We start from the raw sequence: 57,671 nt of genomic DNA, 5'->3' as shown, positions 1-57,671 counted from the left end.
AAGGTCGTGGCTGTTTCATCGACCACGATGTCGCCGGCGGCCTTGTCGGTGATCTGGACATCGATCTTCTTATTGTTGAGCTCTCCCAGGCAGGTGGTCAGGCTGTGATAGAAGCAGTCGTGAGTGGTGTTCACAAACGGGGCAATCGACACATACGTCTTATCTGCCGGCAAGTCGAGTGTCACTTCCTGCGCCTCTCCAGCCAATACGAGTTCATCAGGATAGACCGAGGCCATCAGATCGCCTGGCCGATCGGCTACGTCCAGCTGATCGAGATGATCGATTGCTTCAACAGCATCCATCCCTGACAGCCCATGGTCAGAGAGGAATTCCTCCGACGAGACCTGCTCGACATCGGGTCCCGAATCTGAGCCTCCAGTTGTGCAGCCAGCCAACAGCAGCGTGAGGGCCGCGATGGCAATTCCACGTCGTTTCAATCCATCTCCTCGCATCGCATTCGTGTTGCCCACCACAAACAGCGGACAGGCTTGATCGCCGTTGACAACTATACCCCTGATGGGTATATGCTCGGCGCCAGATACCTACCCCCGGTATTCAATTGTGGAGGAGCAACATGAGTGAGAACTGCGAGCCAAACGACGCCACCGCCGCTCAGACAAATGAAGCTGGCGCGGATTCCTATTGCCATGCTGCTGGTCACGAGCACGGATACATCCGTGACAAAGGCCGATATCAACGACGGCTGGCACGCATCGAGGGGCAGGTTCGGGGAATCGAGCGGATGGTCGATGAAGAGCAGTATTGCATCGACATCCTCACCCAGGTCTCAGCAATCCAATCAGCGCTGCGCAACGTAGCTCGAGGACTTCTCGACGACCACATGCGCAGCTGCGTCGTCGACGCAGTCAAGGACGGCGGAGCCGAAACCGATTCCAAGCTCGACGAAGTCTCTGAAGCCATCAGCCGACTGATGCGCAGCTAACCCACAGACAAGAAGCAGGAGGACATCATGAGCAGCCCACATCCCCATGTGTCGGACGAGCACCACGACCACAACTCGCTCAGCACCCAGGACCACGACTCACACAGCCAGCACAGCGGCCATGGCGACCACAGCGGCTACAGTGATCATGCCGGCCACGGCGGTCACGGTGATCACGCGGCCATGTTCAAGAACAAGTTCTGGCTGAGCCTGGCACTGTCGATCCCGGTCGTATTCTTCAGCCCCATGTTTGCCAGCCTGCTCGGGTACACGACACCGGAGTTCCCGGGAGCCGACTGGATTGCCCCAATATTGGGCACCGTCATCTATTTCTATGGCGGCATGCCATTCCTCACCGGCGGATGGTCGGAACTGAAGTCGCGCCAACCGGGCATGATGCTGCTCATCGCCATGGCCATCACCGTCGCGTTCGTGGCTTCATGGATCACCAGCCTAGGTATCGGCGGGTTCATGCTCGACTTCTGGTGGGAACTGGGCCTGCTCGTTGTCATCATGCTGTTGGGCCACTGGATGGAGATGCGTGCCTTGGGCGCGGCATCTGGTGCACTCGATGCTCTTGCCGATCTGATCCCAGACGAGGCAGACAAGGTCACCGACGACGGAACCGTGACCGTGCCGATCAGTGAGCTCACGGCCGGAGACATCGTTCTCGTGCGGTCCGGGGCACGAGTACCGGCCGATGGCAGCATCGTCGACGGTACGGCAGAGTTCGACGAATCCATGATCACCGGCGAATCGAAGACCGTCACCCGCGCAAGCGGGGATCATGTGGTCGCTGGCACCGTCGCAACAGACAACTCCGTGCAAGTCTCGGTCGAAGCCATCGGCGAGGACACCGCACTGGCCGGCATCCAACGCCTGGTCGCCGAAGCCCAGCAATCCTCATCCCGGGCACAAGCACTGGCTGACCGGGCCGCGGCCTGGCTGTTCTGGTTCGCGCTGGGCGCAGGCATCATCACCTTCCTTGCCTGGTTCCTCATCGGCCAACCCGATGATGCAGTGATCCGTACTGTGACTGTCCTCGTCATCGCCTGCCCACATGCATTGGGCCTGGCAATTCCTCTCGTCATCGCGATCTCCACTGAGCGAGCCGCAAAGGCCGGAGTACTGATCAAGAACCGCATTGCTCTGGAGCGGATGCGCACGGTCAATGTCGTCCTCTTCGACAAGACAGGCACCCTCACCGAGGGCGCTCACGCAGTCACCGACATCGCAACCGCAGCGGACATCACAGACGGGAAGCTGCTGGCCATCGCCGCCGCGGCCGAAGCTGATAGTGAACACCCCGTGGCACGGGCAATCGTGACGGCTGCCAGTGAGCACAAGGAAGCTTCGGCGATGGCCTTGGTCGGCTCTGAGTTCAGGTCTGCCACCGGACGAGGGGTGCGCGCAGTCGTCGACGGCGCAGAGATCACTGTCGGAGGACCCAATATGCTGCGTGAGCTCAACCTCGACCCACCAGCTGATATTGCCGCCAGGACTCACGAATGGGTCGATCGCGGAGCCAGCATCCTGCATGTGGTCTCCGACGGACAGATCATCGGGGCTCTGGCTCTGGAAGATCGGGTTCGGCCGGAATCACAGGCAGCAGTGGAGGCCCTGCACAGTCGAGGTGTAGCTGTTGCCATGATCACCGGCGACGCTCGTCAAGTCGCTGACGCAGTGGCCGCGGATCTGGGGATCGACGAGGTCTTTGCCGACGTCCTCCCGCAGGACAAGGACACCAAGGTCGCTGAGCTTCAGAGTCGTGGACATGCTGTGGCTATGGTCGGAGATGGCGTCAATGATGCCCCGGCCCTGGCACGAGCTGAGGTCGGCATCGCCATCGGTGCCGGCACGGATGTGGCGATGGAATCAGCGGGAGTTGTCCTCGCTGGAAATGACCCCCGTGCCGTGCTGTCGATGATCGACCTCTCGCGGGCCAGCTATCGCAAGATGCTGCAGAACCTGGCCTGGGCTACCGGCTACAACGTTCTCGCCGTTCCTCTCGCAGCTGGTGTCCTCGCACCGATCGGGTTCGTCTTGTCCCCTGCAGTCGGGGCAATCCTGATGTCGCTGTCGACGATCGTCGTCGCACTCAACGCCCAGCTGCTGCGCCGAGTCGATCTCGACCCAGCCACGCTCGCAGCCCTGCCCGAGGAAGATGCAACTGTCTGAAAGGTCGGCGGGATCGTCGCCCCATAAATCACCGATCCGAACGTCGGTGCACCGTAGGGCCTGTGGGTCCGGAAAAGAAGGAGAAACATGAAGAAGACCACACCGTTGACGACAATCGCTGCGATCGCAGCCGCGACAGCCCTGGCATTGTCCGGGTGTGCCAGTTCCGGAGAAGACGAAGCGGGTCAACACTCTCAGGACCAGTCCGAGTCGTCATCCGGTGAGGGGCATGGCGACAGCCATGAGCACGCCGCTGATGGCGGCGATCCGCCAGCGGGCATCAAGAAGGCGTCCGATCCGAAGTACGCCGTCGGTGATGAGGTCAAACTCACGGCCGACCATATGCCAGAGATGAAGAGTGCAGAGGCGACGATTTCAGGCGCCTTCGACACCACGACCTATTCGGTCAGCTACACCCCAACCGATGGCGGCGACCCGGTGAAGGATCACAAGTGGGTTGTTCATGAGGAACTCGACAACCCCGGGAAAGCACCCCTGAAGGACGGCTCTGAGGTGAAGCTCGAAGCCGACCATATGCCAGGAATGAAGGGCGCAGAGGCAACGATCGCAAGCTCGACCGATGAAACTGTCTACATGGTCGATGTCGACACGGACGAGATGACGATGACAAACCATAAGTGGGTTGTCGAAGACGAAATCAAGCCAGCCGAGTAGACCCGTTGCCGACGGGCAGCGGCCCCGGACTCGAGTCACCTCGGATGCGTTTGAGCACCAGTTCGGCGCTGATCAGACACATCGGCACACCGACACCGGGAGCGGTCGTCGCACCTGCATAGTAGAGCCCCTCCACGTTTTTGGAGACATTCTGCTGGCGGAACATCGCACTCTGTCGCAGCGTATGGGCTGGCCCGAGCATCCCCCCGAGCCACGAATTGAAGTTGCTGGAGAAGTCCGTCGGTCCCTGAGTCTGTCGAAATCTGATCCGTTCTCTCAAATCAGGGATATCGGCCCAACGGGCAATCTGCTCAATGGCTCGATCCGCTGCACGTTCGATGCGTGGATCTCCCTGCCCGTCGCGGCCCCCGGCGCCCATTCCGGCATCAGCCGGCACAGGGATGAGGATGAAGAGATTCTCGTGATCAGGTGGTGCCACACTGGGATCGGTGTGGCTGGGTTTGCACACATAGGCCGATGCCGGGGAGGAGATCTTCGGTCGAGGGCCGAAGATGTCGTCGAAGTTAGTCGACCAGTCGTCGGTGAAGAAGAGTGAGTGATGCGGAAGCTGCGGGACCTCACCCTCGATTCCGAGAAAGACCAGAATAGCGCCCGGCCCACTCGTCACCCTCTCCCACCAGCTTTCAGGGAAGCTCCGATCGACAGAGTCCAGGAGCTGAGTCTCCGTATGGTGGAGATCAGCGGCTGAGACGACGGTGTCACAACGGTGTTCGTGATTCCGGCCCTCGTGATCCGTCCAGACGAGGCCGGTGGCTTTTCGGCGTCCGCTGCCTTGTGGTGCGGCAGAGATGTGTGTGACGGCCGCATCGGTGTGTACGCAGACTCCGGATCTTTCGACGATGCGGGTCAATGCATCGGCGATGGTCCTGAATCCTCCCATCGGGTACTGGACCCCGTCGCACAGGTCCAAGGCACTCATCAGGTGGTAGATCGCCGGCGCTCTCCGTGGGTCCGTGCCGAGGAAGATCGCCGGGTATTGGAGGATCTGCCTCAGCACAGGATGCTTCACCGAGGTGGAGGAGAAGCGCTCAAGAGATGTGCCGAGCAGACGAACCAGAGTCGGAAGCGCGGTCATGACCTCTGGCCGAAGCATCGACATCGGTGAGGTGAAGAGATTATAGAGAAAGTAGTCGATCGCCATCTTCCTGGTGCGGTTGGCCGATGCCAGATATCGGCTCAGAGAACGACCGCTGCCCCGCTCGGTGCGCTCGAAGACCTCGAGGACCTGGGCTTTGCCCTGCGGAATCGTGATCGTCTGCGCTTGTGAGGATGTCGTGGCGGGGCTGAATACGGTGTAGGCCGGGTCGAGGGGCCGCAGATCCAGTTCGGCGCTCGCAGAGGTCCCGACAAGATTGAAGAAATGTTCGTAGACCTCCGGCATCAGGTACCAGGACGGTCCGGTGTCGAACCGATAACCGTCCCGCTCGATCGAACCGATACGGCCGCCGAGAGTCGAATTCTGCTCGAAGAGGTCGACCGTGTGCCCCTCGCGGGCCAACAGTGCCGCAGTGGCCAGTCCCGCTGCCCCTCCGCCGATGACGCCGATGCGCTGTGTCATGGTCGCCTCTCCCTCGCCGTGACGACGATGGCCTTCGAAGCCAGCCTTGCTTTCACCACGTTGGGGATGCGCACTCGTTCTTGATAAAGACGTTCGACGGGAGTGACAGCAATCCTCTCGTTCAGAGCGGAGAAGAGGGCTGCGGCGCTTCTCACCGCTGTTCTGGCATCTTTCGGCAGAAGCGAGAAAGTGGCCTGAGCATGTGCGAGCTGTCGTCGAATCCTGATCACCCACACGGTTTTGTCGGCGTCCGTGAGTCGACTGTCGGCGGTGAGATAGCTGCGGCGCAGTCTCAGACTGTCGTCGGCGAGGTCGCGGAGGAAATTCACGTTCTGAAACGCCGCTCCGAGTTGTCGCGCACCGAATTCCAGCTGCTCGGTTTCAGCGGGCGTGCGATTCTGAGCACAGAGGAAGACTTTGAGGCACATGAGGCCCACCACCTCTGCGGAGCCGTAGACGTAGTCCCGATGTTCGTCCGGGCCGAAGCTGCGCACGGATGAGGGGGGTTCGCTGAGCGTACTCACATCTGCTCGCATCGAAGCGAAGAACGGTTCGATGAGATCACCAGCGATTCCGGTCGTCCTGGCGGTCTGAGCGAATGCGTGGATGATCAGGTTGTCGCTGATGCCGAATCTCAGGGCGCTGCGGGTTGCGTTCGCGAAGCCATCGAGCAGTTCGTACTGCTCTTTCGTTTCGAGTCCGGCGTCGGAGGCAAGCCCATCGACGATCTCATCGGCGATTCTGACGAGAGCGTAGATGTTGCGAATGTGGTGACGGTGGTTGGAACCGAGAAGTCTGGTGGCCAGTGCGAAAGACGTCGAATAGTTCGAGATGACGGCGTTGGCTGCCTGCTGAGCCGTCCGACTGAACACCTCGTGCGTCTGTGAGAACATATTCGTTAGCTTAGCTAACGATTATGTGGTTGGCCTCGCTTTCACCGAGATTTTTCCGCCGCTCCGGCGATATTCTTCGCCATGGCAGGAAAGATGAGCCGATGGAAAGGCGAGACGAACCCCCAATAGAGTCGCCCTCGGATGCCTTTCGGAATGAAGACCGCTCGCTGCCTGAAATCGCAGCCACGACCAGCCTCGGTGGTGGTGAATTCGAGCCATGCACTGCCTGACACCCGCATTTCGGCACGAAGGAGCAGACGATGCTCGGGGTCCAGCTCCTCGACCCGCCACCAATCGACAGGGTCACCGACACGCAGACGGTCCGGCAGGCGTCGCCCACGATTGAGTCCAACGCCACCGACGAGCTTGTCCCACACACCTCGCACCTTCCATGCGAGTGGCCATGAATACCAGCCATTTCGTCCGCCGATGCCTTCGATGACTGGCCACAGCTGCTCAGGCGTCAGCCCTGGAAAGCGCAGTGTCCGGTCATCGGTGAATACTCGCTCTCCTGCCCATTCGGGATCGTTGGGCAGAGGTTTCGCTGCCTGGGCAAGCTCCCCCGCATCGGCATCCCAATTAGTATCGACGGCCCCTTCAGCCTCGCGCTGCAGCGCTAAGCGCACGGACTGCTCATAGTTGAGCAGACCGTCCGGTGGTGGCGATATGACAGAGTCGACATCGCGGTCTTTGGTGACAGCATCCTCTTGCAGTGACTGGACGAGCGGCAGGGTCAGCGTGAACGGCAGCGGGGTAACGAGGCCAACCCAGATCCCGGACAGTGTGGGTGCGGGCAGAGGTAACGTGAGGACGTGCCGGGGCTTGAGTCCGGCGATCGCGGCGAACGTCTTCATGATCTCGGCATACTTGAGAACATCATGGGACCCGATGTCGAAGGCACGGTTGACGTCACCGTCGATGTCGACGGCCCTGAGGAGGTAGTAGAGCACATCACGGACCGCCAGTGGTTCAACGTGATTGGTGACCCACCTCGGCGCCGGCATCAACCGCAAAGTCAGGGCGAGGTGACGAACCATCTCGAAGGAGGCCGATCCAGATCCGATGATGATGCCTGCCTGGAACGCGACAGTGGGCACAGACGAGTCGATGAGAATCCGGCCGACCTCTGCTCGCGAGCGCATGTGCATGGACAGGTCCGCCTTGTCGGGGTGGAGTCCTCCGAGGTAGACGATGCGTCGGACGCCTGCGGCTTCTGCTGTTTCGGCTACCCGTCTGGCGGTTGCGGCTTCCCTGTCTTCGAAGTCGTGCCCCGATCCCATCGAGTGGACGAGGTGGTGGATGATCTCGGCTCCGGTGGCAGCCTCGACGAGGCCGTCCCCATCGTCGAGGTCGACGCGATGGATGTCGACGTCATCGGCCCAAGGCACCTGTTCGAGTTTGTGCGGTGATCTCACGGCGACGCGAACACGGTGGCCGGCCTGCAATAGGCGAGGGACGAGGCGTCCCCCGATGTAACCGGTGGCTCCGAGCACCAGGACCGTGCGGGGGTGGCGTGATGGCTCGATGGCTTCAGGGTGAGATTGTTCCACGCTGTCACCATAAGTATAATTCGCTAGCTTGGCTAGTGATCGACGAGACTCAGATAAACAGTCCGGATGCCACCCGCCATGCCTCATATATTTTTACCCGCGAAAGGGTGGACCCTCGGACACCATGGGGAGTGACCGGTCGATGGCGACTCGAACAGAGCCCACCACGAAATACGCCAGGCAGTACAAGAAAGCCTCGAAGAAGAACAAGAGCGCTGTTCTCAACGAGGTCATCGCGACAGGTCGCCAAACGCGACCGGAAGCCTCGTGCCAGTTAAATACACCGACGAGCTCAAGACTCGTGCCGTCGAACTCGTGATCCATGCTCAAGCCGACCCCGACACCGCGAACGGGCAACCGCCCGCGTCGCGAACGAGCTCGGACTGAGCAAAGAAACTCTCCGCGTCCGGCTTCTAGCTGTGGCGCATCGGGCAGGGGTTCTGGTTGCATCGGATGCTCCTGTGGCGAGTCCGAGGACGAGGAACAGACTGGCGAGGACCGTGGTGAGAGTACGCATTACTTGTCGCCTTCTTCCTGAGCTGCTTCTTCTTCTGGGTCGAGTGAGTAGATGATGGAGTTCGAGGCGACGATGATCCGGTTCTCCGGGGCCGCCCATGGAAGTGCCGTGTTGGTGACGAGTGGTTTGGTCTCGCCCGCGAGTGTGACGATGTCGCGGCCGCAATCGCCATAGGCAGTCTGGGCGGGAATTGCGAGGGGACTGAAATCGGGGGCTTCCTCGACTGGCTTGTCGTCTGCACCGAATCGGAAGATCAGTCGACCGAACCCGATCGCGTGGGGGTGAGGCGACGATGTCGGCGCCGGCCTTGATCTTGGCACCATCAATAGACTTCATGGCGAGGACAGAACCGTCGTTACCGTCATGGACAGCGACGACGTTCTTGCAGACATCGCGAGGCAGATACCAAACTGAGGCACCCCAGCATTGCTGGCGTAGGCATCGGCTGGGCCAGCGTGACTCTCAGCGCCTGGGTAACCGGCAACCGAGGAAAACGACGAGGGGACTGATGCAGGGTGTTGGGCAGTCAGATTCCAGCTATGAGCCCAGAAGCGCCAGAGGAACTACAGCTACTCCGTCCTGTCTGCGATAGGCGAATTTTCCGGATGTCACAATGATTTTGTCGACGAGCTCATCACCAATCTTCTGGTGCAGCCAGTTGAGGTGGCGAACGTCGGAATCATCGATTTCTGAGGCGAGCTTGATTTCTATTGCAACCACACGACCATCCGGCTTTTCAACAATCAAGTCGATTTCGTGGTCTCCGGAGTGCGTTCTCAGGTGACCTACCTGATGGCCGAATGCTGGGATATAACACCGAATGCATAAGGTGACGAGAGACTCGAAGAGGGATCCGAGGAGTGGGCCATTCTTCAAGCTCCGATAGTTGCGGCTGGTGTCGGCCCGTGTTCGGTTTCCGAGAAGCGACTCCGGCGTCGCGCGGAGGAGCCGAGCAGCAAGAGCTGGATCTGCGAGCTGATGTTTCGGCTTATTTCCCAGCTTGTTCAGTTCCCCTCCCTCAGGTATCCAAGCGGGTATTTCATCAAGCAGCCACAATTGGCTGAGCGCTTCTCTGAAATCTCCTATAGTCGCGCGGCTTGGGCGGCTCTCCTTTGAAACCGCTGCAGCGATGGATTCGAAACTTGCAGTCGTCGAGGTCGCTGCAGCGTATGCACGAAGCCATGCAAGCAGAGCCTGCGGCCGTCTGAATTGTGAACCGAGTGCAGGAACCTCTCTCTGTAACGCATAAGTGAGATAGGCATCCAGCTCGTCCGCAATTGTTGACGAGGAGCCGTTGCGGAGGGCAGGGAAGCCTGAAGACACGATCTCGCGCACGTACGAGTCGAGCGACACGCTAGTTGTTCCCTCGATATCGTCGCCGGTGTCAGCGAGGATGCGGCGGAGGCTGACTGATGGTTCGTCTAGGAGACGTTCCTCTAGAGACATCGGGTACATACGGAGCCGAACGATACGGCCCGCACCGGTATGGATCTGTGTTTCATTGGTATTCGCGCTGCCGGTCAACAGAAAGCGCCCCGGAGCACGGTCATGATCGACTTCTCGACGGACGTGGTCCCAAATCGGCGGGTCGTACTGCCACTCGTCTAAGAGAACTGGACGAGCAGCTGAGCTGGCTCGACCACGGTCAGCGCGAAGGATTGATAGTTCTTCCGGATTATCTAGCCTGAATACAGATCCGGCCAGCCGTGATGCGGTCGCAGATTTCCCCACAGCCTTCGGACCGTCCACAGCTATGGCAGGGAACCTCTTCAGAGCGTCTGAAATGACACCGTCAAGGATTCGTGGTTGATACTCCATGGACCAAGATTACAGTTTCGCCGTCACTTATTGAACAGTTTCGCCGAACTGAAGTGCACAGTTTCGCTGTCACTTATTGAACAGTTTCGCCGAACTGTCAAATCCGTCAAAGGACGGTTGATCAGATTTGCGCAAAGGGAAGCAGCGGACTCAGGGGATGGGAGTCGTCACTCGGGGATGGGCAACCGCATTTTCCGAGGGAGTCCCTCCAACAGCGGCAGCCACAGTTCCAAGGCCGCCGGTAAGCTCGGAACCGCATGCCGCAGAACATGAACAGGTACCTCGACGATCGCCACCGTCGCCGGGTGGATCAGTTCTGCGGCCTCCGGGCCGCCGAAGGCGGCTCCGAGGAGCCGGCCGGTACGAGCGTCGACGACACTCTGTGCGTTTCCCTCGGCATCATCGCGCAGCAATGAAGTGCTGGCGCTGCAGGTGAAGGGCAGTTGAGAGACCGCAACCTCGCAGCCGTCCTTGCGGGCCTCAGCTTCAGTCAGTCCCACCGAGGCGACTGCGGATCGCTGTAGACGACCTGGGGGCCGGCACATACTCCTGGATCTCCTCGGCTTCTTCGCCGAGAGCTCGGGCCCTGATCTGTGCGCCGAGGACGCGGGCACGATATTGGCCCCAGTGGGTCAGCGGCGCCTCTACGCTGGCATCCCCGACGGCACACAGCCAATCAGGTAAGCGTCCCGCTGCGATATCCTCGCTGGTCAGCCCAAGGCTCTCCAGTCCGAGACCGTCGAGGCGTGGTTGTCGCCCTGTCGCCACGAGGATCTCGTCAGCCTCGAACATGGATGCCCCGTCCGGACTGTTGGTCCGGATCGTGATTTCACCGCCATGGATACGACCGAGGCCAGTGTCTGCGGCCCGTTTCCGGCTGCGGTCGGTGACCTCGGCTCTCAGATCGACTCTGACCCCTGCTCTTTCAAGCGCCTCGGTGACATGCTGGCCCGCGAACGGTTCGTGACCGGCCAGAAGGCCACCACCGCGAACGAGCATTCGCACTCGTGCACCCAGTGCGGCCATCCAGGTCGCGGCCTCAACTGCGACGACTGTGTGTGATCAGCTTTAAGTAGGCCGTTCCAGGTCCGGAACTCATCCATTTCAGTGTCTGGATTCCAGCCGAAAGAGCACGAAAAATCTACGTGTTTCCCCTGCAGAACCTGATGAGCCGTCAGCGGTGTGAGTTCTGCGCGTCCCGCCCTGGATTCGCTGACAGTGATTGCGGCTACCGGAGCACAGAACGTGTTCGTGGGTCTTGGCGAGATGCCTTGATTGAGCGAAAACGATGTACTCGGCAACCGGCCCAAGCTGGGAGGCGTCTCTACGTCACCCCATCACCAGGGATTCGCCAGCTGCCACTGCTCGAACCAGTACCTGTCGCCTTGGTAATGGGACTTGGAGGGTTTGCAGCCCTTGAGGTCCGAATGCTCGTCCAGCCAGGTGCGCACCAGGCCGGATACCTCCTCCATTCGGTCGCGCCAATCGTCGAGTGGCAGCACCAGCACCGTGCCGTCGGCTGCCGTGAGGCGGCATGAGTAGTTCGGCAGCCCGTCCGTGTTCTGCGAATGCGTGTAGCTGATCTGCTCGCAGCCAGTGGTGAGATAGAAGCGGATGTACTCCCCCGACACGTCGGAGCACAGCGACTTGAAGTCCTGATACCTGCTGAGCCACTCCGGCCTCTTATATTCGGTCATACGTTCTATTATGCGCCCGCCGTGAGTGATTGTGAACCGGATGGGCTCCTGCGCCCAATTGCCTCAGCCTCACTTCCAAAATAGTTCCCCCTCGAGCAATCCAGTCGCAACAGCCCTCCGAATCAGACGTGATTGCCCGTTGCAGACGACTTCTGCTTCCACCGCCAGGAAAGGAACACGAATGACGACCATGAAGCACACACGCACCCGGACCATCTTCGGTGCCACAATCGCAGCCCTGACCGTGACCGTCGGACTCTTCACCGCTCCGGGTGCAGCCTCGGCGGCTGAGAATCCACAGGCGACCTCGACCGAGACCTCCAGCTCACTGATCGAGGGACCACTCGTCGATCTGGGAGATCTGATGAACCTCATCGGCTCCATCAACATCGGACAGTTCCAGTAACGGCCAACGCAGTGCTGCGCACCCTTGAAGCACTGCCCGCCGCCCTTGTCCCTGCAGCACTCCCCCACCACCCGATGTGAAAGACCTGATGACTGACGACTCTTCTCGAATCGAACTCACCTCCGCCCAACGAGGCATCTGGTACGCCCAAAAGATCGAGCCCGACAATCCGACATTCCAAATCGGGCTGTACGTCGACATTCGCGGATCCCTCGATGTCAACGTGATGCGCCGTGCCGTCGGCACCACCGTCTCAGAGGCCGATTCGCTCAACGTCGTGTTCCGTGAAGACGAACAGGGTGCCTACCAGCAGCACGGTCCCGCACGCAGTCATCTCCATGTCCACGATCTGCGCGGAGAGTCCGAGGGCGATCCAGCCGCGACTGCTCGCGCCATGATGGACGACGATCTCAGCACCGTCCACGATCTCGAAGACGGGGAACTGCTCAGGTCCGAACTGTTCCACCTCGACACCGACCACTGGATCTTCTACCAGCGCGCCCATCACCTCATCGTCGACGGGTACTCCGCGATACTCGTCCTGCGGCGTGAATCCCAGCTCTACAGTCAGCTGATCGGCCCGGCGACCGGGATTTCGGAGTCGCCCTTCGGCAGCCTGGAGGACTTGGTGGCGGAGGAAGCCGAATACCGTTCATCCGATCGTTTCCACACCGACGCCGACTTCTGGACGCAGACGCTCTTGGAATCGGAGCCAGCCACCGGTCTGGCCGGGCACCCACCGGCAGCGGCGAAACAGCTGGTCACGGTCAATGCCGAAATACCCCAAGAACTGGCCCGACAACTGGCACGAACTCGCTCGGCTCCGACGATCATGCTCAGCGCCGCAGCAGCCTACCTGCACCGAATGACCGGCCGGCAGGCCATCTCTGTGGGGCTTCCGGTCACGGCCCGGCGCAGCGCCCTGGCCAAATCGGTCCCGTCGATGATGTCCAAGATTCTGCCTGTGCAGCTGAGCACCACACCCGAGACCACGGTCGACGAACTCATCGAGAATGCGGGCTCCGCGCTCCGCCGGACCCTCATCCACCAACGCTTCCAATATCAGGAACTCGACACCGACACCGACTACATCGGGCCTTCGGTCAACATCTTCCCAATGGTCGACGACATCGACTTCGGTGGAGCATCTGCGTCTCTTCATCTCCTGTCAACGGGACCGGTCGATGACCTGTCGATCATCATCCACGGCTTGGGAGCGGACACGCCCTCCTCCAGCGGGAATGACCAAGCCGCCATCATCCGCTTCGAAGCGAACGCCGCGCTCTACAGTCACCAGAGCCTCACCGAGCACCTGCGGCAGTTCATCTCCGTGCTCTCCCAATTCAATCCTGCGCAAGCACAGCCCTTGGCCGAACTGTCGCTGATCGACGATACGGAATCTGCCGAGCTGATCGCCGGCGGGCAGGGCCGAACTCAGGATGTTCCCGGCCATACCGTGGTCGAGGAGTTCACCACGCATGCCCGAAAGTCTCCTCTCGCCACCGCTGTCGTGGCCGTAGACGGTCAGATGAGCTTCGCCGAACTCGATCGCCGTTCGACTCAGCTGGCCTGCCACCTCCGGGAGCTCGGTGCCCGTCCGGGCGCGCGCATCGCTGCGCGCCTGGGCCGGACGACGGCTCTGCCCGTCGCCGTGCTCGGGATTCTCAAGGCGGGTGCGGCATTCGTGCCGCTCGACCCCGACTACCCTGCGGCCCGGATAGAAGCGATGGTCGCTGACGCCGGTCCGGTTCTCGTGCTGAATTCCTCATCGGTGACCGGCCCCGGCGGAGAGACCACGGTGACCACCGGTGCTCCTGTGATCGATCTGGATTCCGACCAGCTCTGGGAGAGTCTGTCAGCCGATTCATCCCCGACATCGACTGGGAGCGTTCCTGCTGCAGACGACCTCGCCTATGTGATCTTCACCTCCGGGTCGACCGGTCGGCCCAAGGGCATCGGCGTCGAGCACCAGTCCCTCCTCAACCTCTTCCACAGTCACGTGGAGTCCATCTTCACCCCCGCGGTCGAGAGACTCGGGCGCGGATTGCGCGTCGCCCACACCGCGGGGATCTCGTTCGATGCTTCGTGGGATCCCCTGCTGTGGCTGTTCGCCGGTCATGAACTCCACCTCATCGACTCACTCACCCGCCGCGATCCGGAAGCACTGACCGAGTACTTCTCGACTCACCGCATCGACTCCATCGAGACGACGCCCTCGTTCGCCAAGGCCCTCCTGGCACACGGCACCTTCAGCGGCGACGAGCATCCCAGCGTCGTGGCGCTGGGTGGAGAAGCCGTCGAAAGCGGACTGTGGCGTGAACTGGCCGCGTTGGACGATGTGACCTTCTACAATCTCTACGGTCCCGCCGAGACCACCGTCGACAGCCTCACCGCCCCCATCGTCTCCGGCTCTGTCCCGGTGCTGGGCCACTCCGTGGCGAACACCAGACACTACGTCCTCGATTCTCGGCTGAGTCCCGTGCCCGCACAGGCACAGGGAGAGCTCTACATCGCCGGACTCAACCTGGCACGCGGTTACGTCGATCGTCCTGGAACAACGTCCGAACGATTCATCGCCGACCCCTTCGCCGACGACGGATCCAGGATGTATCGCACCGGAGACATCGTCCGCAGACCCCTGACCGGTGGCATCGAGTTCCTGGGGCGAGGCGATGAGCAGATCAAACTTCGTGGGTACCGCGTCGAGACCTCAGAGGTCGAGCTTGCTCTCCAGGCTGATGAGAGGATCCGTTCCGCGGCCGTCGTCCTGGGACAGAATCAGGCTGGCTACGATCAGCTTCTCGGGTACGTCACCGCGAACAGCGACATCGACATCGCCGAGGTGCGCCGGAGCATGAAGACCCGTGTGCCGGACTACATGGTGCCGTCGTTCATCATGCGCATCGAGCGCATTCCTCTCACGGTCAACGGCAAACTGGACCGACGGGCACTTCCAGAGCCCGAATCGTCGCAGGCCGAATCCGAGGCGCCGAGGGACGCAACAGAGCAAGCCGTCGCCGCGGCCTTCAGCCAGGTGTTGGGGGTGGACACCATCGGCATCGATGACGACTTCTTCGAACTCGGCGGACACTCGTTGCTGGCAACTCAGCTCGTCGCCTCCCTGAGGACGAGCTTCGCCGTTGCTCCGGCACTGCATGAGGTGTTCCAGCACCCCACGGTCCGCGAACTCAGCGCCACCCTCGATCCGAACGCTGACTCCGCCGACCCCGGCCGTGAACTCGTCGCTGCGGACCGGCCTTCCTCGGTCCCGCTCTCATACGCCCAGTCCCGCCTCTGGTTTCTCAACCAGTTCGACACCGCTTCCGCTGCGTACAACATTCCGCTCACCCTGCGCATCCGAGGAGACCTGAACTCCACCGCTCTGCATGCCGCCATCAACGACCTCGTCGCACGGCATGAGAGCCTGCGCACCGTCTTCCCCTGGACGGCGGGACAACCCGAACAGGTCATCCTCACCACCGCCGAGGCGCAGATTGCCATGCCCATCATCGAGATCAGCGAAGAGCTCGTCGACCACACCGTGAATGCCGAGGCCACACGGGGATTCGACGTCTCGACCCAGCGTCTGATCAGAGCTCTCCTGATCAGACAGGGCGCCGAGGACCATCTCCTGCTTCTGACACTGCACCACATCGCCGCGGACGGCTGGTCACTGCGCCCCTTGGCCAAGGACCTCTCAACGGCATACCGTGACCGCGACCGCGGGCACGACCCTGTCTTCACGCAGCTGCCGGTCCAGTACGCCGACTATGCTCTCTGGCAGCGCAAAACACTGGGGGCCGAGAACGACCCGGACAGTGCGATCGCCGATCAGTTGGCCTTTTGGAAGAACACGCTCACCGGTGCACCTCTGGAACTCAGACTTCCGGTCGATCGTCCCCGCAGCACACGCACGACCGGTCACGTCTCCCGTGCGATTGAGATCGAGATCAGTCCTGCGAGCCATGCCGGTCTGCGCCGACTCTCGGCGGACCGCAACGCCAGCCTGTTCATGGTGCTGCAGGCAGCATTCGCCGTCCTGTTGGACAAGCTCGGTGCCGGCAGCGACATCCCCATCGGCACACCCGTGGCCGGCCGAACTGAGACGAAACTCGACGAACTCATCGGCTTCTTCGTCAACACGCTGGTGCTGCGCACAGACACTTCGGGCAATCCGAGCCCCGTCGACGTCATCGATCGGGTGCGCGCATTCAACCTCCCTGCCTACGCCAATCAGGATGCGCCCTTCGAACGCGTCGTCGATGAGGTCAGCCCACCTCGGTCGGAGAGCCTCCACCCCCTGTTCCAGGTGATGCTGACCCTGCAGAACACCGCCCCCGTCGATATCGACATGGGTCGCCTCGACGTCGAATCCGCACCCGGCCCGGAGGTGTCTGCGGCGAAGTTCGACCTCCTCCTCGATCTGGCTGAACTCGATCCCCAAGACGGGGCGCGCAGTGACTCTGCGCACCGCGACGGCGAGGCCCCCGGCATCGTCGGCTCCCTGGAATTCGACTCCGCACTCTTCGATGAGTCCACCGCCCAGGACATCGCTGCACGGTTCCTGCGCGTCATCGAGGCGTTCGTCACCGGCCCGCACCGTCTCCTCTCAGACCTCGACGTGCTCAGTCCGAGGGAGCGCGAGTCCCTCCGCAACGAGAGCCGCGGACCCGATCGAGACCCTGTCGAGTCGACGATCATCGACGCGTTCGAATCGACGATCAAGCGCCACCCTGACCGTCAGGCGCTGGTCTCCGACTGCACCGAACTGACCTTCTCAGAACTCGGCTCTCTCGTGAGAGGTCTCGGCCGCGGACTCGCCCGCCATGGGATCGCGCGGGGGGATACTGTCGCGATCGCGCTGCCCCGGTCCGCCGATGCCATCGCAGTGCCCCTGGCGGTGCTGCGCATCGGCGCAATCGCCGTGCCCATCGACCTCAGCTATCCGCAGGAGCGAATCCGACTGATCCTCGACGAGAGCGACGCCGACGCCGTCATCGTCGACCCCTCCGATGTCTCTCTGCGTCCCGAGAACGCCATCAGCATCACCGACCTCTGTGACGGCCACGTTGATGCCCAAGGCGGCGAGACCCTGACGGGCCGACACGATACGGCCCTCGACCACCGTCGTCCGGATCCTGACGACCGGGCCTACGAGATGTACACATCGGGTTCCACCGGCACTCCCAAGGGCGTTGCCGTGGCCCACCGGTCACTGATGAACCTCTTCGCTCACCATCGGGCCACGATTTTCGCCGAGGCCGGACTCGACGATGCACCGGTGAAGGCCGCGCACACCGCCGGGCTGGGCTTCGACGCCGCTTGGGACCCGATTCTCTGGCTCGTGGCCGGGGCGAACCTGCACATCGTCGGCGACGAAGTGCGCAGAGACGCCGAAGCACTGGTCCAGTACTGCCGCGCGCACCGAATCACAGTGCTCGAAACCACCCCGTCCTTTCTGCGACAGCTCATCACCTCGGGGCTCTTCGACGCAGAGGCCGACAGCGACACCACTCCGCTGTCGATCGCTCTCGGCGGAGAGGCGGTCCCCGACGAACTCTGGCGCGAACTGGCTGACACTGCTGCCGTCAATGCCTACAACTTCTACGGGCCCACCGAATTCACCATCGACTCCGTCACGGCACCAATCGAGGGAGCCCACAGCACGATCGGCCACCCGATCAGAAACGTCCAGGCCATGGTGCTCGACCGCCATCTGCGCGAAGTCCCTCACGGGGTCGTCGGCGACCTCTATCTTGCCGGAGACGGAATCACCTTGGGATATGTGAACCGGGCGAAGGAGACCGCGCAGCGGTTCCTCGCCAATCCGAACGCCTGCGGCGAGCGCATGTACCGGACCGGGGACCTGGTTCGTCGGACCGCGGGCGGCGGCCTCGACTTCATCGGCCGCGAGGACGATCAGATCAAGCTGCGCGGGTACAGGATCGAACTCGGCGAGGTGGAGAATGCACTGGCAGGGGCCCCAGGTGTCGAGCAGGCGGCGGCCATCGTCGACAATCCTCACGACCCGCAATCTGCCCGACTCATCGGCTACTACACCGGAGACGCCGGAGAGGGCACCATCCACGACCATCTGGTCGCCCGGCTCCCGACCCCGATGGTTCCACGACTGCTCATCGGCGTCGACACCATCCCCCTGACCGCCCACGGCAAACTCGACCGCGGCCGGCTGCCCGCACCCGCCATGTCGGGGCAGCAGGAGTCTCGCCGCGCTGCCAGGACACCGGAGGAACGCACCATGTGCCGGCTGTTCTCTACAGTGCTCGGAGCAGAGGAGGTCGGACTCGATGACGACTTCTTCGAACTCGGCGGACACTCGCTGCTGGCGGTGTCGCTCATCGGTCGCATCCGTGAGGCCTTCGACACCGATCTGCCGCTGCGAGCCATCTTCGATGCACCCACTCCCGCAGCTCTGCTCCGCCGTCTCGACGCTCCCGAACACGCACCTCAGTTGTCCCTCGCCGAGGCGGCAGCCGCTCCTGCCCGTCCCGACGATGGCGCAGCATCAATGAGCCTCACCGAGTGGAGACGGTCCTCGCTCAGCACTCGACCGCACCTGATCCCACTGTCCTACGGGCAGGCACGCATGCGCTTCCTCAACCAGCTCGACACCGGGGCCTCCGACTACAACATCTCGCTGGCGGTTCGCTTCGCCGGGGATCTGGACCCCGAAGCCCTCGGCCAAGCTCTGACGAACGTGATCGCACGACACGAGATCCTGCGCACCGTCTACCCGACGGTCGATGAGACACCGGTCCAGCACATTCTGCCGCCGACAGCGGGACAGAACATCATGGACCGCTTCGTCACGGACTCGCCTGCCGCAACCGCAGAGACCTTGGCAGAACAGGCGGCACTCGGCTTCGACCTGAGCACGGACCTGCCACTGCGCGCGTCCCTCTTCGACGAAGGCGAGGAATGGGTCCTCCACCTCGTCATGCACCACATCGCCACCGATGGGGCCTCGCTGCGACCGCTGACGCAGGACCTGTCCACCGCCTACGCCGCACTGCGGGGCTCCGCCCATCCCATGCAGCGCACACTCGACGTCCAATACGCCGACTTCGCCCTGTGGCAGCGCCACGTTCTCGAGGAGCAGCAGAACCCAAGTGAGCAGGACGGTCGGCAGGAAGGTGAACAGAACTCACTGCTGGAGCGCAAACTCCAGCTCTGGTGTGACCACCTCGCCGGAATACCGACCGAACTCCCCCTGCCCTCGGATCGGCCACGCCCACACAGTGCTCGCCAGTCCGGGCGCCACCATCGCTTCAGCCTCGGCGACCGCACGACGCAGCGTTTGGCTGCGCTCGCCGCGGACAACGGCGCCAGCCTGTTCATGGCACTGCACTCCATGCTCGCCGGCTTCCTCGGCAGGCTCAGCGGCAGCGAGGATGTCGTCATCGGCACTCCCAGCGCCGGTCGTTCGGATCCCGAACTCGAAGACATCGTCGGGCTCTTCGTCAACACCGTTCCGATTCGCAGCGACATCTCCGCCCAGCCCGATCTGCGCACGCTTCTGGCACGCACCCGGACCGCGGTGATCGAGGCATTGGAACTCGACGACGTGCCGTTCGAGCGCCTCGTCGAATCCCTCAATCCGCCTCGCGAGCTGGGACGTCATCCGCTGTTCCAGACCATGTTGTCCCTGGAGAACTCGGCGACGCCGAACCTTGACCTCCCGGGAGTCGACACGAGCATCGAGCCGGAGGTCGAGACCGGAGATGCCAAGTTCGATCTCTCGTTCACCTTCCACCAGAGCACCCCGGGCGCCGGCCTGGACGCCGTGCTCGACTTCAACTCCTCGATGTTCGACACCGAGACCATCGCCGGGCTGTGCGAGCGGTTCACCCGGTTCGTCGACGAGGCGGTGAGCGCTCCGGATCGCCCGATCCACGACATCTCCCTCCTGGGCACCGCCGAGGTGGATCAGGCCATCGATGAACTCACCGGTCCCGTCCCCACCACCTCGGCGCCCCTGATCCTTGACGTCTTCGCAAGCACAGTGCGCCGGATGCCCGATGCCATTGCAGCCCAGGACGCCCAAGTCTCGCTGTCGTTCCGCGAAATCGACGAGGCCTCCGAGCTGCTGGCACACGAACTCATCGGCTGCGGTGCGGGACCTGGTGCCGTGATCTCGGTTCGCCTGGGCCGCGGGGTGGGTATCATCGTCGCCACCCTGGCCGTGCTCAAATCCGGGGCCGCCTTCAATCCGATCGACATCGACTATCCGGTCGGGCGCACCACTGCAATCCTGTCCGATGCGCAACCGGTCATCGTCGTGGCCGCAACCGGGACCGCTGAGGCTCTTGCCCCTGTTCTCGTCGATGCCGGGATCACTCCGACAGTCATCGAGGTCTCACCGGCCACCGGTGCGGTGAACACCACTGCCCCGGCAACCGCAGCGCAGGTGGAGCACTCGCCTCGGACATCACAGTCCGACCCGACTGCCTATGTCACCTTCACCTCCGGTTCGACCGGTCGGCCGAAGGGCGTCCAAGTCGGCCATCGGGCCCTCGCGAACCTGCTCGCCTCCCATCGCGGAACGTATCTGCCGACTCCGAGGTCCGAAGACGAGCAGATCGCTGTGGCCCACACGACCGGAATCGGGTTCGATGCCGCGTGGGATCCCCTGCTGTGGATGGTCGTGGGACATCATATCCACATCGCTTCCGAGCAGGTCCAACGTGATCCACAGCAGCTCGCGCACGATCTGCTGCACCTGAGCATCCGATTCTGGGAGACGACTCCCAGCTACCTGCGCCAGCTCACGACCGAACCGGACTTCCTTCGCCTGCTCGAGGAGGCTGCAGCCGCCGGCACCACCGTCACTGTCGCCCTCGGGGGTGAGGCTATCGACGGGGGGCTCTGGGAGTGGCTGCGCGATCAGCCCGGCATCACCGCACACAATCTCTACGGCCCCACCGAGACCACGGTCGACGTCTTCGCCGGCCCGGTCTCCTCCTCGCCGACACCGGTGCTCGGCTCACCGCTCCCGAATATGCGCGGGTATGTGCTCGATGAGCGACTGCACCATGTGCCCGCCGGAACGACCGGAGAGCTCTATCTCGCAGGGCCCCAGCTGGCTCACGGATACCGTGGTCGTCCGGGGTTGAGCGCCGAACGTTTCGTCGCCGACCCGTTCGGCTCCGCCGGCGAGCGCATGTACCGCACCGGAGACCTCGTCGTGCGTGAGCGGGGCGGGCAGCTGAGTTTCCTCGGTCGCAGCGACAGCCAGATCCAGCTGCGCGGATTCCGAGTCGAACTCGGGGAGGTCGAGCGCGCACTGCGCTCCACCACGGGCGTCAAAGACGCACTGGTTCGCCCTGTCGGCGATGATCCCGCGAGCATGCAGCTCATCGGCTACATCGTCGCCGATCGGGTCGAGACCGCTGATCTGCTTTCGTCGCCGGCAGAGCCTCAGGAGGTCCTCGCCGACGAGACTCGACGTCACGCGCGTTCGACCCTGCCCACCTATATGGTTCCGACGCGCATCGTCGTCATCGACGAGGTGCCTCTGACGACCCACGGCAAGGTCGACGAGGCGGCACTCCCCGATCCATCAGCGGCGGCGGTCGGCTCCCGGCTGGAACCCCGAACACCTCAGGAGGAGACCGTGGCGATGGTCTTCGCCCGGGTCCTGGCACTGCCACGTGTCGGGGTCGACGAATCGTTCTTCGAACTCGGCGGGCATTCATTCCTCGCCCGGCCCCTCATCGCGGCTGTCAACGATGCTCTCGGTGCCGAGCTGTCGGTTCAGTCCCTCTTCCGCTCCCCGACCGTCGAACAGTTGGTGGTCGAAGCAGCCCAGGGCACCGCGAACTCCATCGACGACAGCCTGCAGCGTCTGCTTCCACTGCGCACCTCGGGTTCGAAGTCGCCTCTGTTCGCTGTGCATCCGGCCACCGGCATCAGCTGGGGCTTCGCCTCGATGCTCCACGGTCTCGATGCGCAGCGCCCGCTGATCGGACTGCAGATGCCGGGGCTGGCCCCGGATGATCCAGACGAGATCACTGCGAGCACACTGACCGAGCTCGCCGATGACTACATCATCCAGATGCAGTCGGTGCAGCCGGCCGGCCCCTACCACCTGATCGGCTGGTCCTTCGGCGGCGTCCTGGCTCACCGTCTGGCCACCCGACTGCAGGAGAAGGGTGAGGACGTGGCATTCCTCGGCGTTCTCGATGCCTTCCCCACGGGGCAGGATACCAACGCCGATGTGGGCGAAGGGGCAGCGCTGTGGGCGAACTATCTCCAGACCCACTACCCGGGCACTCCCGAAGAGACCGAGGGCCTCGATGACGCCCAGGCACTGGAGTTCCTGCGCCGGCACGGTGATCCTCTCGGCAATGTGTCGCCGGGAACCATCTCCTCGATGACCCGAGGCTTCCTCACTGTGGCGCAGCTGATCCGAGAAGCACCGCTTGAACGGTTCGACGGCGACCTCAGCCTCTTCGTCGCCACCGACGAGGTGCCACACGGAACCCCGGCACCGGAATCATGGGGCCCCTTCGTCACCGGCGACATCCACGTCACCGATGTCGCGGCCCGACACTCGGACATGCTGACCACAGCAGCGCTTGCAGAAATTCTTCCCGTGATGGCAATCCACTTGGATGAGGGCGCCGAATCACAGACGAGACCAATCAACTCCAAAAACAGAAGAACCCCGCCCCGGAAACACCAGTAGGAGCTGAAGACACATGAACAACCCCTTCGACGACACCACGGCAACCTTTCGCGTGCTCGTCAACGAGCTCCAGCAGCATTCACTATGGCCCTCGTTCGCCGATGTGCCCGCGGGCTGGGTCGTCGTCTGCGGGCCGGCCGACCGAGAGGAATGCCTCGACTTCGTCGAACAGAACTGGACGGACATCACCCCGCGTCGGCTCGCCGAGATCGCCTCCTAGTGATCAGCATTGACCAGCTGAGCAAGAACTACGGCACATTCAGAGCACTCGACAAAATCAACCTACAGGTCGACCAGGGACAGATCTTCGGCCTCCTCGGCCCCAACGGCGCCGGTAAGACCACGACCGTCAAAATCCTGTCCACGCTGGTGCGCCCCGACTCCGGAGAGGCCGTCATCGCGGGGAACTCGGTGACGGCCGATCCCACCGCCGTTCGCGCCAGCATCGGCCTGTCGGGACAGTACGCGGCGGTTGACGAGAAGCTCACCGGCCACGAGAACCTCGTCATGGTCGGCCGTCTCTACGGGATGAGCCGGCAGGAGTCACGAGCCAGGGCCCGTGAATTGCTGCACGAGTTCGCAATCGTCGACGTCAAAGATAAGCGTGCGGGAGCCTATTCGGGAGGTATGCGACGCCGTCTCGACCTGGCCTCGGCCTTGGTCTTTCGACCACCGGTGGTCATTCTCGACGAACCCACCACGGGACTCGACCCGCGCGGGCGACTCGACACCTGGGACGTCATCTCCACTTTGGTCGGAGAAGGAACGACGGTGCTGCTGACAACCCAATACCTGGAAGAGGCCGACCAGCTGGCAGATAGAATCGCCGTCATCGACTCCGGCAAGGTCATCGCTGAAGGGACCTCTGATGAACTCAAGGTCAGCCTCGGCGCCGAACGCATCACACTCACCCTTGCCCGCAGGGACTCGCTCGACGAGACCCTGCGGATTCTCGAACGGATCATCGGAGTCTCGAACCGCGCGCAGACCGACTCGACGGGAATGCGTCTCACTGTGCCGGCGCCACTCGGCCAGAAGACACTGCTGCAGGTTCTCGATGCTCTGAACAGCGGCGGAATCCTCGTCACCGAGGCGGCCCTGAGCCGACCGACACTCGATGACGTGTTCTTGGACCTGACGGGAAAACCCGCCTCACCGGAGACCTCGCCATCACAGTCTGCGGATGCCGAGGTGGACGTATGAGCACACTGACCTCCGCGGCACGTGACAGTTCCGTCATCGCCTGGCGCAACCTGCTCACTGTGCGTCGCACTCCCGGAGCTCTGGTCACCGGCATCGTGCAGCCGGTGATCTTCGTGTTCCTCCTCGCGTTCGTCTTCGGCGGCAGCCTGGGTGGGGCGCCCTATCGGGAGTTCCTCATCGGCGGGATCCTGGCCCAGACCCTGACATTCAATTCCTCATTCACCGCCGTCTACCTCGCCAAGGACCTCCAGCTCGGACTCATCGACCGGTTCCGATCACTGCCGATGTCACGCGTGGCCGTCATCCTGGGGAGGACGACGTCCGACTTGGCCACCGGCTCGATCTCGATCGTCGTGACCATGGTCTGCGGACTCATCATCGGCTGGCGCATCACCGAAGGTTTCGGTTCAGCACTTCTGGCTATCCTTCTGCTGCTGCTCTTCGGCTTCGCCATGTCGTGGATCGGGGCGTTCATCGCGCTGACCGCCCGAAGCGTCGAGGTGGCCCAGAGTCTCGGTCTGATCTGGCTCTTCCCCGTCACTTTCCTCTCCGGCGCCTTCGTCTCGGTCGACTCACTGCCCGGACCACTGCAGGCGATCGCCTCATGGAATCCGGTCACTGCGGTGGCCACCAGCGTCCGAGAACTCTTCGGCAATGTCTCTCCCGCTGGCTACACCTCGGGCACGGGCTGGGCGGCAGACAACCCGATTCTCTACGCGGTGATCAGCTGCGTGGCAGTCATTGCCCTCTTCTCCACCGTTGCCGTGTCCCAGTACCGGAGAATCAGCAGGAGATGACTCGGCAGCAGAGGATCGAGACCAGTATCGAGTATCTGATATGCGATGTCGGCACACTGAGCCAGGCTCGTGAGGACCATCGTTGGCTGGACTCTCTGTTGTCGCCCGCCGAAGCCGCCCACTCGAATCGGCTTCGACAAGCCGCAGACAGGGCTGCCTATCGGAGCGGACATCTCCTGTTTCGCCTCATGGCCGCTCGGCGTCTGGGCATCGAACCACGAGACGCTGGAGAGCTGACGTTCACTCGCACATGTCGCACCTGCGGCGGTCCCCACGGAAAGCCGCAGATCATGGGTGCAGAACTCAGCCTGTCCCGTTCGGGTGACATGGTGGCGGTCACCTCGGCGCCTTCGTCATCTCCCATCGGCATCGATATCGAACACATTCCGAACGAGGTCTTCTCGGGTTTCGACGAATACGTGCTGACATCGGGCGAATCCCTGTCCCCCGGCGCGAACACCACCCGCAGACGCATCGAGCTCTGGGTGGCCAAGGAAGCTGCGCTGAAGACAACCGGTGACGGGCTGAATGTGGAACCCAACGGTCTCGAGGTCGTTGGAACCGACCGTGAGGCGCCACTCGTTCCCGGGTCCGTGCACTGGGCGGCCTCGATCAGAGCTCCCGAGCATCCGGAGCTCAACCGGCTGAGCCTGGCGACCGTCCCCTGTCCTCCGTCTCATGCAGCCGCATTGAGTTGTGCCGACCGACTGCCTGTCACCTCAACGAGCCTGTCGGACGTTCTCATCGGCTGACGACGGTTTGCGCCATCAGCGGGCCGAGTATCCGGTGGCAACGAGCCAAGCGGGAAGGTCGAGGGTCTTCGGCGCGATGCTGCGCACTTCGTCCAGGTCGGCTTGGTATGCCGGGGTTTCGGCGAACCACCGGAACATCGCCTGCATGTCCGCGTCCCCTTCGAGTGCTTCGATCGGAAATTCCTCGTATCGAGCGGAGAGTCCCGTGTGCTCACCGAAAGCGCGTGCGATCTCAGTACCGGTGCGTTCATCACCGGCGATCTCGATTGCGCCTCCACGAATGTCGGCAGTGCCCAGCAGTGCGGACGCGGCCACAATGCCGATATCGCGAACAGCGATCATCTGCAGTTTGATCCCGTCGGGCAGGGGCAGTCTGAGGACGAGTTCGCCCTTGTCGAGCTGGGGCCCCATCGCGGCGAGGTTGTCCATGAAGAACACCGGTCGGATCAGAGTCACCGCCATATCGAGGTCTTCCAAGTACGCCTCGACGCGACGCTTGGATTCGAAGTGCGGGACGCCCGAATTCCGCTCGGCCCCACCGACGGAGTTGAAGACGATGTGCGGCACACCTGCTGCTGCCGCAGCTTGGGCCAGGGCCAGACCCTGTTGCGTCTCGCCTTCGGTGTCTCCGCTGCCCATACCCCCGGGCGGGAGTGTCATGAAGAAGAATGCTGTGGCTCCCTCCAGAGCGGCAGCCAGGGATGTCGGTTCATCGGCATCGGCATACGCCAGCTCAACCCCGCGATCGGCGAGGGATCGAGCCCGTTCAGATTCGGGGCTGCGCACCAGCGCCCGAACGTGCGCCCCCTGATCCACCAGTGCATCGACGACGGCGCCACCCTGCTTTCCGGTTGCACCGAAAACTGCGATGGGTCCTTGTGTTTCTGCTGCCATGATTCACTCCTCACATTGTGCCTGCGTCTGTGTCATTGTCTGTGACGGCGTTCAATATGGAGTCCCGCTGAGCATACCGGCGACTAGGCCGAGCACCGCGATGACGGCCAGAACAATGACGAGTACACGTTTGCGCATACTCCCGATTCTACGGGGGACGTCTGGGCTGTGTCTTGGCCTCGGATCACCGGTCGGTCGACTCCAACTTGCCGCGACGATTGCGTTTGATGTGCCCCAATCGGATGGCTTCGCGCACCGCCGAGCGGAAACGTCCGGGCCCCCAGTGACGGGCACCGATAGCGCGGTGGAGCTCCGTCTCCGAGACCGGCTGCATGTCGCGAACGTAGTCGATGATGCCCTGCACCTCATTGGCCGAGACTTCGGGAGGGACATCACGGGAGGAGACTGACGGCCACGGGGCATATGCCCCGGCCGAACCCGGCCCCGGACGCAGCCGGTCGCGTTTCCTCATCTCCTGGCGCCCTGCCCCTGTCGTCGGCTCCACGGTGCCGTCAGCATCCGAGCCTTGGCCGGCACCCGCCTCTGCGGCCATCTTCTCCTCGACCTTCCCCTTGGCGCCATCGGCATCTTCGGCGGTGAGCGGGCGGGCGATATCCTCGAGGTTCGCCCCCTCTGCCTTGACTCCGAGGAAGATCTCCGCGATGCCACCCAATGCCATGACTCCGGCGCCGATGCAGAAGGCCATGGCAACCAGGGACCGGTTGCCGGATTCGATCATCCCGCCGAAGAGCAGCGGTCCGGCGATACCGCCGGCGGCTGTGCCGATGGCGTAGAAGAATGCGATCGCCAGTGCCCGGGTCTCCATCGGGAAGATCTCGCTGACCGTGAGATATGCCGCGCTGGCACCGGACGAGGCGAGGAAGAAGCAGACGGCGAGGATGATGAGGAAGAGCCAGGCATTGCCGATGTTCGCGTTGAAGACGAATGCCAGAATCACTGCTACGACTGCTGAGCCCAGATAGCTGAACGAGATCATCTGCTTGCGGCCGATCGTGTCGAAGAGCCTGCCGAGGACGACGGGGCCCGCGAAGTTGCTCAGCGACCACAGGATGATGAAGATCGGAACGGTCCCCGCAGCCACGCCGTAGAACCCGTGGAAAATCGTCCCGAGGTTGAAGGTGATTCCGTTGTAGAGAAACGCCTGCCCGACAAAGAGGACAAGGCAGAGGACAGCACGCTTCGGATAGAGCTTGAAGGCGACCTTCGCGAGCTCGGCGAAGGAGATCGTCTTGCGTTGGCGGATCGTAATAGTACGGTCTGGCTCGGGCAGACTCTGCTGCGTCGCCTCCTCGATGCCGGACTCGATGCCTTCGACGATCTTCTCGGCTTCGTCCTCCTGACCGTGGATGAAGAGCCACCGCGGACTTTCGGGCACATTCTTGCGGACGACAAAGACGAAGATCGACAGCAGCGCGCCGACGGCGAAGGCGAGTCGCCAGCCGATCATCTGCGGCAGGATGTCGGTGTTGAGGAAGAACAGGGTTGTTGCGGCACCGCCGGCAGCGCCGAGCCAGTAGGAGCCGTTGATGATGAGGTCGATGCGCCCGCGCACTCGGGCGGGGATGAGTTCATCGATGGCGGAGTTCACGGCCGCGTATTCGCCGCCGATCCCGGCTCCGGTGAGGAAGCGGACGAGGAAGAAGTACCAGGGTGAGAAGGAGAACGCGGTGGCGACGGTTGCCACCAGGTAGAGGACGAGGGTGATGAGGAAGAGTCTGCGGCGGCCGAACCTGTCGGTGAGCTGGCCGAAGACAATGGCGCCGACGCACGCTCCCAGCACGTAGATCGCACCCGCGGTGCCGATCTGCCCGGCGGTCATCGAGATGCCGCTGTCGTCCTCTGTCATTCGGGCGGCGACATTGCCGACCATGGTGACTTCGAGTCCATCGAGGATCCACACGCTGCCCAGACCGACGACAACCATCCAATGGAACCTGGCCCATGGGAGTCGGTCCATGCGGGCCGGCACATCGGTTGTGATGGTTCCGAGTTCAACATCCTTGCTCATCAGACACCTCGCTGCATCAGTTCGCACCGGCCAACTTTTCGCGCTATCTACCGGGGAGTCTAAGCAGACTCCCCGGCGCCGACAAGGGCTGGTTTTACGATCGCACGAGGAGTACTCTTCGCTGTTGATCGGAAGACGTGCTGAAGTTTATTCGCTTCGCCGAGCCGCACGGATGAGCACCACAGCGAGCACTGCACAGAGCAGGTAGATCACTCCGACGACCGCCCAGCCCAGCGAGAACCCAGCGGGCGAGCTCACCAACAACCCCATGGCCACCGGGCCGAGGGCGAAGCCGGTGAACATGCCGGCCGTGACCATCCCACTGGCCGAAGCCATCGACGTCGCTGGGATCGAGCGCATGAGAGCACTCATGAGAACCACAGAGACTCCGAGCGCCGAGGTGCCGTGCAGTGCCGCCGCAACCCACAGCATCCACGCCCAGCCGGATACCCCTGCACCGTAGAACATCACTGCGCCACCGACGGCGATGAAGGCAAGAAGCAGGAGCAGGCGGGGCCCCGATGCACCACGGGCCATCTGCCTGGCCCAACCCACGCGGGCGGCCACGCCGATCGCCCCGGCCACTGCCGCGGTGATACCGCCGAGGACGAGTGAGAATCCCAGTTCGCGCACTGAGAACAGCGGCATGTAGACATTGGTTGCTTGGACGCCGACCCCGTTGAGCAGGCCGAAGGCAGCCAGGGCCCACACCATGCCGGGATATCGCGAGGAGGTGACGGGAACTGCCTCGACCACCTCGGCGGGGGCAGTCTTGAGTTCTGCAGTCTCGGATTCGGCGGTGGAAGTGGTGGTGTCAGCGGACCGCGAAGGTGCATCCGTGAGCAGCGGTGTCTTGCGCAGCGATCGCCACGACAGCACCATCAGGAGGAGAGGTACGAGTGCGATGAGCAGTGCCGCACCCCGCCATCCTGCAACCGCGGCCAACAGCGGAAATGCCAGACTCGCCGTCAGCTGGCTGACCTGGACTCCGGACTGTTTGATTCCCACCCAGCCGATGCGTTTGGACGTCGGGACACGTTCAAGAAGGATCCGATTGGTGACCCCGTTGGGGAAAGACTGGGCAACGCCCGAGATGCCTGCTGCGATCAACAGCATCCAAAAGCCTGCCGGGACCGCGACCAGCATCAGCGCGGCTGCCGCGAGCACGAAGACCACGGTCATCAGAGAGTTGTCCGAGTACTTGTCCGCAACTCGGCCCAAGGTCGCGTTGCCGATGGCCGCGCACGCGAAGCAGGCTGTGGCCAGCAGACCGAATTGGGCTTCCGAGATCCCGAGGTCGACGATGATCGAGTCGCTGACGGCGCTGAGCCCGTAGAGCATCAACGGCCCGGCACCGACGGCGCCCAAGAGCACCGTCAGCAGGCCCCGACTCGGCACTCGCTGCTCGTGTCTATCCACTCATCACTCCCCTCGTACCCTCATCCAGCATGGTAGGCGCCCGCGTGATTGGGGTGGCTTGAGTCCGAGTGGTGGCCACTTCACCGAGGTCGGTCAGGGCATGACGCAGCCGGCGACCAGCACCGTGGCGTAGGAGTAGAACACTGAGGAGAAGACGGTGACGAAGGCGGCGAGCACACTCACCAGAGCCACCACCGGCAGTACCCCGGATGTCATTTTGGCCGGTGAGACCAACTGCCGAATGCGGTCGGGTCCAGCGATATTGAGAGCATGGAGGCCGCCGAGGTGGTCGCTGAGGTTCGTGGGCTGCCCGATCTTGAGCAGCGCACTGGCCAGAGCCGGTGTGCCGGCGACCTGCTGTGCCCGGTCATCGGCAGCGATCTCGAGGTAGAGCGGGATGGAGGCGGCCACCTCGGCGAACAGGGGAATGAACGACAGCGGTCGCACGAAGGTGTCGACGATTGCCATGATCCGATGATGCCCACCCTCGACGTGGGCCTTTTCGTGCTCGAGCACGGCGGTGAGCTCGTTCTTCTCCAAGCTCGCGCACAGGGCTTCGGAGACGATTACGCCGCCGTATTTCTGCGGCAGGGAGAACGCGAAGGGGGTCCGGACGTCGAGGATGTTGAGTGAATGACCGTTGATATCGGCGACCGCCGAGTCCTGGTGCAGACGCTGGGCGGCAGCCGAGTTCGCCTGCCTGCGACGAGTCCGCCGATGCAGCGCCCATACTACGGAGACGAGTGAGAGCACAAGCGGGAAGATGAGGAAGAGGACCACCGGGACCAAAGTGTCGACCTGCGCGAGCCCGGGGAACGGGCTGGCCGCGATGAGGCACCGCTGGCACACATCGGCGAGGGGAACGGGCAGAACATCCGGACCCTTGAACAGCGAGGCCGCCATGAGGCTCATCGCGGCCACGACCGCCCACCACATGAGGGGCACCAACAGGAGCCCGAACACTGCCAGTCGCGGGACCCGCATGAGAACCGGCGCTGCAGCTCTCACCAGAAAGGGCCCGATCCAGGAGATGAGGGCGAACAGAGTGAGCGCGCCGACCCCGCTGAGCAGCAGACTCATCCGCGTTCATCCTTGGAGTTGAGGTAGCCGCGGAGAAGCTCGACATCCTCGGCACCGATGCCTTGGACGAAGTGCAGGATCGAGGCCGCCCGGTCTCCCCCGTTGACCAGCGCCTTCTGCATGAGCGTCGCCGCATGCTCTTCGCGGCTGATGATCGGAAGGTGCTGCACCGATCGGCCTTGTCGCTCACGCCGCACGAGGCTCTTGCGTTCCAGGTTCGTCAGCACGGTCGCGATCGTCGTGTAGGCGGGAACATTGTCCAAGTCCTCGATGATCTGCCGGACTGTCAATGGGCCCTCATCCCACAGCAGGTCCATGACCTGCTGTTCGAGCGCACCGAGGCGGATCGGCGATGAATTTTCGGTCGAATCCGACACTGATGTCATGCCTGAGCGCTCCTTTCACGAATGGGTACTGGGCAGGAGAACTGCCCCTTGAGGCGGACGACCACCGCGACGAGCAGCAGGATGACCGACAGCACCGCCAGCACAGGCTGCAGCGGAGCAAAGTATGTGAGAGCCCCAGTGTAACCGAGCACCAGGAGCGCAATCTTGTTGCACACAGGGCAGCCGACGGCGAACCACCCGAGCATGCCGCCCACGGTGCCGAAGGTGCCCCCACCGGAGTCCGGAGCGGAAGTCCCGGGCTCGCGGACGTAGGTGGCGGTGAGCAGACCGATGAGGGCCGAGGTGAGAATCCACATCGGATAGTCCCACCACACGGCCGGAATATCTCTGGCGAAGAACGAATTGGGGATGAGCACGGTGGACACACCGATGACGAGCGCAGAGACGACGGCCACCGCAATAGCCACGAGGATGCGGCGAGCGCCCCACATTCGAAGCGCCTGGGCCGCGTCGGAGAGATACGAGAACAGCACGAAGGTCCCTTCGTTGCGCAGTGCCGGACAATCTGATTACTATGGAAGCTAGTTTACTATGTACGGTAGTAAAGTTCCATGTCTGCCATGTCGCGGCGACTCGAATGCTCGCCGCCCCGACTCTCCCGACCTTCCGACTCTTCCGCTTCGACTTCCTCAGGAGGATCCCATGATCCGATCCGCTCGCGGCCCCATGGTGTGGCTCGTCCCCTTGGCCGTAATCGTCCTCGCCGCGGTCCTCATCGGCGTGGTCATCGTCAATCAGGGCCCTTCCGAAGACGGCGCCAATGCCCAAGGTTCAGATTCGCAGAGCGAATCGGGATCCAGCGGAGACTCCGATTCCAGCGGCGAGTCCGGTTCGGGTGACGATATCGACCTGTCCTTCGTCGAGCACAGAGTCGAAGGCGATGACAGTGCAGCCGGCGACGTCGATGCGCCGGTGACCCTCGTCATGTTCTCCGACTACCAGTGCCCCTACTGCGCCACCTGGAACGAGGAGACGTTGCCGACCATGATGGAATACGTCGAAAAGGGTGATCTGCGCATCGAGATGCGCGACCTCGCGGTCTTCGGTGAGGAGTCTGAGAGAGCCGCCCGCGCAGCCTATGCCGCCGGCCTCCAGGACAAATACTGGGAGTTCCACAACGCCATGTTCAAAGGCGGCAAACATCCCGCGAAATCCGAGCTCGATGATGACTCGCTGGTGTCCACGGCCAAGGATCTGGGTCTGGACCCGACCAAGTTCAAGGGAGACATGAACTCGGTGGAGGCACACGACGAGTTCGATGCCGTCGCTCAGGAGGGCTCTTCCCTGGGAGTGGCCAGCACCCCGTCGTTCATCATCGGCGGCAAACCCCTCGTGGGGGCTCAGCCGACCAAGGAGTTCGTGAGCGCTGTCGATGATGCCCTCGCCGAGGCGGAAGGGTAAGGAAGCGTGCGACCACGGCCCATCGCCTCGGCGATTCTGCCACTCGCCCTCGCTGCTCTCCTCCCCCTCAGCGCCTGCTCTGCACTCGGCCAGGAGTCCCAGTCCTCCGAGCCGAAGGCAGCCGGCTCACAGGCTCCGAGCTTCGAACCTTCGGGATCCGGAGCCGGCGCCGATACCGGGGCCGGCTCCGCTGCGCAGGGTGCTGGGAACGAGTCTGCAGCGGCGGCCACCGTCGACCCCGGCTGGGACGCCCCGGCCCAGGAAGCAGGAGGCACGTTCCTCTCCATGCATGAAAACGATGACAGCCTGGAATACCGCGCCGTTGACTCCAGCGGCGAGATCCTATGGACGGCGCAGCGTTCCCGCGCCTGCTCCGCCTACCTCGTCACCACCACCGCCGACGGCCCTATCGCAGTCCTCATGGGCCAAGGCCCGACGACAGAAGACTCACTCACATCGACCGCGAGCGGCTATGACCTACAGACCGGTCAGAAACGGTGGGGGCCGGTGGAAACGCCCGGCGCAATGCTGGGCAATGGCCTCGTCTTCGCGAGCGCACCGAAGGACTTCATCGGAACCGGCGGACCCCGTACCGCGCTCAACCCGGCCACCGGCGCTGTGGCCGCGGCTGAGGACGAGGACGAAGTTCCGGGTGAGGGCGGGACTGAGAGTCCGGGTGAGAGTGACGACTCCAGGCCGCGGGTCATCGCTATGTTCGGTGAGCACCTGGTGCGCTCTCAGGGCAGCGTCCTCGTCGGGGAGAACCTCGACGGGGACAGGCTCTGGACTCGGGCGGCCGCGGACTTCGGCATGTCCGCCGCCGAGGCTCGAGAGATTCCCTGGGAGCCGATCGGTACGTCTCATGCACTGCTGGGTGACGCCGGCAGCGAGGAACGAACCCTCGTCGATTTGGACTCGGGAGCAAGCGTCGATTCCGATATCTCCGGGGCCTGGTTCGACTCAGCGAGCAACACCCTGGTCACAGCAGGCTCTGATCTGCAGGGATTCAACAGTGACGGGACCGAACGGTGGAAGTCGCCCCTGCCCGAGAACACCGAGGTCGCCGGCGTGGGTGCTGGCCTCATCGTCTTCGACTCAGCGGGCGATGGCGCCACGGCCAGATCGGCTCGGGACGGAAGCCAGGCCGACAGCGACGTTCCCCTACTCAGGACGATCAAGAGCCTCGGGGCACCCCACCACATTGCCGAGTCCGGGGCCGCGCTCGTCGGTGATCCGCAGACACCGCTGCTCATCACGAGTCGGAGCTGAACTTTGGGATCGCTGAACTGCCATGTTCTACAATTTACTAAGCGGAATAGTAATTCAGGAGTGCTGATATGCCGAGACACGAAGCAGCCAGGCCCCGATACCGGTGGTGGATACCCCTCACGGTCATCGCCGCGGCACTGGTTCTCGTGCTCATGATCCTCTTCATGGATCGAGAGCAGGGTGACGATTCTGCCCAGAGGGCCGCCGGCGAGCAGAAGGAGCCGGATGTCGTCGTCACCGAGGTCGAGGACCCTCAGCAGAAGGATGTCAGCGACTTCGACACCGACGCTGATGACCCCTTGGCCGAGGGCCCGGCGGATGCCCCGGTCACTCTCGTCGTCTTCTCCGACTACCAGTGCCCCTACTGTGCGGCCTGGTCCCAGGACACCCTGCCGACAATGCTCGACTACGTCGACTCCGGTGATCTGCGCATCGAATGGCGCGAGGTCAATGTCTTCGGCGCCGCATCCGAACAGGCAGCCAAAGCCGCCTACGCCGCCGCGCTGCAGGACAAGCACTGGGAGTTCCACGACAAGCTCTTCGCCGGAGGCAAACCACGGCCACCGGCGCAGCTCTCCCCCGAGGCGCTGACATCCGTGGCCTCCGACATCGGCCTCGACATGGACCGGTTCACCAAGGACATGAATTCGGATGAGACGGCCAAGGCCGTGGACAAGAACGCCAAGATGGGCACCGAACTCGGTGCATTCTCTACGCCGACGTTCATCCTCGACGACGAGCCCTATGTCGGCGCCCAGCCCACCAGCGTCTTCGTCGACGCCATCGAAGCGAAACTGGAAGGAGCGAACTGATGGACATCGGATTGCTCAGTGCCTTCATCGGCGGCGTGCTCGCGCTGCTCAGCCCGTGTGCGGCCCTGCTGCTGCCGGCCTTCTTCGGCTCCACAGTCGGCGTCGGCTCACGACTCGTGCTCCACGCGGCCATCTTCTACGTGGGCATGCTGCTCGTCCTCATCCCGCTGGGGATGGGGGCCGGAACACTTGGTGCCCTCTTCACCGCATATCGCGGCCCCATCGTCCTCGTCGCCTCGGTGATCCTCATCATCCTCGGCATCGTCCAGTTCTTCGGATTCGGCTTCGACCCCGCCAAGGCACTGCCCGGCGCCGACGCCATGAGGTCCAAGTCCGCGACGGCGACCGGAGCGACGAAGACGTTCCTCCTCGGTGCCACGAGCGGGATCGCCGGTGTCTGCTCCGGGCCCATTCTCGGCGCGGTCCTCACCCTGGCGGCCACACGAGGCAGCGTGTTCCTGGGCGGCGTGATGCTCGCGATCTACGGTGCCGGCATGGTGGTCCCGCTGTTCATCATCGCGGCACTGTGGTCACGGATCGGCCCGCGAACCCGGTCGGTCATGCGCGGAGGCTCGGTCAATTTCTTCGGCCGGCGCCTGCCCGTCATCTCGATGATCACCGGAGCACTGATGATCGTCATCGGCATCGTCTTCTGGATGACGAACGGCCTGGTCTCGGCGCCGTCCCTGGTCTCGACATCCAGCCTCGCTCATGCTCAGGAATGGGCGAGCAGCTGGACATCGACGACGGTCGACATCATCGTCGTGTGTCTGCTGGCGGTCATGGCCATCGTCCTGTGGTTCCGTCATGAACGCCGTCGTGCTAAGGAAATTCGCGACAGGGGCGAGCAAGGCAGGGCCACTGACGCCGAGATCAACGAGAGCAGCAAGAGCAACGAGAGCCCTGCCAGAGACGAGCGTCCGGTCAGAGACGAGCCGAGGCACTGATGGCCCGACGAAGATTCTTCGCCCTGGGGGCCAGTCTGCCCCTAGCACTGGCACTTTTCGGCTGCACTCCTGTCGAGGAACCACCCGAGCTCGATCGCGAACCGAAGCAGGTCGACAAGAAGCTTGAGGCGGTCGACGCCTCCGACCTGCAGCTGCCGCTGATAGTCGAACCGCTCGAACTCGTGGAGCCGGACTGGGATCTCGACGTCAAACACCTCGGCGATGTATTCCTGTCTGCAAGCAGCGGTGATGACCGTCTGGACTTCAGCGCCGTCGACAGCAACGGCACCACCCTGTGGCAGGCCCAGCGGCCCACGGGCTGCAGCGGATTCAGTGTCACCGCCGACAGCGAGGGGACTCCGCTGGCGGTGCTCACAGATTCGTCGTCCGATGAAACCTGCGACACCGAGGTGACGGCGAGCGCCTACGACCTGGAAACGGGCGAACAGAAGTGGGGACCAACCGAGGTCCCCGGTCCGATGCAGGGACCTGGCGCCGTATTCTCCTCCGATGATGACTCGGAAACCGTGGCCCTTGAGCCTGACACCGGTGAAGTCGCAGGCCAGGCTTCGTCGGGAGCACGTGTCCTCGGCGAGTATCGGGGGACGGTCCTCAGCGTCGACGAGGGCACACTCACCGCCACGACCGGCGGAGATGTCGACTGGGAGGTACCGCTGTCAGACCATGACTGGAACGCCGAAACTCTCACAGCATTCCCCGACCAGGTTGAGGGTCTCATCCACCTTGAGGCGAAGGACGGATCCGGGCCAGTCATCGATGCAGAGTCAGGTGACGTCCTCGACGATTCCGCCAGCGAGATCGCCCACGATGCGAACTCGAAGATGACCGTCACCCGGGATTCACACGGCCTGACGGTCATTGACGTGACCGGGTCGAACGAATTGCCTGTGTCTCTGCCGAAGTCCGTGGTCTTGGAGGCCGCTGTGGGCGGTCTCATCTACCTGCGCGAAGACGGGACGCTGCGAGTCCACAACGCAGCCACCGGCAGCATCGCCCGAGGCTACCCGGCCAAGGGTTCGGGCATCGTGGCGGTTCCCGATGTCTTCACGTCGAAGGGGCTGGGGACTCTGCGGGCCGGCGACCGGACCCTGCTGGCCACGGACAGAGTGGTCGAGGAGTCCGCGGAGGGTTAGCGTTGCAGCACGGCTACGGGAGATGGACATCGATACCGTCCGTGGAGCGATCAACATCCCCGCCTACAACAAGCCGGAATTTGGGCTGGGCACAGCGCCGGGGGCCCAGCAGCTGAGTGCAGAACGAGTCCGGCGGCATCGCTCATGTCAGTCCGCGCAGCGCTTCAACTGTTGCGGTGACATCGTCTTCATCGTTGTAGATGTGGAAGCCGAAACGTGCCCGTCCGTCGGTCATGGAGAATCGGATCCCCGCCTCATCAAGTCGCGAGGGTGCCGCATCGGCGACCTCGATCGACACGATCGCAGAGTTCGACGCTTCCATACCCACCCCCGCACGGAAGGTATTGGCCAAGGCCACATCGTGTGCATGGATCTGGTCGACGCCGACCTCGAGCAGAAGCTCGAGCGCCGGTGCCATCCCCACCCAGCTGTGCCAGGCCGGGGAGATGTCGAAGGCGCGGGCGTTGTCTGCCAGACGCATCGGCATGCCGAAGCTGGCTCCGCTCCCGCCTGCGAACCATCCAGCGGAAAGCGGCTTCAATCGATCCGCGAATTCGACCTGCGCCCGAGTGCGCGTCTCATCCGCGCCACGTCTTGCCGGAGGGTGCATCGTGAGGAAGGCAGCACCGCGCGGAGCGCAGAGCCATTTGTAGGCGGCGACAGCGAGGAAGTCGACCTCGGCGGCATTCAGCGGCAGCCACCCGGCAGCCTGCGTGCCATCGAGGACGGTCAGTGCTCCCACCTCGCGCGCCCGTGCCGTGATCGCCGAGATATCGGCCACCTCCCCTGTTGCCGACTGTGCTGCCGAGAACGACACGAGCGCTGTTGACTCATCGATCGCCTCGGCGAGGGAGCGCAGCGGGGCGGTGCGAACGCGCACACCGCGGTCCGCGTGGACGGCGAACGGGTAGACCCCGGAGGTGAATTCGATGTCGGGGACGAGGACTTCAGCACCATCGGGAAGGGCCGCGGCGATCGGGGCGAGCAGCTGGGAGACGGCGGCACCGGTGGTCACCCAGTCCGCATCCGCACCGACCATCCGGGCGAAGAGTTCTCGCGACGTCTGGACGGATTCCGCCCAGGTCTGCCAGGGACGAGACCCGCGCCGCCATTGCTCAAGCGATGCCTGCATCGCGTCCCACCCGCGCCGAGGTGGTGGCCCGTACGAGCATGAGTCAAGGAAGGTTCGTTCGACATCCCATTCCGCTTGCGCCTCGGCGAGTGAGAGGGCGGACGTGTGCGCGTTGCGATCATCATTGATTCCCATCCCACCGAATCTAGCACCGAGGTAGGACCGCGGGGGCAGTACGTTCAGGCGATGCGCTCCGGATAGGAATACGCGTTGAAGCGGCCTCGGCGGTTGAAGCCGATGACGGACACACCCACGCTCTTGCCGTGATCGACGGCCAGCGCGGAGGGTGCGCTCACGGCCGACATCATCGGGATGCCTGCCATCGCGGACTTCTGGACGAGCTCGAATGAGGCACGTGCTGAGACCTGGAGGACGGTGCGGCTCAGCGGCAGACCGGGTCCATGGTGTGACATCGCCCAGCCGATGACCTTGTCGACAGCATTGTGACGGCCCACATCCTCGCGTCCGATGAGGAGCTTCGGTTCAGCATTGGGGTCATCACCGACAGCGAAGAGTGCTGCGGCGTGGACTCCCCCGGTCTTGTCGAAGACATCCTGCTGTGTGCGCAGCCGGTCGGGCAGCTCACCGATCCGTGCCGCCGAGAGCAGAGGCGGGAACCGGTACTCTTCATCGTCATCCTCGTCGAGGTGGAAGGAAGCCGGGATCAGAGGGTAGGCGGAGGTCTTCGTCACCGCGTCGATGGCCGCTGTTCCACAGATCCCACACGAGGACGAGGTGTAGACGGAGCGGGCGGGGGCCGCCTCGGCGCTCCAGATTCCGGGCCGCAGCCGCACTGCCGCGACGTTGTGGTTCCGGGTGCCGTCAGGGGCGAGCCCGGTGGAGAAGTCGATCTCCTCGATGTCGGCCATAGTCGCGATGACCGCCTCGGAGAGGAGGTAGCCAGCCACGAGGTCGATGTCGTTGCCGGGGGTGCGCATCGTGACGGAGAACTGCTCGCCGTTGAGCCGGATCTCCAGCGGCTCTTCCCCTGCTAGGGAATCGGGTCCCGCGGAGATCTCTCCGGAGGCGTCGAATTTGTGGACTCGGGCCCGAACGGCCCTGCGCTGTGCCATATGATCAGACCCTTGGTCCGTGGTCGGTGGTGTCCTCGACCGAGGTTTGGATGTGTTCGAGCAGGTCGTCGATGACGGTGATGCCGTCCTTGACGCCGCCCTTCGAGCCGGGGAAGTTGATGACGAAGCTGCGGCCGCGCACGCCGGCGACTCCGCGACTCATCACCGCCGAGGTGGTCGTCTCCAGTCCCTTGCGCCACATCGCGTACACGAGACCTGGGGACTGTCGTTCCAGAAGCTCAGCGGTGAATTCCGGGGTCCGGTCATCCGGTGCCAGTCCCGTACCGCCGCTGGTGACGATGATGCGCGGGCGATCGTCTTCCGGGGTATCGACGAGGAGTGTGCGCAGCGCTTGGCCGACGGGTTCGCCGTCACGGACGACAATGGCATCGGGTGTCTCGTAGCCGCGGGTGCGCAGCCAGTCGACGAGGATGGGGCCGGTGGTATCGGCCGCTTCGCCCCTGGCCGCCGAGGTGGAGGCGATGATGACGGCGGCAGTTCGTCCCGCACCGAGGCGGTCGGCGTTCTGACTATTCACGTGTCACTCCTGCTGCTCAGCGCTCATATCTTCTGGCATCCATTCTTTCATGCCGGATGAGGAACCGAACCAGAATGCCAGCGCTTCGTCCAGACCCGTCGAGGAGGATTCGCCGACCCATGCCACATAGCCGTCGGGCCGGACGAGCACAGCTGTGGGAGCCGCCACCTCACCGACGACCGGCAGCTCCCACCCACCGTAGTAACGCGCATCGACTCGCCTCACCAGGTCTGACCATGCCGTGATGTCGAGATCACCCGGATCGCCGAGGTTGAGCAGCACTGCCTGCCCTTCGTGGAGGTAGGTATACAGGCGACGCATTCCCTCTGAGGTGTGGAGATCGACGTCGGGTACGCGACGCCCCAGCAGCGGGTGCACCTCGTCGCCCCTGCTGGTTCCGCGCTCTGCTGAAGTCTCGTATCGGATGTCGAGTCCGGACAGCGCCCCGGCGAGTGTTCTGCGCGGTTCGTCCATATGCAGCCACTCGTCGACGACTTCGGTCAGAGCCTGGATGCGATCCTCCATCCGCATCAGTGCCGTCTGTGCCAGGTTGTGGTGGATGACTCGCGCGCCGACTGCATGGCGCTCGGAATGATAGGTGTTGAGAAGGGCCTCAGGCGAGACTCCCCTGACGACCTGGGCGAGCTTCCACCCCAGGTTCACGGCATCCTGGACGCCGGTGTTGAGGCCCTGGCCACCGACCGGGGAATGCACATGCGCCGCGTCACCGGCCAGGAGCACCCGGGACGAACGGTAGGCTGAGACCTGGCGGGCCATGTCGGTGAAGCGAGTGATCGTGCTGGGATTGTGAGCCCCGAAGTCAGTGCCCCAGGCATCGTTCAGTGCAGAGCGCAGGTCCTCGAGGGTGGGCTCTGAATTCTCCTGCGGCTCTCTCTCCGAGACCACGAGGCTGGCACGACCGGACGTGAGCTGGCTGAACGCCTGCGTACCGAACGCGTGATGGTGGACACCCCATTCCGGTTCCGTGGAAAGTTCGACTTCAGCGATAAGACTGCTCATGGTCGGTTCCCACCCGGGAAAATCGATCCCGGCCATCTTCCGGATGAGGCTGCGTCCGCCGTCGCAGCCGACGAGGTATTCGGCGCGCAGCTCGCGGCCGTCGGAGAGCCTGGCGTCGACTCCTTTGAGGTCCTGATCGAATCCGGTGACTTCGACGCCATAGTCGATTCTCACCCCGAGCTCGCTGACCCGCTGCGCCAATAAGCGTTCGGTGTGCTGCTGATGCAGCCCCAATCCGTAGGGATGCCGAGACGGAAAATCGATGATGCTCAGACGTGTGGTCCCGAAGCCCAGAACCTGCGCGACTTGGCCCTCGGCGAGAAAACGATCAGCGATGCCACGCTGATCGAGCATTTCGATGGTCCGCGCCTGCAGGCCGAGCGCACGTGTTCCGATCAGCTCCTGATTCGGACGTCGTTCCAGCAGCGCAATGTCGACACCGGCCAGGGCCAGCTCCGCCGCCAGCATCAGCCCGGTGGGCCCTGCTCCTACGATGATCACTTCAGTCATGGCCGTTCCGTTCCTTCGAGGCAGAATATCATTGTGCGCAGCACATGGGGCCTTGCCGAAAGCCCCCATGTGCACTATAAGGTAAGGAGCGGCAGGGAGCATTCGAGGCGCTCGGCCCGAGATCGCAGGAGGCGCATTGGAAGATCTGTCGCTGGCCACGTTGATTTGGCTGCGCATGGCCCGCTTCGTCCAGAACAGCAATCAGCTCTCCAACGACCACCTGCGACAATTCGGTCTCACTGTTGCCCAGTTCGAGGCCTTGGCACATATCCGCAATTTTCAGCCGATCACGCAGACCGACCTGGCTCGGGGACTGACCGTCACCGGCGGCGGCATCTCCCGGATGCTCTCCCGCCTCGAGTCCGAGGGACTCATTTCCCGCACGCAGGACTGGAAGACCAAACACATCACCCTGACCGATAAGGGAGCCGAACTCCTCGAACGGGCTTTCCCCTCACAGCTTCAGCAGCAGGCCTCACTCTTCGACGAGGCCCTCGACGAGGAGGAGAAGACGCAACTGCATGCACTGATGAAGAAGCTCTACGACAACAGCCGCCGACGGCAGGACGGCGAAGATCGGGCCTAGGGAATATCTCGTACCAATTGTCAGTTGACGTGGCAAACGAGTAGTTTCTGAGGAGATGGATTTGAGCGAACCCGCCGACCAAACCGAGCCCACCGATCCGACTGCGTCCACCGACCAGACGAAGCCTACGAACATGATGGATCACCTGGGATTCGCCTCCGGTCAGGGACTGCAGTTCGGGATGTACAGCCTCGGCGATCATCTTCCCGACCCGGCCGACGGATCTCGCGTGGGTGCAGGCGAGCGGATCCGCGAGTTCATCGGCTACGCACAGGCGGCCGAGGACGCGGGCTTCGATTTCTTCAGCGTCGGTGAGAGCCATCAGGAGTATTTCGCATCTCAAGCCCATGCCGTCATCCTCGGTGCGATCGCCCAGGCGACGAGCACGATTCGCATCGGCAGCACCTCGACGATTCTGAGCACCTCGGATCCGGTGCGTGTGTTCGAGAACTTCTCCACGATCGATCACATCTCCGGCGGTCGCGCCGAACTCGTCGCCGGCCGCGCCTCGCGGATCGGACTCTTCGAACTCCTGGGCTATGATCTGCGCGACTACGAGGAACTCTTCGAGGAGAAGTTCGATCTTCTCAATCGGATCAATCGGGAGGAGTCGGTCACCTGGAGCGGGCAATTCCGTGCACCTTTGAACAACGCCGAGGTGCTCCCCCGCCCCGAGCAGGACCCGCTGCCGATCTGGCGGGCTGTGGGCGGTGCCCCGACGAGTGCGATCAAGGCCGGGCTGGCCGGAGTGCCCATGGTCATGGCCCACCTCGGCGGGACCACCTCGTCGTTCATGCAGACGGTCGACTCCTACCGTGAGGCGGCTCGTCACCGGGGATTCGACCCTGCCACCTTGCCGATTGCGACCGCCGGGTTCCTCCACGTTGCCGAAACGTCACAGGATGCGCTGCGCGGGCTCTACCCTCATATCAACGAGGGAATGAAGCGCACGAATGGCCAGGGCATGCCCAAGCAGCTCTTCGCCCAGGCCGTTGATCCGCACAGCATCGTCAACCTCGGCAGCCCGCAGCAAATTGTGGAGAAGATCCTCCATCAGCACGAGGTCTTCGGTCATCAGCGCTATCTCGGTCAGATCGACTTCGGCGGAATGCCCTACGAGAAGGTGATGAAACAGATCGAGACCATCGGCTCTGAGGTCATTCCCGCCGTGAAGAAGTACACAGCCACGAACGAGAACTCGAATCAGCCCAGTGCCTCGACCCAGCACAGCGTCTCGGCCCAGCAGACCACAGAGGAGGTTTCCCGATGAAGCTCGTCGCCATCTCCGGCTCGAATGTCGGCACGAAGACACGCACCGTCATGGAACACGTCACCCAGACGGTGATGGCCCAAGACCCAGATGTCGAGGCCACCCTCATCGACCTCGCCGAGGTCGACATGGTCTTCAGCGACGGCCGCAACTACACCGAATACACCGGTGACACCGCTCGCGTCACCCAGGTACTCATGGGTGCCGATGCGATCATCATCGGCACCCCGATCTTCCAGGCTTCAATTCCGGCAACGCTGAAGAACATCTTCGACCTGCTGCCGACGGGCGCCTTCCGGGACAAGGTCGTGGCCATGGTCGCGACAGCAGGCTCGGCCAGGCACTACCTCGTCCCCCAACAGCAGCTGCAGCCGATTCTGACGTACATGAAGGCTCAGGTCGTCCACCCGTATGTGTTCGTCGAGGGCAAGGACCTGCTGCGCAATCAGATCGTCAACGACGAGGTCATCGCCCGCCTCGACAGGCTCGTCGAAGACACCCTCGTCCTCACGCAGACCTACGCTTCGATCCGAGAAGCCAAGGACGCCGCCTACGGGTTCTGAGCTGCGGACTGCCAGATCCCCCGCATCGGCTGCTGGCCGCGATGGCAGACAGCGCAGTCTGGGCGACGGCGAAGCCAATAGGCAAGTGTGGCCCCTGCGAGTGCAAAGCCCCACACGATCCACAGATTCATCGGCGACAGCAGCAGGTGAGCGAGTCCACCTGCTGTCTCGCTGCCGGCTTCGATCGTCTTCTGCACATTGACTCGCACGAACATCAACGATGATCCTGGCCACAGCAGGGAGATGAAGCCAGCGGGAATGATCGCCACCAGCGGATTGATCGCTCGGCCCCGCAGCAACGGCACCAAGAACGGCCATCGTTCACCCCACCGCTGGACCAGCCCCAGAGTCAGAACTGCACCGAGGAGGCCGAAGGTGGACAGTCCGGCACCGAAGATCCAGATTCCGGGCGCATCGATGTCGCCCTGCTGGATCTGAGCCCGACTGATCCCATCGGCTGGGACACCGAAGAGCAGCAGATACCTGGTCACCGCGTACGGCAACGGGCAGATCACTGCGATGATCGTCGCGATGAGGCCCCACCGTCTCGCGCCCCTGCGAGTCGTCCACCACGACAATTCCGGCGACCGACCGCAGACCGGGCATCCGCCGCGGACCCGCCGCCAGAATTCGCCGAGGGCCATCAGCGCGAGCAGGATTCCGCCGAGCTGCCAGAACCCATGAATCGCGGGGATGCTGAACATGGCTGTCAAGAACTCACCGAATCCCACCTGGCCTTCAGCGGAGTGAAAGAAGATACGCGAGACCACGAACACCGGGACTCTCGCGACCACCATCAGCGGCCTGTAGTCTCCGACGAGCACGAGTCCGAAGCAATAGCTGAGAATCACGCCGGTGGCGACCCTTGCCGGCGCCGCACCTCGCGCGGAGTTCAACAGCCACAGTAGAGCAAGCAGGACCAGGGTCGTCGCACCGATGATGATTGAGAGACCCGTCGGTGCCGATACGGCGTCGAGCAGCGAGACCGGAACCGGACTCGAATCCCAATGACGGCCATAGGGATAGAGCGGCGCCCCTGCCGCCCAGGCGATTCCGAGACTCAAGTAGATCACCGACCAGCCCAGGGCCAGCACTGCCCACCTACGACCCGCCGGATCACGTCTGTGCGGATCCCCCCTGCTTGGGGGCGGGCGGCTACCCGCGTTGAGTTTGACCATTTCTGTGTCTTCCAATCTTCTATGCGCCAGCGTATAGTTACACCAACAAAAGAAATATACGCACCCGTATATTTTGGTGTCAAGAGTATTCCCGACTGAACGGAGGAACCATGGCGAGAGCACGCACGCCAAGAGAGAGCTGGATCGACACCGGGCTGCAGGCACTTGCCACAGGTGGCCCTGAGGCGGTCCGAATCGAGGTCTTGGCCAAAGATCTCGGAGTCACCAAGGGCGGCTTCTATGGTTTCTTCGCCGACCGCAATGACCTTCTGCACGCCATGCTCGACACGTGGGAACAGCGCGCCGCCGCTGACGTTTTGGCCCAGCTGGAGTACGAAGCCGGAGATCCGATCTCACGAGCACTGCGCGCGCGAGACCTCACCTTCGCCAGCGATCTCTTTCCGATTGAACTGGCCATCCGCGAGTGGAGCCGCCGCGACCCGGACGTCGCCCAACGACTTCACCGCGTGGACCGTCAGCGGATCGACCTTCTGCGCGAGGCGATCGGAACCGTCTGCACGGATCCCATCGACGTTGAAGCCCGCAGCAGTCTCGCGTTCTACGCGGCAATCGGCGCACACTTCGCCACCGTTGATCACGGGCAGCTCAATTCGGCTCAGGTCGATGCTGCCTCCACTGCACTGCTCTTCGGCGGCGACGATGTCTCCTGATCTGAGCAGAGAGCGGGCCATTCTCATTCGCGGGGCCCAGGTGATCGGGGATGATGACTCTGGGCATGTCACCGATGTTCTCGTCGAAGGAGGACGAATCACCTCGACGATCACCGATCATGACGTGACCACCAATCCTCATGCCCCCTCCGAGGCGCAGGTTATCGACGCTGCAGGCAAGACTCTGATTCCCGGACTCATCGATGCTCATCTCCACATCGACTACCTCGGAGTCCGCAGCAACCTCGGCGCATATCTGCGTTCGCGCCGTCACACGCAGACGCTGCGGGATCTGCTGCACAACGGAGTGACCTCGGTGCGGATGATGGCCGATCCTCTGCCGCAGATCGCACGATTGCGGAAACGCAGCGGCAGCGCCAAGCGGCCCGGTCCGCGTATGGTCATCGCCGGCCCTGCACTGACGGCTCCCGGTGGACATCCAGAGGTCACGGTCTGCCGCGATAACCCGTGGCTGCAGAAGCACATGGTTCGCGGCGTCGACAATGCAGACCAAGCCAGATCGGCGGTCCGCTCTCTCCACGCCCAGGATGTCGACCTTATCAAGATCGTTGTCCAGGGTGGGGGCTATGCGGAATTCGGCGACCGCCTGAACAGGCTCAGCGACGAGGCCACCCGGGCTGTGCTCGATGAAGCCCACTCCCTGGGCCTGAAGATCAGTGCGCACACTCACTACCAGGACGATGTCGCCGCACTGCTGGCCCTGGGCATCGACAGCATCGAACACGGGGTCATCGAGGAGGACATCAGGGACGATGAGTTCCTTCGCCGCTGGGCTGAGTCCGGTGTGCCGTTGGTATCAACGCTGGTCATTGAGGATCTGGTCCGCAATGAGACCGGGGACGCGTACCTGGCCACCGCCAATGCCAATCTGCGGCGGGCCTACGAAGCTGGGGTCCAGGTCGTGGCTGGCACCGACAGCATGGCCGGAGCCATGTCGCCGGGTGCCCTGCATGAGGAGCTGCGACTCCTCGTCGATGCGGGCCTCCCACCCGCAGCAGCGATCCGTGCGGCCACACGTAACGGTGCGGACCTGCTCGGGCTCGACGACCGAGGACGCATCGACGTCGGAGCGGTCGCGGACCTTGTCCTACTCAATGCCGATCCGCTGGATAACATCGACGCGAGCACGGATATCGCCCTCGTCATTCAGAACGGACGGATCGTGCACAGTCCCGCAGGCAGACAACGCATCGAACTCTCCGAATTCGTCGTGCCGGCCCACCCTGCTACCCGTTTCCTCGACACCTCCGGAAGTGCCTTCGACGAGACGGTCGTCATCGAGGTCGATGCCACGACTTTCGCCACCGACGGCACACGCACCATCACCTACACCGACCCAGTATCGAGTGCCGTGCGGCGCGTCGAAACACTTCGCTCGGAACCAACGCTGTCCACCCTGGAGTGGACGTGCCAAATCCCCGAACAAGGCACGGACCTGATCGCACGTCGCTCCGGAGGCCAAATCGAACTCACAGGGAATTTTGACGGCTCCGAGGTCGCCCATACCTACCCACTGCGCGGCAGTCATTGGCTGCAAGGGATGTTCTTCGATCTGGCGACATCCATGTCCGCGGACGGCCAATCCCTGAATTTCATCGCCATCGGCACGACCGGTCGGGGCGCACTCAAAGCCAGCGAATTCGAGGTGACCAAGGCCGACCAAGCAGGTTCGGCCACGATGGTAATGCCACGGTGGCGGCGTTGGTGGTCGGCCCAGCTCAACTCGGACCTCGGCGATGGATCACTGATTGCGGCTCACCTCGACGAAGGCACAACGATCACTAGAATGTACAACTCCCCTCCCCCGCCCCAGGAAACGGAAGGAACTGGATCATGAGCACACGAGTTGGTCGGGGGCCACGTGTTGGTCGAATCCCCCGCGAGGAACATTTCGATCGCGATTGGCGGGTCCACGCGATCGCCCCCGATTTCCATGTCGAGGACGTTTGGGCTCTCCCCTTCACGGGCACAGCAGATGATTTCGACACTCTGATGTCATACGTCGGCGGATCCCACCATGGGAAAGACCACCCGTTGATGGTGCGCTTTCTGTGGACGGTTCGGCATAGGCTCGGCCGTGCCTTGGGCTGGGATACCGAGGACAGTGGGAGCGCTGATTGGACGGAGTCGCTGCGTGAGCGACTGCCTGGGGACCTGCGTGATGGGCCTCGCGGGCCGGTTTTTCCTCACGCCCCGTTCTCGCCGCTGTACCTCCTCGACAATGAGTTCGCAGCCGAGATAGCCAATCGGACCATGCACGGAGTCATGCATCTGAGCTGGGTCCGCGATGGCGAGGGATATCGCGGTCAGATGGCCGTTCTCGTCAAACCGAACGGGTGGCTAGGAACGGCCTATATGTCCGCCATCAAACCGTTTCGTCATCTGCTCGTCTATCCCGCAATGCTGCGACAGTGGAAGCACCGGCAATAGATCCGCTTCGCCCAGGGCTTTGCCAGTGGCCTCGTCCACGTCGACTCGCGATTGTCCCATGCGGCAAGTGAGGCTGTTGCCAGCTCCCTGCCAAACGCAGCGAATATTATGTAGTTGCACTTTCAATCAACTTTGGAGATCGCTGTGTACGCCACGACTGGATTCCCGACCTTCGCCCGCGACATCATCACCGTCATCGCCAGGATCGCCCTCGGCGTCATCTTCATCGCCCACGGTTGGCAGAAGTTCAATGAGTGGACCGTTGCCGGAACCACGCAGTCCTTCGCTCAGATGGGTGTGCCGCTGCCGGACATCGCTGCACCGTTCGCGACGTTCGTCGAACTCATCGGCGGAGCGCTGCTCATCCTCGGCGCTCTGACGCCGATCGTCGGGATCCTGCTGGCGGCCAACCTCATCGGAGCGCTGGTCCTCGTGCACCTGGTGCCCGTGCCATTCGTCGACCAGGGCGGCTGGGAACTCGTGGCAGCCCTGGCAGCAGGCGCCCTTCTGCTGGCCGCTATGGGACCGGGACGCCTCAGCGTCGACCGGTTCCTGCTCAAGCGGAAGAAGGGGTCGAAGGCCAAGGAGTCGACGGCCAGAGGGAAGCGCAATGCCGTGCCTCAGAGTTCGGCTACCGCGAATTCCGCCGACTAACGCGAATCCCGTCGACTGACTGGGAGTCGGATCACCCGGCAAGGTCGCAGAGTCCTTCACACAGATCAAGAGAGCCGCTCGTCTACTAGGTCAGAGCCTGCAGAATTTGTGTGCACAGAACTTCGTGAGTGGTGATTGTGGGGTGGATCCCGTCCTCGCCGAAAGCATTCGGCGCAGCTTCGGATGCAACCGCAGAGCCGTTGACGACCACATCACTGCCTGTCGGCAACCTCTTGGTCAGGTCGTCAAGGTCAGCGTTCGTCCAGGTGATCCCGGCAGCCGCGAAGTGAGGAAAGGACGCGATGCGAGATTCGTCGACGAGCGTCGGCGTGACCCACACCCACGTTCCTTTGCCATCAGGCAGTGACAGTCGGCGAATCTCTGCAAGATTGCGCAGGGTCTCACCCTGGCTCACCAGCATGGTCCCGGCAGGTCCCCCGAGGCGCTGAGAGTCGTTGGTACCGAGCTTGCAGAAGACCCAATCGGGTGCCTGCCGCTGAACCGCAGGCAAGGCAGAGAGAGCCTCTGTGGTGGTGGCACCGGGGACGGCAAAGTTCGTGAAACGCAATTGCAGATCGGGGCGATGCGCCTCGAGAAGGGAGCGGAGAATCTCGAACCAGGAGAGCCGATCCGCGGTGCTGCTTTCGCCGATCGCTGCCAGGTGGGCACCAGGCTGGAACGGAAGGGCGCCGAGGAGCGGAACCAGCAGCGGTTCGAGTCGCTGAACAGCTGCATTTCGCTGGCGATCGAGTTCCTCGCGGGCCCGGCGGTAGTCTCCTTCGTCGGTTCCGAAGATCGCTGCCACCGTTCTCGCACTCAGATCTCTGGCGTAGGGCAGCACTTTCTCCGGTTGCTGGAAGCGGACAAGTTTCTCAAGCAGTGCAGAGTTTGTCATGGCGTGTCCTTTCGTGCCACGGAATTGCGTTTGCTTGGCAGCTGGAAGGCCGTGATCACAAGCCAAGCCAGGGTCGGGAAGCGGACGATGGGCAAAAGAATCGACAGCGCCGGGAATGCAATGGCAAGAAGCGCGATCATTGCCAGTCCGGCTATCACCAGGCCTGCCCAAGCCAACCAACGAGGGAGCAGGCCGGCGATCAGACCAGGTACGGCGATCCCCGCGATGAGGAGGCCACTGGGAACGATGAAACCGGGACCGCCGGTGATGAAAGCGAGGTCGTGGAGGACCCGGATGAGTTCTGCATGCTCAAGGATTTCGGGTCGAGTCAGAGTCCAGGTGAGCAAGGCCGACATTTGCAGCAAGGCGGCGGAAAGGATCCCACCCACGAGGCCGATGGTGGGTCCGGGCACGCAGACGCCAAGGTGGTTGAGCCGTACCGATGCTGTGGCGGTGAAGATGACCAGCGGGATCGAAGCAGCGAATTGGAGTAGGGCCGTGATGAGAACAGGGGTTGGGTTGTTCTGGAAGTAGCCAACAACGATGTCGGCGTCACCGTACGGCGAGGGGAATGTAGCTCCCTTGGCGAGAACTGTCGGGAGGATCAGTGAGGCCATGAAGAGTGCGACCGTGGCGATCGCAATTGGAGGTAGCGGCGGGCCAACCTTCGGTCGCCGCCCACTTTCTGTCGCGGTGAGCATGATTTTCTCCTGTCAGATTCGAACCGTACCGGCGATCTCCAGCGATTGGTCGCTGCTCCGGTGGCGAGAACAGAGCGTCCAGATACACATTGCATCTTTGCCATGAACCATTCATATCACAGAATGATTCATGTGCGCTAGTATTATTGCGTGACCAATGACTCGAAACAACCTCAGCAGCGTGACGCCTCACAGCGCGTCGCATTCCTCCTATCCCAGGTGGGCATCTATTCCGCCAACCGTTTCGCACTTCGGCTAGAGGAACTGGAGCTGCAGCCTGGAGACGTCGGAATTCTTCGCGTCATCGCCGCCGAAGAAGGATTGAGCCAGCAAGCTCTCGCCGACATACTCGGGGTGGTTCCCAGCCGGGTGGTCGTCCTGATCGATGACCTCCAAAAAAAGGAACTGGTCAGTCGCGAGCGCAGCGCACGTGACCGCCGCACCTATGAGCTTCGGCTTACCACTGAGGGAAAAAAGGTCATGCGCAGGATGCGAACGATCGGCGCAGCCCACGAGGCAGAGATCACGAGCGCACTGACCAACGCAGAACGGGAGCACCTGGCCGCCCTGCTTGGCAAGATCGCTAAAAGTCACGAGCTCACCCCCGACGTCCATCCCGGGTATCGCCAATCGCATCGGTAGCAGCCCCGACAGACTCAATCGCGGAATCGGCTGCGCCTAAGTAGTCGCAGGTCGGGCCTCGAAGCGACGTCGATACTCCGTAGGAGTGGTCTGAAACGCCGCGGCAAAGTTCTGCCGCAAAGTCACCACACTGCCGAACCCACAGTTCACGGCGATCTGATCGATCGACAGACTCGTGGTCTCCAGTGCCCTTCTGGCCTCGTCGAGGCGGCGCATTCGCACCCACGATGCAGGCGTGGCACCCGTCGAGGACCGAAAGCTTCGGTTGAATGTCCGCACACTCATGTGCGCGACCGCGGCGAGGCACTCAACAGACAGTGATTCGTCGAGGTGGTTCACGGCCCAGTCGAGAACCGCAGAGATCGGATCATCGTCGGGCTGTTCCGGCAGCGGCCGTTGGATGTACTGTGCCTGGCCCCCATCTCGGTGGGGCGCGATCACCAGACTGCGCGCCACCTGGTTGGCTGCCGCGGCCCCCAGACGTGTGCGCACCATATGAAGGCAGGCATCCAGCGCCGAGGCGGTGCCCGCCGAAGTGATGACATCGCCGTGATCGATGTAGAGGACGGAATCATCGATCTCCAGGTCCGGGTGTCTTCGGGTGAGCTGGTCGAAACCCTGCCAGTGCGTCACCGCCTTACGGCCGGCAAGCAGACCCGCGTCTGCGATGGGAAATGTGCCCAGGCAGAGGCCCGCAATGGTCGCACCCCGGTCATGCCTTGCCACAAGCAGCCGACGCAGGTCCTGCCCAGCCGGGCGACCATCGTCGTACCAGGATGGAACAACGACAACCTCGGCGTCGGATGCCACTTCGGGTCCACTCACACCGGTGATCTGATACCCCTCCGCCGTCGCAATCGGACCGGAATCGTCGGAGAACAGGATGGTCTGCCAGGGGGCGAGCCCTTGCCGCGCGACCTCGTCAAAGACCATCTGCGGCACGGACAGGTGGAACATGGTGATGCCGGTGAAAGCGTAGATGGCGATGCGCACGGTGGAACTCCTCCAGATTGGCGTAATTCCATCGTAGATGAGCATTCGTGCTACTGGTGGTGCTCGGGTGAAGCTCGCACTCTGGAGATGTGCCGCAGATACGCGCCACATCCTCACTCACGACACCTTTGGAGATCCGATATGTCTACGCCTCGCCGCGCCCTTGTCCTCGTCGATGTGCAGCAGCAGTACTTCGACGGCCTGCTGGAGATCCAGTACCCGAGCCATGAGCAGTCACTGCCCAAGATCACTGCGGCCATCGATGCTGCTGTTGCCGCCGACATCCCGGTCGCCGTCTTCCAGCACACCATGGGCACCGACGCACCGGTCTTCAACCCGAACGAGCCCGGATACGCACTCCACCCCGAGGTCGAACGCCGACGGTCCGAGTCCTGGAAGTCAGTGGTCAAAGAGTACGGCTCTGTCTATGCGGACACCGATCTGGAGGCGTGGCTGCGCGAGAAGGACGTCGACACTGTGACGCTGGTCGGCTATATGACCAATAACTGCATCCTCTCCTCTGCGGCGGGGGCTGAGGTTCTCGGATTCACCACGGAGGTGCTCTCGGATGCGACCGGTGCCATCAATATCGCCAACGATGCCGGCTTCGCCGATGCGAAGACCGTGCACACAACGCTGATGGCGCTCCTGCATTCGAACTGGGCCTCCGTCGCAACCACGGATGCTTGGACTAAGGCGCTGACGTCTCAGGTCGCACTGCCAAAGGGAGACCTGGGCAGTTCGGCAGCCACCGGTGCGCAGAAGGCTGGACAGAACTGAGCTGCTCAGGGGCAGAGCACGCGTATCCTGAGACGATACCGGGAACCAGGATCAGTCCGATGCCCGTCCGGCGGAGCGTCCATGTGCCAGTCCGGTCGAGATTCCGATAGTGACGGGCTGCGGCGAGGGTGCTGGCGCACAGCAGCCGGTGGTATCCGCGGTGTCGTCGCAGCCGGTGGTGTCGTCGGAGACGGGGGTGTCGCACGAGGAGCCGATGTCGGCCGAGCACACCCCGGTTTCGGGAAGCACAAGCTCGACTGAGTCGGCTGCTTCCTGATCGCCGGCGATGGCGGCGACGATCGAGCGAACTTGCTCGTAACCGGTGGCCATGAGGAACGTCGGCGCGCGACCGTAGGACTTCATGCCTGCGATGTAGAAGTCTTCCTCCGGGTGAGCCAGGAGACGGGCTCCGTGCGGTTCGACGGTTCCACAGCTATGGTGTTCCGGATCGATGAGTGGCCCCAAACCGGTGGGCGCCTCGACGATCGGGTCGAGGTCGAGCCGGATCTCGCGGAGGAAGCTGAGATCCGGACGAAAACCGGTCGTCGGAACCACGCGGTCAACATCGAGAGAGACCGCGCCGGCAGGAGTGGCACCGCTGACGGCGAGTTCAATCGCCGTGTCTGAACCTGTGGCCTCGTGCCTGATGGTGGGCGCCGAGGTGGCGCTCCGGTCCGTAGTGCCCAGCCCCGTGATCGTCACCGAGGTATGGACCTCGATGTGTCCGGTCTCGACGAGGTGGCGCAGGCGGGTACCCAGTGCTCCGCGTGCTGGGAGTCCGTCTTGGTCTCCACCGCCGTAGACGTCGGCAGGGTCGGACCCGCGCATTACCCAGCTGATGCGAGTGGAAGGTTCGGCTTCGCGGAGCTCGCCCAAAGCCAGCAGAGTGTTGGCCGCCGAGTGACCGGCCCCAACGACAAGCGTGTGCCGACCGGCGAACTGCGCACGGTCCCGGCCGAGGACATCGGGCAGCGGTGAGGTGACGAGCCCGGCCTCGCGGGCCTCATCTTCACCGAGTGCCGGCAGTCCTGCTTGGCCCAGCGGATTCGGGGTCTCCCAGGTGCCGGAGGCGTCGATGACGGCGCGAACAAAGTGGTCCTCGATCTCCCCACCCTCGTTCTGACTGCGAACGAGGAATGGGGTATCGCCGCGACCTGGGGTGGGGGTGCGGTCCTTGCCGACACGGCTGACTGCGATGACCCGCGAATGCGTGCGAATAGCGCCGCTCAGCTGTGGGGTCGCGGCCAGTGGAGCGAGGTAGTCGGTGACGAGTTCAGCTCCTGTCGGCAGAGAGTCACCGTCGGGCTCCACCCATCCTGTCGGTTCGAGCAGTGCTCGGGCGGCCTGGTCGATGTTGTACTTCCACGGCGAGAAGAGACCGATGTGGCCCCACGCACTGACAGCTGCAGCAGGTGTCGCGCCTGCCTCGAAGACGAGCGGTTCCATTTCGCGAGCGATGACGTGCGCTGCGGCAGCGAGACCAACCGGCCCGGCACCGATGACGGCAACCGGGAGTTCGCCTGTGGTGGTGTCAGTCATGAGTCGTCCCCTCTGGAGGTGCGTCGTGCCCAGAAGCGCTGGAGATTGACAGGCTGGACAGCAGCGCTTCGATGCGGGCGCGGATATCGTCGCGGATGATCCGCACTGCCTCGATTCCCTGACCTGCGGGGTCATCGAGGGCCCAGTCTTCGTACCGCTTGCCGGGGAAGATGGGACAGGCGTCGCCGCAGCCCATGGTGATCACCACATCCGAGGTCTTCACGGTGTCCGGGGTGAGCACCTTCGGTTGCTGGTCGGTGATGTCGATGCCCACCTCAGCCATCGCCTCGGCGGCGGTCGGGTTGAGCTGATTCGCCGGCTCACTGCCTGCCGAGCGGACCTCGACCTGGTCGCCTCCGAGCTCGCGGAGAAACCCGGCCGCCATCTGCGAGCGGCCCGCATTGTGGACGCAGACGAAGAGGACGGTGGGTTTCGGCGCTGTCGTTGTCATGGGCGCGGATCCTGTCGGTTCGAGGACAACTGGTTTGAGGTGGATTCTGGGAAGAATCGTTTGCGTGACCACAGGGCCACGTAGACGAGGGCGACGAGGATGGGGACTTCGATGAGTGGGCCGACGACTCCGGCCAGGGCCTGCCCCGAGGCGACCCCGTAGGTGCCGATGGCCACGGCGATGGCGAGTTCGAAGTTGTTGCCCGCGGCGGTGAAGGCCAAAGTTGTCGTCTTCTCGTATCCGAGCTTCAGGGCATGCCCGACGACCATTCCGGCGGCGAAGACGATGGTGAAGTAGATGAGCAGAGGCAGGGCGATGCGCGCGACGTCCAAGGGGTTCGAGGTGATCTCATCACCCTGGAAGGCGAAGAGTAGGACGATGGTGAACAGCAGTCCGTAGAGTGCAAACGGTCCGATCTTAGGCAGGAACCGGTCTTCGTACCAGGTTCGGCCTTTGGCCTTCTCGCCGATGGTGCGGGTCAGGAAGCCAGCCAGCAGTGGGATGCCGAGGAAGACGAGGACGCTGAGAGTGATTGCCCAGAAGGAGAATTCGCCGCTCGTCGTCGGCAGCCCGAGCAGGTTCGGCAGCCACTGCAGGTAGAACCAGCCGAGGATGCCGAAGGCGAGGACCTGGAACACGGAGTTGATGGCAACGAGGACGGCCGCGGCTTCACGGTCACCGCAGGCGAGGTCGTTCCAGATGAAGACCATGGCGATGCAGCGGGCGAGGCCGACGATGATCAGTCCCGTCCGATATTCGGGAAGATCGGGCAGGAAGATCCAGGCGAGGGCGAACATGAAGGCGGGTGCGGCCAACCAGTTGATGAGCAGAGACGTGATCATCAGCTTCTTATCGGTCAGCACCCGACCGGTCTCGTTGTAGCGGACCTTCGCCAGCACCGGGTACATCATCACCAACAGCCCCAGGGCAATCGGCAATGACACATCGGCGACTTTCACCGAATCGAGTGCGGCTGCGAGTCCGGGCACGAGGCGGCCGAGAAGCAGCCCGAGAATCATCGCGGCGATGATCCACACGGGCAGGAAACGGTCGAGTGTCGACAGTTTGACCTGGGCTGGCTCGCTGGTGGTGGCGGTCGCGGGGGTACTCATCGGACTCCTCGAGCGAATCTGCTCACGGCAGGGTTCGCTCTGTCATATACATCGAAGGTTATCGATATGAATCTAAACACTACATATCGACAACTGTCAATGTATGGGCATAATGGAGTAGTGACCACTGAACAGACATTGCCCGCACCCGCCTCGGCGGCCTGCTGCACGACGCTGACCGGCGAACCCTTGGACGAGGATCAGGCACGGGACTTCGCACGGATCCTCAAGGCCCTGGCCGATCCGACTCGCCTGCGCCTGGTCTCCCTAGTCGCCGCCCACGAGGGCAATGAGGCCTGCGCGTGCGATCTCATCGATCCGGTCGGACTCGGCCAACCCACGGTCTCCCACCACCTGAAGATCCTCGTCGATGCCGGTGTCCTCCACCGCGAGAAGCGGGGAGTCTGGTCGTATTACTCGCTGGCAGCCGAGACCCTCGAGCGCATCACAGCGTTTCTCACCCCTGCGTAAGACGATGGGCCGCGCTCCACCGGTTCGGGGTACGCTCCGAAAAGGGACTTAGATCGCTCTGAGCATCAGTGCACTCGAAGCCCAGCACCACTCCCCCGACGAAAGCAGATAGGTCAATGACCAAGACTGTCCTTCAGGCCAGCCTGGACGTCTTCCGCAGCCACGGAATGACGACGATATTCGGAAATCCGGGATCGAACGAACTGCCATTCCTCGCGGGGCTCGGCGATGACTTCCGATTCATCCTCGGCCTGCACGAGCAGGTCGTCGTCGGCATGGCCGAAGGCTTCGCGCGGGTGACAGGACGTCCGGTTCTGGTGAATCTGCATGCCGCATCCGGCTCCGGCAATGGAATGGGGGCACTGACCAATGCTCATTACGGCCACGTTCCGCTGGTCATCCTCGCAGGCCAGCAGGTCCGCCGCACCGTCGGCCAAGAAGCGATGCTGGCCAGCACAGATGCCGCCACACTGCCGACACCGCTGGTGAAGTATTCCCATGAGCCGCTCTCGGCCGCCGACGTCCCCCGAACCCTGTCCCAAGCTGCCTTCGAGGCAGTCACTCAGCCCAGCGGACCCGTGTATGTGTCGGTCCCCTTAGACGATTGGGACGAAGAAGCACTCGAGGACGATGACCTGCTGCCGGCGCGATCGGTGTCAATCGGACGCGGCCTCGGTCCGCAGCTGCAGCGAGAGCTGCTCGCCTCGCTTGACGGAGCACAGCGGCCTGCCCTCGTGGTCGGGCCTCAGGTGGATGCCGCCGCTGTCGCCGATCCGAGCGTCATGGAGGACGTGACATTGCTGGCGGAGAAACTCGACGCCTCTGTCTACATTGCCCCGTCTCCCACCCGGTGCCCCTTCCCGACGACCCACCCGAATTTCGAAGGCGTCCTGGTCCCCGGGATCCAGTCCGTGCGTGATCAGCTGGCCGACCATGACGTGGTCCTGGTGCTGGGTGCCGCCGTTTTCAGGTATCACCGGTGGGAGCCGTCGAACTATCTGACTCCCGGCACCGAGGTCATCCAGATCACTCAGGATCCGCGCGAGGCCACTCGGGCACCGTTCGGCAAGGCCGTCATCACCGATGTCGCCAGCACCACGGCCACCCTTGCGGCACAGATCGCCGATCGTGGCACCCGACGCGGTGAGCGCGGGTCACGCATCATGAACCCGGCCCCCACCTCGGCGGAGGGAATGACCGGTCAAGAGATTCTCGAGGTGCTCAACGAGTACGTCAACGATTCGGTGTCCTACGTCAACGAGACCACCACCCTGGACCTGGACTATCTTGAGCGGGTCGCCATCGACCGGCCC

General features: G+C 63.1%; 51 protein-coding genes (2 of these 51 cut by a window edge). 25 read left to right on the top strand and 26 right to left on the bottom strand.

Annotation, left to right across the window (positions count from 1 at the left end; all coding sequences use genetic code 11):
* Nucleotides 1–437: the 5' portion of a CueP family metal-binding protein gene (locus BSP239C_RS13615; protein WP_180959035.1), read on the bottom strand. It extends 142 nt beyond the left edge of the window; 437 of the gene's 579 nt are visible here — the first part of the coding sequence; it begins with the start codon at nt 435–437; its stop codon lies beyond the left edge, outside the window.
* 137 nt (nt 438–574) lie between these two features.
* On the opposite strand from BSP239C_RS13615, the gene BSP239C_RS13610 reads away from it, so the two are divergent.
* From BSP239C_RS13610 to BSP239C_RS13600, 3 genes are all read left to right on the top strand, one after another.
* Complete coding sequence (locus BSP239C_RS13610) at nt 575–943, top strand: metal-sensitive transcriptional regulator (protein ID WP_101573770.1); 369 nt, start codon at nt 575–577, stop codon at nt 941–943.
* Nucleotides 944–970: 27 nt separating this feature from the next.
* Nucleotides 971–3,121, top strand: a complete 2,151-nt coding sequence (locus tag BSP239C_RS13605; RefSeq protein ID WP_101573768.1) for a heavy metal translocating P-type ATPase — start codon at nt 971–973, stop codon at nt 3,119–3,121.
* An 87-nt stretch (nt 3,122–3,208) separates the two neighbouring features.
* Nucleotides 3,209–3,796, top strand: coding sequence for a YdhK family protein (locus BSP239C_RS13600; protein WP_101573766.1), 588 nt, complete (start codon nt 3,209–3,211; stop codon nt 3,794–3,796).
* Here the strand turns inward: BSP239C_RS13600 and crtI are convergent.
* The 8 genes from crtI to BSP239C_RS13560 form a co-directional block, all read right to left on the bottom strand.
* On the bottom strand, nt 3,780–5,375 hold the full coding sequence (gene crtI / locus BSP239C_RS13595) for a phytoene desaturase family protein (protein WP_101573764.1): 1,596 nt from the start codon (nt 5,373–5,375) through the stop codon (nt 3,780–3,782). The two genes, BSP239C_RS13600 and crtI, sit on opposite strands and share 17 nt — an antisense overlap.
* Nucleotides 5,372–6,268 (bottom strand): squalene/phytoene synthase family protein, encoded by an 897-nt coding sequence (locus BSP239C_RS13590; protein ID WP_101573762.1) that lies wholly within the window; start codon nt 6,266–6,268, stop codon nt 5,372–5,374. Before BSP239C_RS13590 ends, crtI begins: the two co-directional genes overlap by 4 nt.
* Nucleotides 6,269–6,309: 41 nt before the next feature.
* Nucleotides 6,310–7,818, bottom strand: a complete 1,509-nt coding sequence (locus BSP239C_RS13585) for an SDR family oxidoreductase (RefSeq protein WP_101573760.1) — start codon at nt 7,816–7,818, stop codon at nt 6,310–6,312.
* Nucleotides 7,819–8,334: 516 nt separating this feature from the next.
* A complete protein-coding gene (locus BSP239C_RS13575) occupies nt 8,335–8,655 on the bottom strand; it encodes a hypothetical protein (RefSeq protein WP_145997455.1) in 321 nt (106 codons plus the stop codon).
* Between the two features lie 217 nt (nt 8,656–8,872).
* Nucleotides 8,873–10,153, bottom strand: coding sequence for an ATP-binding protein (locus BSP239C_RS13570; RefSeq protein ID WP_101573755.1), 1,281 nt, complete (start codon nt 10,151–10,153; stop codon nt 8,873–8,875).
* A gap of 167 nt (nt 10,154–10,320) precedes the next feature.
* Complete coding sequence (locus tag BSP239C_RS21165) at nt 10,321–10,653, bottom strand: hypothetical protein (protein WP_257930207.1); 333 nt, start codon at nt 10,651–10,653, stop codon at nt 10,321–10,323.
* Nucleotides 10,640–11,179: an FAD-dependent oxidoreductase gene (locus tag BSP239C_RS21160; protein WP_226841972.1), complete on the bottom strand. Its 540-nt coding sequence runs from the start codon at nt 11,177–11,179 to the stop codon at nt 10,640–10,642. The genes BSP239C_RS21165 and BSP239C_RS21160 overlap by 14 nt, the downstream gene beginning before the upstream one ends.
* A 311-nt stretch (nt 11,180–11,490) precedes the next feature.
* Nucleotides 11,491–11,850 carry a hypothetical protein gene (locus BSP239C_RS13560; protein ID WP_101573753.1) on the bottom strand — a complete coding sequence of 120 codons (360 nt, stop codon included), beginning with the start codon at nt 11,848–11,850 and terminating at the stop codon, nt 11,491–11,493.
* A gap of 181 nt (nt 11,851–12,031) precedes the next feature.
* Between BSP239C_RS13560 and BSP239C_RS13555 the strand changes: the two genes are divergently transcribed.
* From BSP239C_RS13555 to BSP239C_RS13530, 6 genes are all read left to right on the top strand, one after another.
* The gene (locus BSP239C_RS13555) at nt 12,032–12,256 is read left to right on the top strand and encodes a hypothetical protein (protein WP_101573751.1); all 225 of its coding nucleotides are present in this window, start codon (nt 12,032–12,034) and stop codon (nt 12,254–12,256) included.
* Nucleotides 12,257–12,344: 88 nt separating this feature from the next.
* Nucleotides 12,345–22,964, top strand: a complete 10,620-nt coding sequence (locus BSP239C_RS13550; RefSeq protein WP_101573749.1) for a non-ribosomal peptide synthetase — start codon at nt 12,345–12,347, stop codon at nt 22,962–22,964.
* Between the two features lie 13 nt (nt 22,965–22,977).
* Nucleotides 22,978–23,184: an MbtH family protein gene (locus tag BSP239C_RS13545; RefSeq protein WP_101573747.1), complete on the top strand. Its 207-nt coding sequence runs from the start codon at nt 22,978–22,980 to the stop codon at nt 23,182–23,184.
* A complete protein-coding gene (locus tag BSP239C_RS13540; protein ID WP_219618904.1) occupies nt 23,184–24,167 on the top strand; it encodes an ATP-binding cassette domain-containing protein in 984 nt (327 codons plus the stop codon). Before BSP239C_RS13545 ends, BSP239C_RS13540 begins: the two co-directional genes overlap by 1 nt.
* Complete coding sequence (locus tag BSP239C_RS13535) at nt 24,164–24,964, top strand: ABC transporter permease (RefSeq protein ID WP_101573743.1); 801 nt, start codon at nt 24,164–24,166, stop codon at nt 24,962–24,964. Before BSP239C_RS13540 ends, BSP239C_RS13535 begins: the two co-directional genes overlap by 4 nt.
* A complete protein-coding gene (locus tag BSP239C_RS13530; protein WP_101573741.1) occupies nt 24,961–25,716 on the top strand; it encodes a 4'-phosphopantetheinyl transferase superfamily protein in 756 nt (251 codons plus the stop codon). The genes BSP239C_RS13535 and BSP239C_RS13530 overlap by 4 nt, the downstream gene beginning before the upstream one ends.
* 15 nt (nt 25,717–25,731) lie before the next feature.
* On the opposite strand, the gene BSP239C_RS13525 is transcribed toward BSP239C_RS13530, so the two are convergent.
* The 6 genes from BSP239C_RS13525 to BSP239C_RS13500 all read right to left on the bottom strand — a co-directional run bounded on the left by BSP239C_RS13525 (nt 25,732) and on the right by BSP239C_RS13500 (nt 32,018).
* Nucleotides 25,732–26,610, bottom strand: a complete 879-nt coding sequence (locus BSP239C_RS13525; RefSeq protein WP_101573739.1) for an NmrA/HSCARG family protein — start codon at nt 26,608–26,610, stop codon at nt 25,732–25,734.
* 184 nt (nt 26,611–26,794) lie between these two features.
* Nucleotides 26,795–28,639, bottom strand: a complete 1,845-nt coding sequence (locus BSP239C_RS13520; protein ID WP_101573737.1) for an MFS transporter — start codon at nt 28,637–28,639, stop codon at nt 26,795–26,797.
* 147 nt (nt 28,640–28,786) lie between these two features.
* Nucleotides 28,787–30,058, bottom strand: a complete 1,272-nt coding sequence (locus BSP239C_RS13515) for an MFS transporter (RefSeq protein WP_101573735.1) — start codon at nt 30,056–30,058, stop codon at nt 28,787–28,789.
* 93 nt (nt 30,059–30,151) lie between these two features.
* Nucleotides 30,152–31,138, bottom strand: a complete 987-nt coding sequence (locus BSP239C_RS13510) for a M56 family metallopeptidase (protein ID WP_101573733.1) — start codon at nt 31,136–31,138, stop codon at nt 30,152–30,154.
* Nucleotides 31,135–31,524 carry a BlaI/MecI/CopY family transcriptional regulator gene (locus BSP239C_RS13505; RefSeq protein WP_101573731.1) on the bottom strand — a complete coding sequence of 130 codons (390 nt, stop codon included), beginning with the start codon at nt 31,522–31,524 and terminating at the stop codon, nt 31,135–31,137. The genes BSP239C_RS13510 and BSP239C_RS13505 overlap by 4 nt, the downstream gene beginning before the upstream one ends.
* On the bottom strand, nt 31,521–32,018 hold the full coding sequence (locus tag BSP239C_RS13500; protein ID WP_101573729.1) for a hypothetical protein: 498 nt from the start codon (nt 32,016–32,018) through the stop codon (nt 31,521–31,523). Before BSP239C_RS13500 ends, BSP239C_RS13505 begins: the two co-directional genes overlap by 4 nt.
* A gap of 169 nt (nt 32,019–32,187) precedes the next feature.
* On the opposite strand from BSP239C_RS13500, the gene BSP239C_RS13495 reads away from it, so the two are divergent.
* The 5 genes from BSP239C_RS13495 to BSP239C_RS13475 all read left to right on the top strand — a co-directional run bounded on the left by BSP239C_RS13495 (nt 32,188) and on the right by BSP239C_RS13475 (nt 37,128).
* On the top strand, nt 32,188–32,946 hold the full coding sequence (locus BSP239C_RS13495) for a thioredoxin domain-containing protein (protein WP_101573727.1): 759 nt from the start codon (nt 32,188–32,190) through the stop codon (nt 32,944–32,946).
* Between the two features lie 6 nt (nt 32,947–32,952).
* Nucleotides 32,953–34,215 carry a hypothetical protein gene (locus BSP239C_RS13490; protein ID WP_101573725.1) on the top strand — a complete coding sequence of 421 codons (1,263 nt, stop codon included), beginning with the start codon at nt 32,953–32,955 and terminating at the stop codon, nt 34,213–34,215.
* Between the two features lie 68 nt (nt 34,216–34,283).
* A complete protein-coding gene (locus BSP239C_RS13485; RefSeq protein ID WP_101573723.1) occupies nt 34,284–35,027 on the top strand; it encodes a thioredoxin domain-containing protein in 744 nt (247 codons plus the stop codon).
* Nucleotides 35,027–35,974, top strand: a complete 948-nt coding sequence (locus BSP239C_RS13480) for a cytochrome c biogenesis CcdA family protein (RefSeq protein ID WP_257930206.1) — start codon at nt 35,027–35,029, stop codon at nt 35,972–35,974. The genes BSP239C_RS13485 and BSP239C_RS13480 overlap by 1 nt, the downstream gene beginning before the upstream one ends.
* Nucleotides 35,974–37,128, top strand: a complete 1,155-nt coding sequence (locus BSP239C_RS13475; RefSeq protein ID WP_101573721.1) for a PQQ-binding-like beta-propeller repeat protein — start codon at nt 35,974–35,976, stop codon at nt 37,126–37,128. Before BSP239C_RS13480 ends, BSP239C_RS13475 begins: the two co-directional genes overlap by 1 nt.
* A gap of 142 nt (nt 37,129–37,270) precedes the next feature.
* Here BSP239C_RS13475 and BSP239C_RS13470 read toward each other — a convergent pair whose 3' ends face one another.
* From BSP239C_RS13470 to BSP239C_RS13455, 4 genes are read right to left on the bottom strand one after another with little or no spacing between them, the layout of a single operon-like run.
* Nucleotides 37,271–38,395, bottom strand: a complete 1,125-nt coding sequence (locus BSP239C_RS13470; RefSeq protein WP_101573719.1) for an aminotransferase class V-fold PLP-dependent enzyme — start codon at nt 38,393–38,395, stop codon at nt 37,271–37,273.
* Between the two features lie 44 nt (nt 38,396–38,439).
* Nucleotides 38,440–39,333 (bottom strand): formate dehydrogenase accessory sulfurtransferase FdhD, encoded by an 894-nt coding sequence (gene fdhD, locus BSP239C_RS13465; RefSeq protein WP_101573717.1) that lies wholly within the window; start codon nt 39,331–39,333, stop codon nt 38,440–38,442.
* Nucleotides 39,334–39,337: 4 nt separating this feature from the next.
* The gene (locus tag BSP239C_RS13460; RefSeq protein WP_101573715.1) at nt 39,338–39,871 is read right to left on the bottom strand and encodes a MogA/MoaB family molybdenum cofactor biosynthesis protein; all 534 of its coding nucleotides are present in this window, start codon (nt 39,869–39,871) and stop codon (nt 39,338–39,340) included.
* A 3-nt stretch (nt 39,872–39,874) separates the two neighbouring features.
* Nucleotides 39,875–41,401, bottom strand: a complete 1,527-nt coding sequence (locus BSP239C_RS13455; RefSeq protein ID WP_101573714.1) for an FAD-dependent monooxygenase — start codon at nt 41,399–41,401, stop codon at nt 39,875–39,877.
* A 136-nt stretch (nt 41,402–41,537) separates the two neighbouring features.
* On the opposite strand from BSP239C_RS13455, the gene BSP239C_RS13450 reads away from it, so the two are divergent.
* The 3 genes from BSP239C_RS13450 (at nt 41,538) to BSP239C_RS13440 (ending at nt 43,820) form a co-directional block, all read left to right on the top strand.
* Nucleotides 41,538–41,987, top strand: a complete 450-nt coding sequence (locus tag BSP239C_RS13450) for a MarR family winged helix-turn-helix transcriptional regulator (RefSeq protein ID WP_101573713.1) — start codon at nt 41,538–41,540, stop codon at nt 41,985–41,987.
* A 61-nt stretch (nt 41,988–42,048) separates the two neighbouring features.
* A complete protein-coding gene (locus BSP239C_RS13445; RefSeq protein WP_257930205.1) occupies nt 42,049–43,257 on the top strand; it encodes an LLM class flavin-dependent oxidoreductase in 1,209 nt (402 codons plus the stop codon).
* Nucleotides 43,254–43,820: an NADPH-dependent FMN reductase gene (locus BSP239C_RS13440; RefSeq protein ID WP_101573712.1), complete on the top strand. Its 567-nt coding sequence runs from the start codon at nt 43,254–43,256 to the stop codon at nt 43,818–43,820. Before BSP239C_RS13445 ends, BSP239C_RS13440 begins: the two co-directional genes overlap by 4 nt.
* On the opposite strand, the gene BSP239C_RS13435 is transcribed toward BSP239C_RS13440, so the two are convergent.
* Nucleotides 43,808–44,914 (bottom strand): hypothetical protein, encoded by a 1,107-nt coding sequence (locus BSP239C_RS13435; protein WP_101573711.1) that lies wholly within the window; start codon nt 44,912–44,914, stop codon nt 43,808–43,810. The two genes, BSP239C_RS13440 and BSP239C_RS13435, sit on opposite strands and share 13 nt — an antisense overlap.
* Nucleotides 44,915–45,108: 194 nt before the next feature.
* Here BSP239C_RS13435 and BSP239C_RS13430 point away from each other — a divergent pair, with 194 nt between their 5' ends.
* The 4 genes from BSP239C_RS13430 to BSP239C_RS13415 all read left to right on the top strand — a co-directional run bounded on the left by BSP239C_RS13430 (nt 45,109) and on the right by BSP239C_RS13415 (nt 48,774).
* Nucleotides 45,109–45,669: a TetR/AcrR family transcriptional regulator gene (locus BSP239C_RS13430; RefSeq protein WP_101573710.1), complete on the top strand. Its 561-nt coding sequence runs from the start codon at nt 45,109–45,111 to the stop codon at nt 45,667–45,669.
* Nucleotides 45,659–47,527 carry an amidohydrolase family protein gene (locus tag BSP239C_RS13425; RefSeq protein ID WP_180959034.1) on the top strand — a complete coding sequence of 623 codons (1,869 nt, stop codon included), beginning with the start codon at nt 45,659–45,661 and terminating at the stop codon, nt 47,525–47,527. Before BSP239C_RS13430 ends, BSP239C_RS13425 begins: the two co-directional genes overlap by 11 nt.
* On the top strand, nt 47,524–48,120 hold the full coding sequence (locus BSP239C_RS13420) for a DUF2867 domain-containing protein (RefSeq protein ID WP_101573706.1): 597 nt from the start codon (nt 47,524–47,526) through the stop codon (nt 48,118–48,120). The genes BSP239C_RS13425 and BSP239C_RS13420 overlap by 4 nt, the downstream gene beginning before the upstream one ends.
* Nucleotides 48,121–48,264: 144 nt before the next feature.
* Nucleotides 48,265–48,774, top strand: coding sequence for a DoxX family protein (locus BSP239C_RS13415; protein WP_101573704.1), 510 nt, complete (start codon nt 48,265–48,267; stop codon nt 48,772–48,774).
* An 85-nt stretch (nt 48,775–48,859) separates the two neighbouring features.
* On the opposite strand, the gene BSP239C_RS13410 is transcribed toward BSP239C_RS13415, so the two are convergent.
* Entirely contained in the window at nt 48,860–49,669 is an 810-nt protein-coding gene (locus BSP239C_RS13410) for an SGNH/GDSL hydrolase family protein (RefSeq protein WP_101573702.1), read from the bottom strand.
* On the bottom strand, nt 49,666–50,370 hold the full coding sequence (locus tag BSP239C_RS13405; protein WP_101573700.1) for a hypothetical protein: 705 nt from the start codon (nt 50,368–50,370) through the stop codon (nt 49,666–49,668). The genes BSP239C_RS13410 and BSP239C_RS13405 overlap by 4 nt, the downstream gene beginning before the upstream one ends.
* A 150-nt stretch (nt 50,371–50,520) precedes the next feature.
* Between BSP239C_RS13405 and BSP239C_RS13400 the strand changes: the two genes are divergently transcribed.
* Nucleotides 50,521–51,012 (top strand): MarR family winged helix-turn-helix transcriptional regulator, encoded by a 492-nt coding sequence (locus BSP239C_RS13400; protein ID WP_101573698.1) that lies wholly within the window; start codon nt 50,521–50,523, stop codon nt 51,010–51,012.
* 36 nt (nt 51,013–51,048) lie between these two features.
* Here the strand turns inward: BSP239C_RS13400 and BSP239C_RS13395 are convergent, their stop codons facing one another.
* Nucleotides 51,049–52,005 carry a GlxA family transcriptional regulator gene (locus tag BSP239C_RS13395; RefSeq protein ID WP_180959033.1) on the bottom strand — a complete coding sequence of 319 codons (957 nt, stop codon included), beginning with the start codon at nt 52,003–52,005 and terminating at the stop codon, nt 51,049–51,051.
* A 141-nt stretch (nt 52,006–52,146) separates the two neighbouring features.
* Here BSP239C_RS13395 and BSP239C_RS13390 point away from each other — a divergent pair, with 141 nt between their 5' ends.
* Nucleotides 52,147–52,785 (top strand): isochorismatase family protein, encoded by a 639-nt coding sequence (locus BSP239C_RS13390; RefSeq protein ID WP_101573694.1) that lies wholly within the window; start codon nt 52,147–52,149, stop codon nt 52,783–52,785.
* Nucleotides 52,786–52,836: 51 nt separating this feature from the next.
* On the opposite strand, the gene BSP239C_RS13385 is transcribed toward BSP239C_RS13390, so the two are convergent.
* The 3 genes from BSP239C_RS13385 to arsB are packed head-to-tail and all read right to left on the bottom strand — an operon-like array spanning nt 52,837 to nt 55,887.
* Nucleotides 52,837–54,324, bottom strand: a complete 1,488-nt coding sequence (locus BSP239C_RS13385) for a flavoprotein (RefSeq protein ID WP_101573692.1) — start codon at nt 54,322–54,324, stop codon at nt 52,837–52,839.
* Entirely contained in the window at nt 54,317–54,775 is a 459-nt protein-coding gene (locus BSP239C_RS13380) for an arsenate reductase ArsC (RefSeq protein ID WP_101573690.1), read from the bottom strand. The genes BSP239C_RS13385 and BSP239C_RS13380 overlap by 8 nt, the downstream gene beginning before the upstream one ends.
* Nucleotides 54,772–55,887 (bottom strand): ACR3 family arsenite efflux transporter, encoded by a 1,116-nt coding sequence (gene arsB, locus BSP239C_RS13375; RefSeq protein ID WP_101573688.1) that lies wholly within the window; start codon nt 55,885–55,887, stop codon nt 54,772–54,774. The genes BSP239C_RS13380 and arsB overlap by 4 nt, the downstream gene beginning before the upstream one ends.
* A 120-nt stretch (nt 55,888–56,007) precedes the next feature.
* Between arsB and BSP239C_RS13370 the strand changes: the two genes are divergently transcribed.
* Together BSP239C_RS13370 and mdlC are read left to right on the top strand one after the other, a co-directional pair.
* Nucleotides 56,008–56,358 (top strand): ArsR/SmtB family transcription factor, encoded by a 351-nt coding sequence (locus BSP239C_RS13370; protein ID WP_374701034.1) that lies wholly within the window; start codon nt 56,008–56,010, stop codon nt 56,356–56,358.
* A gap of 116 nt (nt 56,359–56,474) precedes the next feature.
* Nucleotides 56,475–57,671, top strand: the 5' portion of a protein-coding gene (gene mdlC, locus BSP239C_RS13365) for a benzoylformate decarboxylase (RefSeq protein ID WP_101573684.1). It continues 399 nt past the right edge of the window; only the first 1,197 of its 1,596 coding nucleotides appear in the window; its start codon is at nt 56,475–56,477; its stop codon lies beyond the right edge, outside the window.

The organism is Brevibacterium sp. 239c (assembly GCF_900169365.1).
Taxonomy (GTDB): domain Bacteria; phylum Actinomycetota; class Actinomycetes; order Actinomycetales; family Brevibacteriaceae; genus Brevibacterium.
Note: the sequence above shows the minus strand (reverse complement) of the source record. Positions and strands in the feature narration are given on the sequence as shown.

Coding starts and splice junctions, on each gene's coding strand:
- BSP239C_RS13610 (WP_101573770.1), top strand. CDS start 575: ATGAGTGAGAACTGCGAGCCAAACGACGCCACCGCCGCTCAGACAAAT.
- BSP239C_RS13605 (WP_101573768.1), top strand. CDS start 971: ATGAGCAGCCCACATCCCCATGTGTCGGACGAGCACCACGACCACAAC.
- BSP239C_RS13600 (WP_101573766.1), top strand. CDS start 3,209: ATGAAGAAGACCACACCGTTGACGACAATCGCTGCGATCGCAGCCGCG.
- crtI (WP_101573764.1), bottom strand. CDS start 5,375: ATGACACAGCGCATCGGCGTCATCGGCGGAGGGGCAGCGGGACTGGCC.
- BSP239C_RS13590 (WP_101573762.1), bottom strand. CDS start 6,268: ATGTTCTCACAGACGCACGAGGTGTTCAGTCGGACGGCTCAGCAGGCA.
- BSP239C_RS13570 (WP_101573755.1), bottom strand. CDS start 10,153: ATGGAGTATCAACCACGAATCCTTGACGGTGTCATTTCAGACGCTCTG.
- BSP239C_RS21160 (WP_226841972.1), bottom strand. CDS start 11,179: ATGGCCGCACTGGGTGCACGAGTGCGAATGCTCGTTCGCGGTGGTGGC.
- BSP239C_RS13560 (WP_101573753.1), bottom strand. CDS start 11,850: ATGACCGAATATAAGAGGCCGGAGTGGCTCAGCAGGTATCAGGACTTC.
- BSP239C_RS13555 (WP_101573751.1), top strand. CDS start 12,032: ATGACGACCATGAAGCACACACGCACCCGGACCATCTTCGGTGCCACA.
- BSP239C_RS13550 (WP_101573749.1), top strand. CDS start 12,345: ATGACTGACGACTCTTCTCGAATCGAACTCACCTCCGCCCAACGAGGC.
- BSP239C_RS13545 (WP_101573747.1), top strand. CDS start 22,978: ATGAACAACCCCTTCGACGACACCACGGCAACCTTTCGCGTGCTCGTC.
- BSP239C_RS13535 (WP_101573743.1), top strand. CDS start 24,164: ATGAGCACACTGACCTCCGCGGCACGTGACAGTTCCGTCATCGCCTGG.
- BSP239C_RS13530 (WP_101573741.1), top strand. CDS start 24,961: ATGACTCGGCAGCAGAGGATCGAGACCAGTATCGAGTATCTGATATGC.
- BSP239C_RS13525 (WP_101573739.1), bottom strand. CDS start 26,610: ATGGCAGCAGAAACACAAGGACCCATCGCAGTTTTCGGTGCAACCGGA.
- BSP239C_RS13520 (WP_101573737.1), bottom strand. CDS start 28,639: ATGAGCAAGGATGTTGAACTCGGAACCATCACAACCGATGTGCCGGCC.
- BSP239C_RS13510 (WP_101573733.1), bottom strand. CDS start 31,138: ATGAGTCTGCTGCTCAGCGGGGTCGGCGCGCTCACTCTGTTCGCCCTC.
- BSP239C_RS13505 (WP_101573731.1), bottom strand. CDS start 31,524: ATGACATCAGTGTCGGATTCGACCGAAAATTCATCGCCGATCCGCCTC.
- BSP239C_RS13495 (WP_101573727.1), top strand. CDS start 32,188: ATGATCCGATCCGCTCGCGGCCCCATGGTGTGGCTCGTCCCCTTGGCC.
- BSP239C_RS13485 (WP_101573723.1), top strand. CDS start 34,284: ATGCCGAGACACGAAGCAGCCAGGCCCCGATACCGGTGGTGGATACCC.
- BSP239C_RS13480 (WP_257930206.1), top strand. CDS start 35,027: ATGGACATCGGATTGCTCAGTGCCTTCATCGGCGGCGTGCTCGCGCTG.
- BSP239C_RS13475 (WP_101573721.1), top strand. CDS start 35,974: ATGGCCCGACGAAGATTCTTCGCCCTGGGGGCCAGTCTGCCCCTAGCA.
- BSP239C_RS13470 (WP_101573719.1), bottom strand. CDS start 38,395: ATGGGAATCAATGATGATCGCAACGCGCACACGTCCGCCCTCTCACTC.
- fdhD (WP_101573717.1), bottom strand. CDS start 39,333: ATGGCACAGCGCAGGGCCGTTCGGGCCCGAGTCCACAAATTCGACGCC.
- BSP239C_RS13455 (WP_101573714.1), bottom strand. CDS start 41,401: ATGACTGAAGTGATCATCGTAGGAGCAGGGCCCACCGGGCTGATGCTG.
- BSP239C_RS13440 (WP_101573712.1), top strand. CDS start 43,254: ATGAAGCTCGTCGCCATCTCCGGCTCGAATGTCGGCACGAAGACACGC.
- BSP239C_RS13430 (WP_101573710.1), top strand. CDS start 45,109: ATGGCGAGAGCACGCACGCCAAGAGAGAGCTGGATCGACACCGGGCTG.
- BSP239C_RS13425 (WP_180959034.1), top strand. CDS start 45,659: ATGTCTCCTGATCTGAGCAGAGAGCGGGCCATTCTCATTCGCGGGGCC.
- BSP239C_RS13420 (WP_101573706.1), top strand. CDS start 47,524: ATGAGCACACGAGTTGGTCGGGGGCCACGTGTTGGTCGAATCCCCCGC.
- BSP239C_RS13410 (WP_101573702.1), bottom strand. CDS start 49,669: ATGACAAACTCTGCACTGCTTGAGAAACTTGTCCGCTTCCAGCAACCG.
- BSP239C_RS13405 (WP_101573700.1), bottom strand. CDS start 50,370: ATGCTCACCGCGACAGAAAGTGGGCGGCGACCGAAGGTTGGCCCGCCG.
- BSP239C_RS13390 (WP_101573694.1), top strand. CDS start 52,147: ATGTCTACGCCTCGCCGCGCCCTTGTCCTCGTCGATGTGCAGCAGCAG.
- BSP239C_RS13385 (WP_101573692.1), bottom strand. CDS start 54,324: ATGACTGACACCACCACAGGCGAACTCCCGGTTGCCGTCATCGGTGCC.
- BSP239C_RS13380 (WP_101573690.1), bottom strand. CDS start 54,775: ATGACAACGACAGCGCCGAAACCCACCGTCCTCTTCGTCTGCGTCCAC.
- arsB (WP_101573688.1), bottom strand. CDS start 55,887: ATGAGTACCCCCGCGACCGCCACCACCAGCGAGCCAGCCCAGGTCAAA.